Source organism: Bacillus sp. B25(2016b) (assembly GCF_001679765.1).
Lineage (GTDB): Bacteria > Bacillota > Bacilli > Bacillales > Bacillaceae_G > Bacillus_A > Bacillus_A thuringiensis_K.
Map to the genome: position 1 here is coordinate 2,873,970 of NZ_CP016285.1, position 57,671 is coordinate 2,931,640.

The window sequence follows — 57,671 nt, forward strand, 5'->3', positions numbered from 1 at the left end:
CTTCCCGTGTAGATTTGGATTGCGCTTTTTTAAATACTCAACCTGTGCCTTCAAATAAGCATTTTCTTCTTCTAGACTATTAAAATTCTTTCGATTCCAGACACCACGTTGATCATCAAAGGACTCCCCTTGTTGCGCACGTTTTACCCACTCAATAATCTGGGCATCGCTCTTCACACCGAGTTGTTCACGAATTTCTCGCAATGATTTTCTCTCTTCTAATCGAAGACGAACTGCTTCTCGCTTTAGTTCTTCTGTATATTTTTGAAATGATTGTCCTTTTCTTGCCATAAAAAAATCCCCTCCAGATAAAACAGTATTGAGTCCATCATATCAGATGGACTCTTTTTTTACTGTCTACCTATAGGGGATAATACCAGACGGCTTCTTTTTTACAACTTTATCTTATTAAAACTTCAAAGCAACAAATAAGCAATCGGCGTAATGATAAGCAACGTTAAAATCGTTCTCTGCACATATAAAATAATAAGTTCAGATACTTTTAACGGAATATCTGTTGATAATATACAAGGAATGGAAGCAGAGAAAAACAGTATAGATGATACGGAAACAACTGCAATAACAAACTTTGTCACAAGTGGTGCACTTACTACTAATAATGACGGTAAAAACATTTCTGCAATACCAACTGATGCGGCTTTAGCAGCTAATTCTGCTTCCGGTAATTGTAATAGCCATGTAAATGGATAGAAAATATAACTAATCCAATCAAATATTGGCGTGAACTTCGCTAAGACGATACCAATTAATCCTACTGACATAATAGATGGTAAAATTCCCATCGTCATAATAAATCCATCTTTTAAATTCACTGCAATGTTTTTCATAATGCTCGGTGCAGATTTTGATACTTCTAACGCATCTTCCCAAGCACGTTCTAACATTTTCTCTTTATAAACAGGCTCTGGGAACCCTTCTTCTGTTACATATGTATCTGGTTTTCTACTGAGGGGCGGGATTCTTACGGTGATAGCAGTCACGATGAATGTTACAACAAGTGTAGTCCAAAAATAAACATTCCATAAATGCATAATATCTAATGTTTTTGCGATGATGATCATAAATGTAGCGGATACTGTAGAAAATCCTGTAGCGATAATCGCCGCTTCTTTTGTCGTATACTTTCCTTCTTTATACACGCGATTCGTAATAAGGAGAGCAAGCGAATAACTTCCAACGAAGGACGCAACTGCATCGATTGCCGATCTCCCCGGCGTATTCCATAATGGCCTCATAATCGGACGACAGAATGTACCGATAAATTCAAGCAATCCATATCCGACTAATAACGCTAAAAACGCCGAGCCAATTGGAACGAGCAAACTTACTGATATGACTAGCTTCTCATATAAAAACGGTCCAACATCTGGCGCAAAGAACCAAGCTGGTCCTACTTTTAAACAATATAATATGCCAAAAACAACGCCAACTACTTTTAAAATAGAAAAACAAATGTCTACGATAGATGCATTCCATTTCTTCGTATAAAATGGATAAATCGCACCAATCGCCATAACGAACAATGCATAATAAGGTACTACGCCTGGAACTGAAGCCCTAATCCACGATACGATATGATCAATCATAATAGACGATGCACCGTTTATCGTAACAGGAACGAAAAACATAAACACCCCAACGAGACTAGCAAGTATAAACCGAAGAATAATCCCCTTCTCTCGCCCTGTCTTAATTACATTACTCTTTAATTCAATTTCACTCAAAATTCGACACCTCCTATTATCTAAATATTCTGTATAATTATGTTATATTCCTTCTTTCCATTTCTACTATTTAATCATATGAAAAAGCCTATTTTAAAATAGGCTTTTCTATTACCTCTCATAATCATCCACAATCACTTGAATGATATGATACGATTCTTCTGCTACTTTTTCATTACTATCCCTATTCGCATCATATGTAATTAACGCCTTCCAAAGAGCCCATCCTCTCGCTCTATTCCACTTTTCTTCATCCATGCGTAATACTTCTTTAAATACATTTCTACTATTTTCATCAAAAAACGTCCACGCCATCGCTGCATCACAAGCAGGATCTCCTACACCTAAAATACCAAAATCAATTACAGCACAAAGTTTTCCCTCTTTAACGAGTAAATTCCCCGGTGCTACATCTCCATGAATCCAAACTGGCTTACGGTCCCATGTTGAACTAAGTGCTACATTCCAAAGGTGCTTTAATAATGCCTCGTCAAAAACATCCTTATTATTTTCAATAGCAACTCTCGCCTCTTCATCATATACAGATATAAGTCCGCCTCGGTAAAAATTATGTGTTCCAGCTAAAGGTCCGTTACTCGCATTAATAGATTGCAATTCTACTAAAAAAGATCCTAAGTCCGCCGCAAATTCATTTAAATCCCGAACGTTTTGTTTCGTAACTGTTTCTCCCTCTATCCACTTATTAATAGACCAAGGCAATGGATACGCTTCAGACGGATTTCCTTTCGCAAGTGGGGTAGAAATCGGTAAAGAAAGCCCCTTACTTAATAGTGGTAACCACTTATTTTCTTTCTCTACTTGCGGTGCATATGCCACATCACTTGGCAATCTTACACTCATCTCATCCCCTAAGTGAAACGTCCTATTATCATGCCCACTAAACTTTACAGGTTTCACTTCTAAATGGGCCCATTCAGGAAACTGTTCCTGTATTAACTTTTTAACTAAACTTACATTAATTGGATGCATTCACATTCTCCTTTTCTTTTGAAACTTACTAAGCCCATCCGTACTCCCAACATATTCAAAACTATTTTTCTTATAAAAATCATTCAACGTACGATTATGCCCCACGCAATCTAACTTCAAATACTCTTTGTCATGTTGTACATTCTCTTCTATCCACTGTAAAATCCATTCGCCAATTCCGTTCCCCTTATACTTCCGTTTCACCGCAAATCTATGAATATATAATGAATTAGAAACTTCCTCTTTACCAAAAATATGTTCATCCCATTCATTTTGTTTAGGAGAAACTGTAACCGTACCAACTATTTCATCTTCTTTCAGAACAACATATGTATATTTCTCTCTTATACATTCTATTATTTCAGCCGTAGCTTCCTCTCCTAAAAGATACTGCCACTGATCCACTTCTTTATATTGTAGCCATTGTGCTACCTCTTTTAATAAAAGGATAATACTATCACTTTCATTTTCAGTAGCAATTCGAATTGCATATTCTTTACTTATATTGCTCTCCATATTGCCTTTCCCCTTTCAAATTGCTACCATACTGACAAACGAGTCCTTCCATCATTTTCATCTGTAATATATTCTACATAAAATCCTTGATTCACTGCGTTTTCATACATCATTTCAATCTCTTCTTGGTTTTTCGCATAAATTTGTATATACTCACCATCCGCTACTAATACGACTACTTCACACTTACTCTCCTTAAATTCTTCAAATGTTGCAATTTCTCCTAGTACCTCTCCTTTTGGACATGCTTTTAGATCTAAAAATAAAAGATAATATATGTTATCTTTTATTAGCTTTTTTAATTCTGATCCTTCCATGATCTCGTTATCTTCTGAAAATAATTCTGGACCTAATTCATTCCCTATTATTATATAAGCTTCCTCCCTTCCCATGACTTGCCAATCAAATACAGTAATATCAATTGGCTTTAATACTTTCCAAAGTAAATTATCATATCCATCTAGAATATCTACTGTAATCCCTCTTTTCATATGTCTGCTCCTAACTTATTCATTTTCATTTCATACATTATATATCAAATGTAATTACTATATTTTGTCGATACATATGTACATCATAAAAAACCGCTCCACTACTAGCGAAACGGTTTCCTTCTGCTTACATTTAAATATTTCATTCAATTGTTGCACTACGTTTTAAAATGTTTTCTAATATATGCACCACATTAGCCGTTCATTCTTAATGCTCACTTCGACTTCAGGAAGTAATATAAAAACCATACTGCATGATTTTGTTCATCTTGTATAGCAAACTCTAATCCTTGTAAATACGTATTCGAACAGTTTTCAGTAATTTGTGCTTTCGGCTGCCTGCCAGTTAAGTTCGTATAAATTTGTACAAAGTTGTGGAAATGCTTTATTTCATCATTACGAATTTCAAAAATTTATTTTTGTTCTACTTGATTTGGAGCCATATTCGCTAATTTTGCATAGCAGCTTATAGCGCTATACTCTCCATTTATAGCTTTTTCAATATCACTAATCAACTTATCATTTTGTCTATACCAATCATAATAATTCGAATTATACATCGTATCCCTTCATACTTTCGCTTAACATTTTATGCATTTAGAAATAGTAGGAGCCTATGTATATAACGGGACGGCTTTAGATTGAAAGAAAAGTTTGAGAAAAGGGTCTATTTTGCAAAGGAATTGCTTATTCATAAAGTGAAACTATATTCAGTGGGGATTTTACTACACGACAAATAGCGGATAAAATATCACTATTTTTTTGTACGCTGTTGCTATAAATTCGCGAATGAATCAGGTTTCCAACCAGATGTGGTGTTGAGATGCGAAGCTATTATGAATCCAGTCATATAACTAGGAGGTACCACTATGCCATCTTTATTTAAAACTATGGCCTTCCAGCTGAAAACCGAAAGACTTGAGCTTAGTATGTGGGAGGAATCCGATTCCGTTTGGCTGAGCAAATTAATTGGCGAACGTGGCGTGGACATTCCAGCCGTTGATTCCGTTCGTAACCGGCTCATTGAGATGCGCAAGAAGGCAGACGAAAATGGCATTTCTCTTCTCACTATTCGAAGGCGCAATGAAGGTGATTTCATCGGATACTGTGGCTTAATTATTGGACGTTCCACAATTGAAGAGCCGGAGGTTGCATACGAGTTGTTCCGTAGCGTTCATGGTAAAGGTTATGCGACTGAGGCGGCATCTATTGTACTGGACGCAGCGATTGCTACTGGGCGCCAAAGACTTTGGTCGACTGTAGGTGCTTGGAATATCGCTTCCCTCCGGGTACTAGAAAAGATAGGATTTAAGCGTCATCACAGTACGTGGGATGATGAACGTGGTGAGATTGTTTGGAACGTACGCGATTTTTAGAGATTCCGACTTAATTCTAAACAATACACTTTTCAACAATCAGGCATTTACATTGAGAAAAAATCAAAAACAAGCCGTTTCACTAATTAGTGAAACAGCTTGTTTTTAAGCATTCAATTCTGTTTCATGCCCTTTTACTACACTACGTTTGAGTGCAGTTGCTAATATAGTAACCATACTTACTATACCAATCCAAACGAGTACAGTAACAGGAGTATTCCAACTTAACCCTTTTCCGAAGAAGAAGATTTCTCTTAGGCCTTCAATCATAAATTTCATTGGTAACCATGAGTAAACCCAGTCTTGATAAAACGGAGACAACATCTCAGTTGCTAACGATAATAACGGCGCCCCGAAGAATAGTAATAAAGCGAATAAACCGATCCCTTTTAGCCCAACTAATGAAAGTACCGCAGATATCATTAAGAAGAAACTAAAAGAAGTAATGGATAAGAATAGAGCTGTATCCGTGAAGTTCGAGATATTTAACCCTACCATCCCATCCGCAATCCATGTAAGACCAAACCCAATTACAAGTGTCGCAATAATACTTAACTTCTTATATGGCATCTGCGCATATAGGTGTCATCCAACAATGGTTAAATAATGGACAAAAAGAAACACCTGAGGAGATTGCTCGCTTTTTATCAACAATCGCAGTTCATGGTCCTTTTTATGCGGCTGGTTTAAAGAAATGAGTTGTTGCAAAATAAAAGATCATCCACTATTTATAGCGGATGATCTTTTATTTCATTACAACACTTCAATATACCCTTCTGTTCCATGTACCCGTATTCGTTGCCCATCTTTTATTAATTTCGTAGCATTCTCTACCCCGACAACTGCTGGTAATCCATATTCACGTGCGATAACCGCTCCATGGGTCATCAGCCCGCCGACTTCAGTGACTAATCCTTTTATAGATACAAATAATGGTGTCCAGCCAGGATCAGTAAACGCAGTAACTAATATATCTCCTTCTTCTAAATTCGCTTCTTCCATGTTTAAAATAACGCGAGCTCTTCCCTCAATCACTCCTGAAGAAACAGGCAGGCCTACAATCGCGTCAGCTGGAAGGTTTTCACGTTTATATTTACCTGTAATGATTTCTCCATCAGACGTCATTACACGCGGAGGCGTTAGTTTTTCATATAATTTATAATCATTTTTTTGTTTATGAATAATTTCGTAATCTAGTTTCTTCGTGCGAACAACTTCGTGAAGCTCTTCAAAAGTTAAATAGTAAATATCATCAACTTCATGAATGACACCGCTCTGCACAAGTTGCTCAGCTTCTTTCAATAACGCCTGCTTATATATGAAATAACGATTAATCATACCGTATTTTGGATATTCACGATAGCCAATAAAATTACGGATATTACGAATCATTCGCTTCGTTTCTTCTACTTTTTGTTTACTATCCGGCACGTGCTGCAATCGGTCTAATAATTCTTCTTCTTTTTTCAAAGCTTCTTGCAGTCCTTCTTCAAACTTCCGCTTACTCGCACCATATTCAAAGTCTCTTATATTATTTAATATCATTGGGATAATGGTTGTTGGCTTCTCACTCCAGCGCGTTTTCGTAATGTCGATTTCTCCGCTACATCTCATTCCATATTTATTTAGGAAAGCAATGATTGTATCTCGAGTTTTTTCTCCGCCGTTATACTGAACAAGTTCATCTAAAAAGTTATCCTCTTCTACATGTTGTAAATACGCAATAACTTCTGGATACGGCCGAATCACATCAGCAACATCCATTAATGCTAGCCCCATTTCTGACGTAATATTATTTTGTACCGATTGAGAAAGCGCGTCTGCTACATTCTTTTCGCCTAGCCATTGCTCCATTTTTTCATTGATCCAAGCCGAAGCATTCATACCTGCCATAATGACCGCTATACTTTGCGGGTTAAATAATACTTTCTTTAATTGCTGAATGTCTTCCAAAATAAAATCAAGTACATCCACCCTTGATTTCGTTTGCATGTTTCGCTTTAACTCTTCGATTGATGCTTCACTATTTTTTATTAAATCTGTAACGATTGCTGGATCAATTTCGATTTCTGGTTGCGAACTTACTGGTGGCTTACTTTTACTAGCACTCTTTTCTTTTTCTTCATCCGGTAATAATTTAATAAAATAATCTCGTTCGATTATAGTCGTTAATGCATCTCTTACGAGTGGATCCGATTTCCCTAAAGTGTTTACTAAATAATCTCTGCTAGCAGGTAAAGCTAATTGTTGCGTAGCATCAACAAACAGCCTTCCTCCCGCTTTGCACATAGGAGCATTAGTCGTTAACAAGAAAAAGGATAAACCTAATGGTTTCATCGCATCGGTCATCATTTGTTGGTGACCAACTGATATATAAACGTGATTTCCCCCATCATTTACTTCTGGAATTGGATATAAAGTCGTAATTGGCCTGCTTTGGACTATATAAAATGTATCATCAACTAAGCACCATTCAATATCTTGCGGACAACCAAAATAAGCTTCGATTTGTCTTCCGATGCGTGCTAGTTGTAAAATCTGTTGTTCAGTAAGTGTTTGAACTTTTTGCTTATTAGGAGTAATTTTCTTTCTCTCTGTTCCGCCTTCTTTTCGTCCATAGATGGCTAATTTTTTCGTTGCGATGACCTTTTCGACGATTTCGTCTTCTTTTACCTTATAATTATCTGCAGAAACCAATCCAGATACTAGCGCTTCGCCAATTCCAAAGCTGGCATCGATTGACAACACCTTCCTATTCGAAGTAATCGGATCCGCAGTAAATAAAATCCCTGAAGCCACAGGGAAAACCATTTTTTGAATGACAACACATATAGAAACTTGATTATGATCAAAACCGTTTTGCATTCGGTATATAACCGCTCGATCTGTAAATAAAGAAGCCCAGCATTTTTTAATATGCTGCAAAATGTTTTCTTTTCCAATAATATTTAAATACGTATCTTGTTGACCAGCAAACGAGGCATACGGTAAATCTTCAGCAGTAGCACTCGAACGCACTGCATACCCATGTTCATCGCCAAAGTGCGAGAGATAATGAGCTACTGATTCCACTACATCAACTGGAATTTCCACCGCCATAATGACTGCTCTAATCTTCTTACTAATTTCACCAATTTGATCTCGTTCCTCAATTTTTAGCATTTTTAATTGATTCAACAAAGTTTGAAATGCTTCATTTTTTCCGATGGCCTGTTCATACCCTACCGTTGTAACACAAAAAGCTTCTGGCACTTGTATCCCTTGAATATTGGATAACTCCCCTAAATTCAATCCTTTTCCACCAACGAGAAAAAGCTGTGTTTTTTCTATTTCCTGAAAACCGAGAACGAAAGAACTCATTTGGCACCTCTCCTTACTATTCATGTGTTCTTGATTGTAACAGTAGTAAATGAGAAGAAACAGTCTATTTCGAACTTGATTTACATGATATAATTAAGTTAGGAAGAGATTAAAAAATGCCCCAGTTGCATAATGAAGTAACTGGGGCTCCTTATTTCCGCTCAATTTTAAATTATAATTTATTCACAACTAACTTCAATGTACTTCTGTTTTTCTCCTTTTTTATAACACGCCATTAATTATCACACACAATTCTTACCTCGACAAATAGTATATAACTCGAAATACGCTTTAGTTTAACCTCCTGTGAGCCTTTTCACAGGAGGTTTTATACATACATATATTATTTATAATGAATTAGTTCTCCTATTTTCCCAAAAAAAGGATGATTGTATTGGAAATGAAAAAACTTCAAGGAATTTATGATGATGTTATTAGTTTAGGGGAAAATTGTTATACCGCTATCCATCTGAAAAAATATAGGCTGCGGAAATATTCAGGTCCTCTAGATTGGTTTGAATCACCGAATCTTTCTTCTATCAACACATTATTGAAAAATAATTTTATAGACTTTATGGATTTAAAAAACATGCACGCAATGCAGGAACAAAATATTGTGTTTAATGATGGTGTGATACAACCTGTTTTTTCTCATATTATAAAAGACACAAAATATAACGTAACATCTTATCATGATTTCCCTGTTATTCCAAATGAAGATTGGTTCATCACATACCATGATTTTAAACAAAAATTAGATCGAAGAATTGATAACTTTTACGAAAAAATTCATCATTCACAATCCATTTTATTTGTTAGATGGGGCGGAAACTTGACTGAAGCACTAGAATTACAAACCGTTTTATCGAATATTGTTAAAAATAATTTTAAGATTCTTTTACTCTATCCAACAGGACTTGAAAATGAAATAAACGAATTAGAATGGGGGCTTGATCATGTTTTCCCTATTCAAGTTTCAAGTAATTATCAAAATAAAAGAACTTGGTATATCCTCTTAAAAGATATACACTTAAACTCAAAATAATAGTAGAAACTACGACTTTACAATCAATATTTTTTGTTTGCACTTTATATAAATTGATATGTCTCCACCTTAATTCTAGGAGTAAATTATTGTTTTTTTAATCCCCCACTCATTCTTTTCTCAAATCCTCCAAAATGGATTTGAGAAATTAGGGAACTATAATGTCGTATTAACATATAGTAAGGGGGATAAAAAGTGGACAATGAGATGAATTATGGAAGTGATTATAAGTTTATTCCAGCAACTTCAATTGAAAGTGGTCATGGCATCGAAGTATTGCCTGATTTGTTTTGCTACACGATTCAAATCGTCAACATATGTTTTGTTGGGAATCCGCATACCGATGATTTTGTTTTAGTTGACGCTGGAATGCCTAAATGTGCAAATGAAATTATCTCTATCGCTGAGAATCGATTTGGTACCAATAGTCGCCCAAAAGCAATTATTTTAACTCACGGCCATTTTGATCATGTTGGAGGAATAATTGAACTCATTAAATATTGGGATGTTCCAGTCTATGCCCATCAAATGGAGATACTGTTTTTGACTGGACAACAAAGCTATCCTGAACTAGATCCAACAGTTGAAGGTGGTATGGTAGCGAAAATGTCTCCCCTGTTCCCTAATGAACCGATTGATTTAGGAAATAGCGTAAAAGCACTACCTACCGATGGAACTGTTCCCCATATGCCAGAGTTTAGATGGATTCATACATCAGGGCATACTCCTGGGCATATTTCATTATTCAGAGAGAAAGACCGAACTTTAATTGCTGGGGACGCTTTTGTTACAGTGAAACAGGAGTATCTGTATAAAGTAATAATTCAAGAACAGGAAATAAGCGGACCCCCTCGTTATTTAACAACAGACTGGAAAGCAGCTAAAGAATCAGTCATTAAATTAGAAGAATTAAAGCCTCTAGTCGCTATTACTGGACATGGGATACCAATGTCAGGTGAATTGCTATCAACAAGCCTCAATACACTGGTTCAAGAATTTGATAAAATTGCTACACCTGATTATGGAAAATATGTAGATAAAAACATAAATTAAACAAAAAACTAAAATGTCTCACAAAATCAAAATGTCAAAGAATGTTAAAATATGTGAAAACAATAACCTTAGGCGACCTCTCTATTTTAAGAATGGAACTATCCTTGTTGAATAAAACTCGATATTCCGCAAACACTACCTGTAGTGTAGCCTGCTTCTTACCCAGGTTGTACTTCTTACCATAAAAAAGAGCAGTCATAATAAATAACTGCTCTTTTTACTTTTAACATACTTTTTTAAATTTTGTTCATACCATACTTAATCCATAATACAGTTTAACTACATTTCATTTCAAAGTTTTTAGTTTCAAAAAATCCGATACATCCCATGCCCTTACTACATTATTAACTTTTGTTCTCTTTCTGCTACCCCTAGACCATTGCAAACAAAGTATAAAAATAAGAACAATATCAACGAAATCTCCGCCATAATACATCAGCACGCCCCCAATTTCTGCTTGTTTAGTAACTACACCAGCAGGCGGATGAGCATATATGTATTTTGATAATATCCCATGACCAGCTGATGCAATTATTAAAATAATTGATCGGTACGTATAGCTATACCTATGGGATATTAAATCAACATAAATCATTGATGTGGTAAACAGATATCCTGCAATAAAAACGTGGAAATGTATGAACAAATGAAGAAGTATACTTTCGTGCATCATCGAGTATAAGCTAGTCGTATAGAGAATCCATAGTCCTCCTAAATTAAGTAAGGTTGCGATAATTGGATGAGTAAGAAGTTGTAGAGGCCTACTCTTTAGTATCCTTGAAAGACGTCGTGCTGCTTTCACATTGAGCGTTCGTAAAAAAAGAGTCATTGGAGCGGCTAATGCTATAAAAATTGGAGCAAGCATCCCAAGGAGTAAATGCACAAGCATATGCACTGTGAAATCATTATGAGCACGATGAGCTAAGGGCCCAACAACTGCTATTGCCACACAAATAAGTCCTAAAATCCAGAAGACACTTCGATATAACGGCCATCGTTTGTAATGGCTATTTGATAAAATCGTGGCTACTATATAAATTATTAACATAATTAAAATGAATACGAATAGTAAAATATCCAGTGCATTCCATATTTCATGATGAAGATGGTTATTGTTCATTTAAGCTTTTACCTCTCAATAATCTTTCATCAGTTCTTGTCTGAAAAACTAGCAGAATGCCAATTAAGAGCATTACAGTCGCAATTATATTCCATATTACGTCGTAGATAAGAACATTATCTACGTATCGAATCTGATGTATTTTCATTAGTTTGTGTTGAATTATACCGTCATATAATTGAAATCCACCACTACCAAGCATTAATCCGCTCCACCATCTTTTCAACCAAAATGCATTTCTACGGCGGAGATCAGCAACCATAAACAAGGAACCAATCGTTGCAAACCAACTAAAAGCATGAAAAAGACCATCTGAAATGAGTCCAATATCTGTTGTAGATTTATCATAGAAATGGTGCCAATGTAGCAGTTGATGAAAAATAGTTTCATCTATAAAAGCTACTAACCCTAGCCCAAACAAGATACCTGACCATAGATTACGGGTCAAATAAACAGAAGAGGTTAAATAGCTTGTATTATCGGTTTTGGTAAACATTAAATCCTATCCTTTCCACTAATGTATATTCTTATTTTTCCCAAAAGAAAAACGTGCTAAACATACTTAGTGCCGAAGGAAAATAACATTCAATTAGATGTATCATATAAATACTTATTCTCAAGCGTATTTAATATTTTATTAAAACTCACTAAAAAAGCTTTAAGGAATTCACCATTCTAAAATAGCGCTAGTATAATTTCTTTAATATTTTAGAATGAATCTATATTTTTAGCATTTAATTAATTTATTAACAATGGAAATTATCATATAGTCTTAATTATTTGATCCTCTATAAATAAACTATAGTTTTTCTCTCATGATAATTTCCAAATCTTCATTTTAATATTGCATTTGTATTGCCTTTTGCACATTTTGAACATCATTTTTTAATAGTTGCTTTAAATCATAAGCTGGATAGTAACCACGCTCATACATAAAGTTAAAAACCTGTGCATGTAATTGTATAGCACCATTTATTTGACGGATTAAAACTTCTCTAAGACGAGGCGTTGCAGTTTCAGTAATCGCTATTGCATAATTTCGAACAGATGTCTTTGCTAACCCAAGCAAATCTCCAGCGTAAAATCCAGTGTCATCACGATGTTGCGATTGAAATCCAGGAGCATATGGATAAAACTGTACTAACTCTTGTAAATTGTTTTGGATGGCATTTATAGCTTTAATATATAACGATTGAAGTGCTTGATCAGGTACATTCCTAACTGATTTTTTTAATTTGATTAAACCGTTTGCTTGAAATGCTACTAATTCATGTAACTCCAATGTTTCATGCCAAGCTAGTTGATTAGGATAAGACATAGACGTTCCCCCTTAATATTCATTCATGCTACAATATGCAAAAAAATTCAAAAAGGGCCTATACTACTGAATTCATTTCAATCTAATTCATGGTTACTTTTCATCCTTCTATGTTAATCACAATAAAGTATCCTTAATTCCTCTTCCCTACTTTTTTATATCCTTAATTTTGATTTTCAAAATGACTTCCTCGCCTTTACAATCTATAAATTTAATTTTTTCTTCCTTAAAAATCCCCATCATAATACATCCCTTCTTGTTTCGTTATAAACCATATTAGTTAGAAAATATAAATGTGAACATTGTACCTACATATTCCTTATATATTTTTCAAATTTTATAGCTACTTAAATTTATACGTTATTAAAGATCAACTATTAAAGTAACTACATTGAAGGGGATTCTTCATTAAATCATTTTATTTTTATAGATTAAAAAATAATTATTCTAGCCGTGTTAGTCACCTATTTTTAAATAATTAATAGGTTATATATTATGACTTAGGAGAGATAAAAAGATGACTATGCTTTATGATAAAGACTCTTTACAAAAAAATATTACTAACCTTCCACATTGGCAACAAGAAGCTTTCCGTTCTTTTAAATTAAAAATGACAGATAAAAATAAGCCGTTCCCTTGTATCCCAGCTCAACACGGCTTTACAGCCAATCACCTCCGGTACGGATTCATAGGTGATCCTAGAGATACGAATACTAGCGCTGATTTTGCAACATTACTTAAAGAATATACGGAATGTTCTAGAGACACAGGGCAATACGCTTCACTTATTGTTTTTATTCATACACCAATAGATTTACTGCGAGAAACTACAGTTGAAGATTTTGAACATATTTATTGGTCTCTACTTAATACAACTAGCCGTTTGGACGAAATGGAATGGCCTATGCACATTCCAAATGATCCTATGGAAAACACTTGGGAATTTTGCTTTCATAATGAATCATATTTTGTTTACTGCGCTACACCTGCCCATGTCAATAGACAAAGTAGACATTTTTCATGTATGATGCTTGCTTTAACTCCTAGGTGGGTTTTACAGGGAATTATGAATTCTGAGAAACGCAGTAGAAAACTAAAAAACTTAATACGTCAACGTCTAGCCGCTTATGACAAAGCTCCTATTCACCCTTCTCTTAAAGATTATGGTGAAAAAGATAATTATGAATGGCAACAATATTTTTTACGTGATGATGAAACAATTCCATCCAAGTGTCCCTTTTCTCGAATAATAAAATACTTGCATAAAAATAAGTAACCCACTCCACTTTTTATTATTTAGTTGTACAAACTTTAACCACTGAATAGATTTAATATAGATCAAATTTAGTGGGAGGAGCATATCATACGTGGGCATATTTTTAAGCTATGTTTTCTTAGGTTTATCATTATCTGCTCCAATGGGGCCTATTAATGCTGCACAGTTAGAAAAAGGTATTAGGAGTGGGTTTTTTCACGCTTGGATTCTTGGCATAGGAGCCTTACTTGCAGATGTCATCTACATGGCACTTATTTATTTAGGTGTCATTCATTTCCTCGAAAAAGATATTATAAAACTTTTCTTATGGTCTTTCGGCGCTTTTGTTTTAATCTATACAGGTATCGAAAGTTTAAAAAATGCAAATCAAATTAGCATTAGTAATACGAGAAATGATGATTCAGTTATTAAAAGCTTTTTTTCTGGTTTTTTTATGTCCTTATCTAATCCATTAACAATTCTATTTTGGCTTGGAATTTTCGGCTCTATATTAGCAAAAGCCGCTTCTTCCTATAATAAAGAGCAGCTTTTGTTATATAGTTTCGGGATTATTTTAGGCATTTTTATTTGGGATATTACGATGGCAAGTACATCTAGTATATTTCGTAAAATTTTGAATACACGTATATTGTCTCTTATAACAGTAGTATCTGGAATATCACTTATTATTTATGGATTATATTTTGGTTTTCAAACTTACCAAATCATTTTTCAATAACTTCTATTATTTAGTTCTGACATACTATTCATGGTGTGAAAAGAAAGATACTTCATATAGCTGGATTCCTTTTTCGTGAGACAAAATGAACAATTATAGTAACAATAATAACTATTCCTAAAAACAACAAGCTCACTAAGAAACCAAAACGCGTTGTTTTTTGTAATAGTGTTCCACTAACAGCTAGTGCAATCATAATAAGACCAATAATACTTTTTATCTGCATCCACCCTTTTGGATTCATTAGTCTCCAAAAGGAAAGAAGAATTAAACTCCATGTATACAACAACATTAATCCAGCTGCAGTTGTTACATATTCATATATATTTTTTGGTAGTAATAAAGCGCTAAGGATAGAAGCACCAAGCCCCATTATGATAAGAATTAAAGCTGGAAAAGAGATATTCTTCTTGTTTTTTTTCGCAAACATCGCAGGTGCATCACCCTCTTCAGCTAAGTTCATTAATACACTTGTCACTGCAAATAATGAACCAACTAACGTTGAAAAGCCCGCTAAAATTAATACTACATTTAAAATAAATGGCACATACGGTAAATTATAGTCTTGTAACGCTATTACAAAAGGACTTTCTTTCGTATTAAACTGATTTAACGGAACCATCATAATTGCCAACCCTAAAGAGACTACGTAAATAATCGTTAAAATCATTAACATTACTCTTCCTGACTTTTGTGCATCTTTAGGGTCTTTCAGTCTTATTGTCATTAACCCCATAATTTCGATTCCTCCAAATGCATAAAATGCATAAATTAGAGAGGACCAAGTGCCTTTTAATCCATTTGGGAACCAGTCTTTAAAATTACGCGGGATTTGTGCCTTATATAAACCACCCTTTATAAATCCTAAAATAACTAAAATGGCAATTACAATAAACCCCACAATAGCAACGATTTTTATAATAGCCATCCATTTTTCTAAACGTTCGAATATCTTTACCCCTATAAAAATAATTAATATAGCCGCTACTCCATATACAGCAGCAAATATCCATAGTGGTATTTTAGGGAACCAGTAACGTGAAAAGATTCCTAACGCACTTAACTGGCTGCCCATAATAAGCAACTCCGAACACCAATATGTCCATCCGTGACTAAAACCCGCCCAATTTCCAAAAGCTTTTCTTGAATAAATGCGAAACGATCCTTTTTGCGGATCTTCCACAGCCATTTTTGCCAATGCTTCAAATACAATATATGTAGTGAATCCAGTTAAAATCAAAATAAGAATAATTGAAGATCCACCTATTTTAATCCCTATACTGGATCCTAAAAAAAAGCCCGTTCCTATCGTACAACCAATTCCAATAAGTGAGAGTTGCCACCATTTTAAATCTTTTTTTTCTTTCGTTTTGTTCTTAACATCATGACAGGTCATATTACGATTCTCCTTTATTCATTTTGAGAATGTCCCTCATGATTACTTAAGTACTTTTCAGCAAGCTTTTCAACAACATCAACGACATCATGTGCCTTTATTTTATGGTTTGCTACTCTCTCACTTCCTACAGAAATCTCAACTGTAAATAACGCTTCATATTTCATTTTTTCTGCCCCTTTCGCATCAAATATAACCTCTTATCTTTTATCCTTTTATTTCACAAAAAATTCATTATGTATTTAAAACCTCGAGAGTCTAAAAGTTAAACAAATAAAAATGTATGAGAAAGGAGAGACGGCATGCCTCTCCTTTATATCCATTTCATATATAAAATTAACGAGTAACGCCACCGCCAAGTTGTTGCTCAGCTAATGATACAAGACGTTTCGTAATTTCACCACCAACAGATCCGTTTGCACGTGCTGTTGCATCTGCACCAAGTTGTACGCCAAATTCTTGAGCAATTTCATATTTCATTTGATCAAGAGCTTGTTCAGCGCCACGTACTAATAATTGATTGCTGCTTCCACTGTTATTGTTTGACATGTTCATTCACCTCCTTCTTTCTTTAATATGTTAAATTACATGCTAAAATATATAGCTAATTAATTGGTAATTACGACCGTGAATTCAAAGGTATAATTTATGCCCTTTAAGCCCAACATAATAGTGTATAGGAGAACGAAATACAATATACGTGCCATGGGATATTATAAATAGGCCTCCATCAGAAAATGAAACGGGTTACGCTATATAAAAGCATAACCCGTTTCTAATGAAATATTTTATTCCATATACGTTTAAACAATGGAGGAAAATGATGAAACATATTGTTGCTTTATTAATTAAATACACAGCGATAACTGCAGTATTACTTATCGTACTCAGTATCTTTCAAGGCATTTCCATTCCTAGAGTATTACTCATTTCTCTTTTCTTAACAGGAGCTGCCTATTTAATCGGCGATCTCTTCATTTTACCTAAATACGGAAATACGATTGCTACAATGGCAGATTTCGGCTTAAGCTTCTTCGGAATTTGGCTTTTAACATACTTGTTTACTAATTTAGATGCTACTCGTAATATTGGACTTTCTTCATTCTTAGCCGCTTTAATTATTGGCGGAATAGAGGTTTTCTTCCACATTTATATGAAGAGGTTAGTACTGCGTAACGACGATGAATTAAGAAATCACAATCATATTCATCATGATAAATATGCTATGGAAATGTCAGATGAATATATGGATTCTTCTACAATAAATAAATCCAAAGTTGAGGATACATCTAAAAAATAAAAAAGTGGCCAATGCCACTTTTTTATTTTTGTTTATTAAGCTTGATCAGAGTTTTTCACATGTAATGGAGGTGGAACTACCCACCCTTTTTTCTTACTTAAACGTAGCAAAGTTACACCTGCTTGTGCTTTTTTCATATGAAATTGTCCGAATAGCATCCCTACATCTTCTCGAAGACATTTTCCCATCACTTGACTACATGTCACAAGTCCAGCTGCTAATCCTGTAGAAACCGCTGCTGCAATTTCTGCATCATTAATACGTGCTCCAGGAGGAATGTCTTCAATAGATGCAACTGGTCGTTCTGGCGGAGCTGGCGGTAAAGCTACGCCATTAACTTTTAAAAGAGTTTTTAACTCTTCTATTTCTGAATTCATATCATTTTCAATTAAGCTTTCTAAAAACTTCTTCAAATCTTCGTCACCTGTATGATTCATAAATACTTGATGGCTTGCGATTCCACCTTGTGCGGCTAGAAGATAACTCCAAATATCAAATACTTCTCCGTAATGTAACGGTTCATTTTGAGGGTTTCCACTTAAAATACCCATTTTTAAATTCCTCCCTTTCGAAAATATCATAATCAATATTGATTTCAATATTGAAATCAAATTTTTAAGTATGCTTTTTCCTGCAAAAGCTTTTCTACTATGCATGGAAAACACCTTTCCAACACTGCGTGTTTATTGTTTAGGAAAGTAGTTTACAAATTAAATACCCAAAGATTATGAAAGAAGATTATCAATAATCTTTGAGTGAGAATCCATTTACTATAAGGGTTTTTATTTTTATACATATACAAAAGAAATTGATTTACATATTCGCTATATTTTATACAAATTCTCTTAGCGGTTAGCTCTACCACCAAGTTGTTGTTCAGCCATTGCAACTAAACGTTTTGTAATTTCACCACCAACAGATCCGTTTGAACGAGCTGTTGTATCTGCACCAAGTTGTACACCAAACTCTTGTGCAATTTCATATTTCATTTGATCAAGAGCCTGTTCAGCGCCTCGAACTAATAATTCATTACGATTTCCACTATTATTGTTTGCCATATTATTTCACCTCCGATGTTTTTAATATGCGACAAATTATGAAATAATAATTATCCTTTTTATGGAAATTAGATTATGAATAATTATTGAGTTTCTTCTTAAAATAGGGCAAAAGATATAAGAAAGAAGAGTTGCTATAACATACTTTCATAACAACACTATGTACAGGTTTCTCTTTACTAAAAATTTATATTTTATCAGGAGATACATATAAAGTGAAATTTTAATCAGTGGGGTTTTGTTCATCCCCGGGTGATTATCAGCCCTCATCAATCGGGCTTTTACGGGCAGCCGGCAAATAGCGAGATAAATTATGAAAAATGATTCCTAAGGAGATATGAGATGAAAGCTGTAACCTATCAAGGACCAAACCAAGTACAAGTTAAACAGGTTGATGATGCAAAGTTAGAGAAAAAAGATGATATTATTGTAAAAATTACTTCAACTGCTATTTGCGGTTCTGATTTACATTTATATCAGGGCAACATGCCTTTACCTCCAGGTTACATTATTGGTCATGAGCCAATGGGCATTGTTGAAGAAGTTGGTCCAGATGTTACTAAAGTGAAAAAAGGAGATCGTGTTGTCATCCCCTTCAACGTTTCTTGTGGACATTGTTTTTATTGCCAACATGAAATGGAAAGCCAATGTGATAACTCCAATCCTCATTATGATTCTGGTGGATACTTTGGTTATACAGAGAAATTTGGTAACCATCCAGGTGGACAAGCAGAATATTTAAAAGTTCCTTTTGGAAATTTCACTCCATTTGTTATACCAGAATCATGCGAACTTGAAGATGAATCTTTACTGTTTTTATCCGATGTTTTGCCAACAGCCTATTGGAGTGTAATAAACGCTGGTGTTAAGCCAGGTGATACTGTTATCGTCCTTGGTTGCGGGCCTGTTGGATTAATGACACAAAAATTTGCTTGGATGCAAGGTGCTAAGCGTGTAATCGCAGTCGATTACTTAGATTATCGTATAAATTATGCAAAAAAGATTAACAATGTTGAGGTATTTGAGTTTACAAAATTCCCCGATATGGGAGAACATTTAAAGGAAATCACACATGGCGGTGCCGATGTAGTCATTGATTGCGTGGGCATGGATGGGAAAAAATCGCCACTAGAATTTCTAGAACAAAAATTAAAATTACAAGGCGGAACTCTCGGCCCTATTCAAATCGCTACGAAAGCCGTAAAAAAATATGGAACGGTTCAAATGACTGGCGTTTATGGTGGCAATTATAATGCATTTCCACTCGGAGCATTTTGGGTTAGAAATATTAACCTTAAAATGGGACAAGCACCTGTTATTCATTTTATGCCGGAACTATTTGAAAAAATAATAAACAAAGAATTCGATCCAAAAGAGATTATTACACACAAAATCCCCCTTGAAGAAGCGAGCTATGGTTATCAAATTTTTAATAACCGTGAAGATGATTGTATAAAAGTCATTTTAAAACCTTGAAGATACAATTTATTATTCTTAATAAAAAGATAAGATTACACTCCGTAATCTTATCTTTTTTATTAAATTGTAAGTAGCTATTCCCCCATTTTCATCTCATATCGAAAATAGTTATTTCCAAAAGAATTTGCATTTTGAGATCATGATTTATTGGTAAAAAAATGAATTTGAGTATTAAGTAACCAATTAGCGGACACGATAACAATGTTAACTAACTTAAAAGAGGTGTACTTCATGTTTTATTATAAAGAAGAACTGATTAATATTATCAAGCCGGACAAGCCAGATCCAGCTGCCGCAAAAGTTTTACAAGAAATATTAGGTGGGCATTATGGCGAAATGCGTACAATGATGCAATACTTCTTCCAAAGCTCAAATTTTAGAGGTAAAGAGAAGCAATATCGCGATTTACTTCGAGGTGTTTTTTTAGAGGAAATAAGCCATGTAGAACTTGTACAACATACAATTAATCAACTATTAACTGGATCTGGTGAACCTACGCCAGGAAATGCTGGTGTTGACAACGCACCACTTGATGAAGCGGTTAAACATGCAAATCCTCACCACTTTATTGTAGGTGCTCAAAGTTCATTGCCTGTTGATGCAGCTGGCAACCCATGGAATGGATCTTGGGTATATAGTCATGGGAATTTAATTAGCGATTTATTAGATAACGTAGTACTTGAATCTACAGGTGTACTTCAAAAAACTCGAATTTATGAAATGAGTTCCAATCAAACTTTTAGAGAAACACTTGCATTTTTAATTGTACGTGATAATGCTCATCAAAATGCTTTCGCAAAAGCTTTAGAGACATTGGGTGTTGAATGGGGGAAACTCTTCCCTGTGCCGAACTATGATATTAATAAATACCCAGAGTGCAGAAAGTATGTAGACATGGGATTCCATAACGCACAATTTAATTTTAGCTTAGATCCAACAAGAATAGGAGAAATATTCCAAGGTGAATCACCAAGTAGAAACAAAGGAACATTAGCAGTAACTGACCCGCCAAAAGGTTTTCCTGTACCAGAACTTCCTGAAATGCCAAATGAGCATAGTCCTGGATTAAAAGATATGGGTCTTTGAGATAACTGTAACCAACTATTAATGAATAGTTGGTTACAAACCTTTACATAGATTCAAGTAAATTTGTTTTAAGAGGAGGATATTCATTTGAGTATAATAAATGATAAACTATCTATTTTTGCTTTAGGTGGCGTTAATGAAATTGGTAAAAACATGTATGTCATACAATATTCAGATGACATTGTAATCATTGATTGTGGTTCTAAGTTTCCTGACGAGAGTTTATTAGGCATAGATTTAATAATACCTGATGTTACATATTTACAAGAAAATAAAGATAAAATTCGAGGTTTAATTGTTACACATGGACACGAAGATCACATTGGAGGTATTCCGTATTTTTTAAAACAATTGAATGTACCAATTTACGCAACAAAATTAACCTTAGGCTTAATCGGCATTAAATTAAAAGAACATAAACTTCAAGATTCGACACAGTTAATTGTTATTGACTCTGAGTCTTTAATTGAATTCGGACAGATAAACCTATCTTTTTTCAAAACAAATCATAGTATTCCCGATTGCCTCGGGATTGCTTTTCATACACCAGAAGGTACAGTAGTCCATACAGGTGATTTTAAATTTGATTTGACTCCCATAAACAATCAATATCCAGACATTCACAAAATGGCTAATATCGGAAGTAACGGAGTTTTAGCTCTCCTCTCAGAAAGTACGAATGCCGAACGTTCTGGATTTACTCCATCAGAACGATTAGTAGGCGAAAAAATTGAAGAAGCCTTTGTAAAGGCTCACAGCAAAGTTATTATATCTACCTTTGCTTCTAATGTGAATCGTGTACAGCAAATAGTAGATGCCGCTTTAAAAACAAATAGAAAGCTTGCCCTCCTCGGAAGAAGTATGGTGAACGTAGTTTCTGTCGCCTTAGAACAAGGCTATTTGAATATACCTGAAGGCATGTTAATCGAAGCAAATGAGATTAATCAAATGGAACCCGAAAAAGTCGCTATACTTTGCACTGGTAGTCAAGGTGAACCTATGGCTGCTCTGTCCCGATTATCTAGTGGCAACTATCGACAAGTTGATATTTTACCAGGTGACACAGTCATTTTGTCTGCATCCCCCATACCAGGAAATGAGCGTAATGTTTCACGTATTATAGATAACTTATATCTATTAGGAGCAAATGTTATTTATGGATCTGGAAGTTCAACAGGAATGCACGTTTCTGGACATGCATATCAAGAGGAATTAAAATTGATGCTTACTTTAATGAAACCTAAATATTTCATTCCCATACACGGTGAATTTAGAATGTTACATCATCACCGTCAATTGGCAGAATCTGTTGGTGTCAAGAAAGATAATATTTATGTTATCGGCAATGGAGATGTTGTTGATATTAAAAATCAAACTGCTATGCAAACAAGACGTATAACTGCGGGTAATATATATGTAGATGGCTTAGGTATTGGAGATGTTGGAAACGCCTTATTGCGCGATCGCAAACAACTTTCTGAAGATGGTATGCTTGTAATAGTTATAACCTTGAGTAAAACAGAAGAGAAAATAATTTCTGGCCCTGATACAATTTCTCGTGGGTTTGTATATGTTCGGGACTCAGAAGATTTCTTAAATAAAATTAATCAATTAGTTGTAGAAACTGTCAACAGATTACAAAAAGCACATATTAATCAATGGAATGTTCTAAAAAGAGAAATACGAGAATCACTTGGTCACTTTATATACTCACATACAAAAAGAAAACCAATGATCCTCCCTATTATAATTGAAGTGTAAAATGCTTATTTTCTTTAGTCATTAAGTCTTGTCTTAATTATATCTATTAGTATCTAAAACGGCTTTTTCTAAATAAATATCGCACCCTCTAACAACTGATATTCATAATTTTAAGAAACCCTATAACTGCTGTTAATGTTAATGCTAATTCTATTGTTAACGGGGGGTGTTTCCCCACATTCCTTCATCTAAAATGCAACTATCGTCAATGGTAATAAAGGGTATCTTATTTTTAGTATAAGCCTAATACTGTAACTGACCTTTCTATGCAGTAGGCTAAAAAAAATACGCCTGCTGCATAGAAATATACTTTAATCAATCTCAATTACATCAAAAAACTTAAAAGTGCGCTTATTACAAAAAGCATCCGTACAAGTAATCGTCTCCATTAATGGATTAATATCCACTACTGTTATGTAATTTTTATATAAATAACCATCTTTATAATATGTAAGTAAAACCTCTTCCTCACCTAAAAATGAAATTAATAGCTTATTTTCAATCATTTGTTTTGCATCTTGCGTTACAGTTGGACGCGAGGCTTTCGTTTGCTCCTTTACCATTTCTTTAATAACTGCGAACTGCTCCGGCATACTGGCAAACGGTTGCCACTTTACCATACCTCTTCCTTTTGGCATATTAACATTCTTCACGATTTGTGCCCTCCTAATAATGTATTTCTATATCTTGCTGTTGCGACGCTTGTGTAAGAAACACCTCGTAAAATACTATTCTTACCAAATCGTGTTCGAATTTCGTCCATAACTTTCGTTAATCGTATTTCTTTTTCTCTTTGTATAATGTTATCGAAAAGCGAAATTTGCTCTTCCCCTTCATTAATAAGGTTTGTTAATGAAACACTTACTGATCGAATCGGCTCTCCTGTATGGCGTTCATATAAAAAATATGTACAAACATTATAAATATCCATCGTTAAGTTTGTTGCTCTATTTAACGTATGTACCTTTTTTATTCCCTCACCGTATTCCTTACTATATCCAACTGAAAAATGAATTGTTTGCGCGCATTTCTTTTCTCGTCTCAACCTATAACAAACCTCTTCTATATGCTCTAATAAAATAACTATGAACTCTTCTATCGAATAATTACGCAATAATATTTGGCTTTTCGCTATAGATGTTGTTGCTGGAACGTATTTTTCTGCTATTCTACTAAAATCAATTCCGTTACTATGTAGATGTAATTCTTCTCCTATTACACCGAATGATTGCTTTAAATATTTCAAAGGATACTGAGCTAATTCTCCAATGGTATGTATACCTTTTCGATTCAATTTCATCTCTGTTTTATACGATATACCCCAAAATTTACTGAGCGGTCTAATACTCCATAACTTCTCGGGTATATCGTCATACGTCCACTGCGCTATTCCATCCCTATTCTTCTTCGCTTCTACATCCATCGCTACTTTACTTAATAATAAATTAGGCCCTATACCAATCGTACTTTCAATCCTTGTACGTTCATATATTTCTCGCTTGAACTTTAATGCGAATTCGCGCGGATTACTGGCAAACAAATGAATACTTGCAGTCATATCCATAAAAAATTCATCGATACTATATTGATGAAAATCTTCCGGCGCGACATACTGCAAAGCCAAACCCGTTATGAAAGTTGAACATTTCATATACGTATGCATAATTGGATTCACAATAATAATATCTGGTCGCTTCGGTATTTCGTACAAACGAGCCATCTTCTTTATTCCTAACGCTTTTAATGGCGGTGTTGCTGCTAATACAATTGATCCGCTCTGATTCACATCCCCTACGACAGCCAATTTTGTATATCTTGGATCAAGTCCTTTTTTAATACATGATACGCTTGCATAAAAGCTACGAAGGTCTACACAAAGAATAATACGATTCGGTAAAAGAGAATAATCATACAAGGTTATCACTCCCAACAAAAGAACATTCGTTCTTATTATATACAAACTTATGTTCTTTTCAAAGGTATTTCTATGAAAATTTTGGTTAAAATGGCCGGGCTTTAAAAATCTAAAAAATACTTAAGAGCCCTACAATATTCAAATACCATTTTCACCATTAGGGGATGGCACTGTATTTAGTTCTAAAAAAATCTCACTTAATGCATACTCGGTAATATATATAATAATAAGAATAATATCTATGCACTATCAATCACGGTGGGAAAAACTATGCATACAAAACAGCTAGAATTTCAAGTAACTCATGAACATAAAAACTACTAAAATTCACTTCAGCCTTCATGTCTCTAATTCATATATTCTTCTAAATTTATTCTCAGCAAAACCTCCTACATAACGCCTGTGCCAAGATTCATCTGCATAACTAGTTACATTCTCCTTTTTTCTATTATTAATAGCTTAGTAATAATGGCTGTTAAACAGCAAAAGTGCGAAGTCATAAATTAGACTTCGCACCTTATACAAATTTATAATCAGTGACGATACCAACACAAATGCAATAATGTATACATAATAATCACTCATTATATCTGTTACTTTTTTAATCGGCTGGAGAGAATAGAATATATAAACAAATCCTTTTACTTAGCAATCTCTCATTATTGGTTTGATTATTTCTAGATACTTAATGCCCCCCTATACTCATTTCAAGTGTTAATCCATTCCTATTGAAATTGCAAATGATAAATTTATCCAGTTTTCCTTTTTGTCTACTTGCTAAATTCAGCAAGTAAAATGTTTTTAAAAAATTCCGGGTTATTAATGTTTAAACTGTTCGAATTGATAGCGAGTGTATGTTTACCTCCAAGTGTTCCACCAACAAAAGTGGAAAACCCTGGAACGGCACCTCTGTGTCCCCATACCGAGACACCGTTCGGAAGCTTAATTTCAAGGATTCCAAGACCATATCCAGTTCCCTCTCTATTTGTAGGAACTGTAGTAAGCATTTGTTTTAGTTGCTGTTCCTTCAGTAATTTGCCACCTAGTAAGTAAGAGAAGAATTTGTTTAAGTCGTCAGCAGTAGAAATCATATCTCCATCCGAGCTACCTGGGTTAATATAAGTAACGTCTTTTAGCTCACTCGCTCCGTCTAGTTGCAAATAGCCACGTGCATGCTTGGTACCTGGAATCACGCTTGAATTGCCAGGTAGAAATGTATTTGACAAATCAAGCGGTTCAATAATCCGATTTTCAACCTCTTCGGCATAACTGTTGCCAGTTACTTTTTCAATAAGGATTCCCAGTAATACGTATCCTGTGTTTGAATAAGACCAACCCTTTCCTGGTGCAAAGTCTGGGGGAAGTGAAATCCCCATCTTTACGAATTCTTCAGCCGTGTACGATTTTTTTATATCCGTTATATCAAAGTCTTTTGAATTTATATAGTCAGCAATACCACTTGTATGATTCAATATTTGCCGGATAGTAATCTGGTTACCATCATATCCGTTTCCTTGAATGACACCAGGCAACCATTTTTCAATGGAGTCGTCTAGATTCAAACGATTCTCTCCAGATAATTGAAGTAGAGTCGTTGCAATGAACGTTTTCGTCACACTGCCAATGCGAAAGCGAAAATCTGCTTTCATTGGTCTCTTAGTTTTCAGATCCGCTACCCCAGCGGTATAACTCCAAGTTTTACCACCCTTAGAAATTTGAGCGAGTATTCCCGGGTATCCAAGTTGCAGTTCATCCCGTATTGCTTTCTTAACGGAAGTACGATCGCTTTTCGTACTTGTTTGTAACGAACTAGATACATTTTGCGTAGATTCTGCTTTTACAATTGATGTTGGTGTTATGTATAACAGGGAACTTCCACCTATTAAAAGTGCTAGACTTGCACATGTAATTTTACTGCGTGTTTTCATAAAGAATTCCTCTCTTCTATTTAAATTATATAGATAGTTAATAGCAGTGTCATATACGAACCACACAGCTATCCATTCTCTCAATGATGAAAAGGCAACAATGCATTTGCAATTATTGTACTCATTATTTTCACAAAACACTCTTGTTACTGATTATTTGTTTTATATGTAGGCCGTACTTGTTCCCCCCTTCACGCCTCCTTATATTTTTATCCTACACAATGAAAATCTCTTTTTCCTTACCTATTCCTTACAAATTCCTTACATACAAAATCACTTCTACAATAGGATCGAAGTAGCATCTGTGCCCAAAAGCGCAAAAAACACCGATGCTTTTCGCTTCAGTGTTTTTTGCGCTTTACATATTGAAGATTCGTTTTACTCTTAACAGGTTAAACTGCTGATTTTTTCTAATACGATTATTCTTCTTGCTATATAAAACAAATTTCATAGTGTTCTATGAAACACTTCTCAAGTTGTCATTAAGGTACATTATTCTAAATTTATTGATGTAGTTGAGATGGACTCACTTTTTGAATTTGAACAAGTATATCAAACGTTTTACCTAATGATATATCAACAGTTTTTGGTATATCAGGCCCTTCGGTAGTTATTCCAGCGAAAATTGGATGTTGTTCGTTTAACCAAGTTTTTGTCACGCCGTTCGCCTTACGTAAATCAATAAAAAATTGATCTTTTTTGACCTGTCCAAAAATGTAGTTATAACTGTTTGGATCATCCGATTTTAATGTTCCATATGGGCCAAATTCACCATTGCTATTCTTGACATTGTATTGTCCTTCATAAACTGACGTTCCAATAGATACGTATCTTTTTCCGTAATATTCTGTCAAATGCTGCCCAGCTACTTTAGGATATATAAAAGGAAGCATATTTGTTTTCGAAACGTGTCCATTATGTCCCCATACAATGGTTTTCCCTAAATGTTCTTCAGTCCACTTCGCATTTTCATACATTGCAATATCATGTTTCAAATAAAAATCCGCTGGTTTATCAGGAGGTGTCGCTAACATTGTAGTAAACTGTTCAATAATACGAGCATTTTGCTTTATCCATGCAAACTCTTTAGATTTTCCATTTAAATAGCTTTTATTTCCCTCTAATAAAGCACTAATTTGTTTAGCATCTAAAACATACTTTTCTTTTTCTTCTTTCGTAAGGCTTTCAAAAGTATTCATATCCTTTGTTACAGGAATAAGACCTTTTATCTTCTCTTCTACTCTAGGCAACAGTTTTGAATTGTTCGCTTTAATATATTCTATTATGCTATTATAGACATTCTCGTTTACTGATTGAATGTCCATCCCAATGATACGTACTTTCGATTTATGTTTTGGATTAGCATTATATTGCCGAATCCAATCAAGTAAATCTAGCATTTCTTTCGTCTTAAATGTAGGTGATAAATGTTGGCTTGGGTTTCCCTTTCCAGTAAGAACATATCGATCAAGTTCCAAAGCTCTGTCCCATCCCTCTTCTAAAACTAAGTTGGTAAAGCCCTTTTCAGATACTAAATACTTAACAATGCGGTGTTTCATTGTAAAAATCTCATGAGCCCCATGCGTAGCTTCACCTAAACCTACAATTGAAGCTGAACCTATCATATTCTTAAGTGGTTTCAAATCATTAAGAGATGCAGTTGGATTAGTTGTTTTTAAAGGCTTTGCATGTGCTTCTAACCATTTCACTATTTGATTTATATTGTAGGGAGCTGTAACAGAAACCTCTGTTTTCGAATCTGCATAAGTATTTCCTACAAAATGAGTCATTGTTATAGCAGAAGCAACAATTGCAATAATTATTTTCTTTTTCATAAAAAACCTCCTGAAATATTTACTTATAGCTTTTTGACATACTCTGCCAACTTCCATTTAAAACATTCATTTTCTTATTACTGTTAAGATACATTTATTCTAATTCCTAAAACTCACTTATTTCTTAATAGGTTCTTAAGAAATTCTTAATTCACTTATACGAATATAAAACTACATAAGCTTCAATCCATTGTAGTGTAAATTCCTCATTGCATAACATTATAATGTATAGATATTCGTTATAAATGATGTTATCTAAAGTATTCAATTTCAGTATGTATTATTAACGTGGTTAATATATGGTTAATATGAATTTCCAAATTTTGATTGTTTGTAGTCTCTTTATCATAGAGTTAATTTAGGGTTTATTTTTTGTTCACTTCATTTTTTTCGGCACTCTGCATCTAGACGGTATACCCATTGGCCACAGTTAGACTATTTCAAATCAAAAAACTAGATTACCTGCACACTAAAGAGTATAGCGCACAGGTAATCTAGTTGTTTTTGAGATTAATAAAAACTAATTTATTTGTTGAATTCTTCCATCGATAATAGACTGAATTGGTTCTTTTGATTTTTTTATATAATCTACTAATGCTTCAAAATCAGTTGGTCCTGTTTCAGCATCTTTACCGTTTTTAAAGGATACAAATCCATCTCCACCTGAAGCTAGAAATGCGTTAGCAACGACGCTGTAAGTTTTAGAAGGAATGATTTCTTCTCCATTTGTTAAGCGAATACTTGTTACTTTTTCTCCATTAGGCTTGTTCGCATCCCAAGTGTATTGGATACCTGAAATTTGAAGCATTCTTGTTATATCTTTTTGCCATTGTTGATTTAAAATATCACGAATGTCTTGACCTGTTAAATTTATTTTTATTAATTGATTTCCGAATGGTTGAATACCATATATCTCTCCCCATGTAATATCACCAGCATCTAAGTCATTACGAATACCACCAGGATTCATAAGTGCAATTTGAGATTGCATTGTTGCACGCTGGGCATCAGCAACTAAATTTCCGAGAGTAGATTCACCAGCCGTATTGAGTTTACGATCTAGTGGAGCAATAGACTTACCTACAACTTCATTAACAAGAGGTGCGATTTTTGCTTGATATTTCTCCATCTTCTTCTTTATTTTTTTATCAGGCTCCATGCCTTCATGGTAAGTTGTAACAATTTCTGCTTTTTTCTCAACAATATCTTGTGTCTTACGATCAATCTTTACATCAACATCAGCAAAAGCCATACCATAAGAATTTGCTTGTACGACAAGTTTATTATTAACAGTTCCATTTACATAAGTGTGGCTATGCCCACCAAAAATAACATCGACTTCTGGATCAGTCTCATTTGCTAATCGGACGATATCACCATTTGTTACACCGTTCCCATCTGTTATACCTCCGTTATGCGCAAGAACAACGATAGATTTAACGCCTAGTTTTTTTAATTGCTTTACGGATTTGTTAATAGCTTCAACTTCATCTGTAATTTCTACATTCTTTAGCATAGTAGGCATAACAAGGTTAGGAACATCCGTTGTTACGACTCCGATGAATCCAACAGGAACTCCTTGTACCTTTTTTATAGTGAATGGTGGTAAATATAAACGACCAGTGGATTTATTATAGAAATTTGCGGCAACATATGGGAATTTTGCTCCTTTAAAATTCCCTGTTTTCTCATGGTATCCACCATAAATAAGGCGGTTCATTTCCGCAACACCTTCATCAAATTCATGATTTCCTATCGTTCCAACATCGAATTTCAAATCATTTAGAAATTCAATCGTAGGTTCGTCTTGTAATAATGCTGAAACAGGAGTACTTGCTCCAACAACATCGCCAGCATGTACCTTTAATGTATTCGGATTTTGTTTTTCACGATTACGTAAATAAGCCCCTAAGTACTCAATTCCCCCTGCATCTTTATTGTTAATTTTTTTTACCGTGTCTAGTTGCCCATGAAAATCGTTAATACCGAGCATTTGCACATCTATGTAGCGGTTTGGTTCTGTACTCGCTTGTACTGAAGGCAAAGCAAATACACTAGTAAAAGTAACTGTACTTATTGCTAAAGCAACTGGAATGATTTTTTTCAACATAAAATTTCTCTCCCCTAATAATTAAAATCTGACATAATACGATGTTATTTTAATATATTAAGAGAATTATTTCTATAAAAATTCAACTAATTATAAAAATTAATAAAATTTTATTATTTTCTGACAAAACATTTCTTTTTTTGAGGATTATTCAAAATATTATCTTGATAGTAATATAACAATACTTCTAAGAAATCTAAAAAACTCTAATCAATACATTTTAGCTGTTAAGAAGAATATTCAATCCAAAACTACTGGAGATTTATCAATCTAACATCTCAATATCACCATTTAAAAAGATGCTCCTGGATTTATCCAAGAGCATCTTTTATAAAGCTTTATTTTAACTTGTTTATAAGTTATCAATTAACAATTATATAGTTATAATCAGTCCTTTAAAAATAATAGGAGTGCTTCATTAAATTCTTTGGCATGCGTTGCATTTAGCCCATGTGGACCACCCTTTATTAACGTTACTTTAGAATTAGGAATTGCTTCATGTGTTAATTTCCCACTATATTCAAATGGTACAGTCGCATCTGAATCACCATGAATAATAAGGGTAGGTATATTAACCTTAGCTAAATCGCCTCTGAAGTCTGTTTTGCTGAAAGCAGCGATACAATCTAGTGTTCCTTTAGGTGATGCACCTGCAGCGATATCCCTATTGTAAAGTCGAAATGGTTCACTAACTAAGTCAGTTCGATCTCCAGCAGCAAAAAATCCTTTCGTAAACTCATCAAGGAATGCTAGGCGATCACTTTTTACTCCATTTTCAAATCCTTGAATTGCTACATCATCTAATACACCCTCAGGATGATCTGCTGACTTGTAAAGGAATGGTGGTACAGCTCCTGCAAATACAGCCTTCTCTACTCTATTGGTTCCATATTTCCCAATATACCTAGCTACCTCTCCTCCACCCATAGAAAAACCAACAAGTGTGACATTTTGAAGCTCTAAATGTTCTAATAGTTGATGTAAATCAGAAGTAAAGGTATCATATTCATACCCATCCCACGGCTGAGATGATTTTCCAAATCCTCGACGATCATACGTTATAACTCTGTATCCAGCCTCAACAAGAGCTGGAACTTGGTATTCCCAAGATCGACCACTTAACGGCCAACCATGAATTAGTACAACTGGTTTTCCTGTGCCATGATCCTCATAATATATCTCAATTGGTGCTTGATTTTCGGTTCCTACAGTAATTTTAGCCATGCTTCTACCTCCAAAAAATATTCTAATATGTATCCTTTTCTTCAATAACTCGGATGAATCTCATAACCTATTCATGCACCTTTATGTTGTGAACTCTAAGTATGAAACTCTATTGTTCCAATGCATTCATTTTCTCCTTTTGGAACAATCCCCCCCTCTAATACCTTTTTCATCATAAAATAATTACTGAACATTACTCATATTCAATTGTAATAACAAAAATAGGTGACTATCAATATTGTTCTATCTATAGGATGTATAGGTAAAACCAATCTATTTTATAGTGAAAACAACTATAGTTACGACCTATACAAATTATAGATAATTTAGAATTGATTAATTAATCAGTTTTCAAATACTATAAATTTGTATAGCACTTCATGTTCTGTGAATGCTGCTATAACCAATATTATTGGTCAGCTTAGTTATAAACGAAGAAACTTATGATAGTATTCGACTATTTAAACTTTCTTCGATTACTTAATTTTTAGGAGGAATACATAATGACTGATTTCTATTCTCGTATTAACAAAGATGATGCTGTCGTGCTTTTAGTAGATCATCAAACTGGTCTTATGTCCGGACTAGTACGTGACTATGGTGTTGATGAATTCAAGAACAATGTTCTAGCTCTTGCTCATACTGCTAAGTTTTTTGATTTACCAGTTATTTTAACAACAAATTTTGAAAACGGGCCTAACGGACCTTTAATGCAAGAATTGGTTGATCTCTTTCCTCATGTACCAAAAATAGCTCGACCTGGACAAATTAACGCATGGGATAATGATGATTTTGTAAAAGCAATCGAAGAAACTGGAAAAAAGCAACTTATCATCGCGGGCGTAGTTACTGACGTTTGTGTTGCTTTCCCTGCACTTTCCGCTATAAAAGCTGGATATGAAGTATTTGCTGTTACTGATGCTTCAGGAACTTTCAGTAAACAAGTAGCAGATGCTGCAAATACTCGTATGGCACATAGTGGTGTGCAACTTATGAACTGGTTTAGCGTAGCTTGCGAATTACAACGTGATTGGCGCAACGATGTCGAAGGTTTTGGCAATTTGCTTGCTAGCAATCTTCCAGGCTATCAAAATATAATTGGAAGCTATATGGGCGCGCAGCGAGATCTTAGTAAACAAAATGCATAAATGTATTTCAAGGAAATAGCTTTAAATGGTGGTATTGCCATCCAAGACCGCATGGCTTTTCAAGGTGAATACTTTGTTGATTTATACGGAAAGGAAGCTGCAAAGCGTACTCCTCCGATTTATCGTATGTTAGACCTAGGTATACCTGTTGGCGCCGGTAGTGATGCAACTAGGGTTTCCAGCTATAACCCTTGGGTCGCTCTTTACTGGATGGTTGCCGAAAAAACCATTGGTGGACTTTCGATATACGATGAAAAAAATAAACTTGATAGAAAAGTAGCCCTGGAATTATATTCAAAAGGAAGTGCGTGGTTCTCTGGTGATGAAGGTAAAAAAGGAACCCTTGCAGTAGGTCAGTTTGCTGATCTTGCTGTATTGTCTGCTGACTACTTTACTGTGCCAGAAGAAGAAATCAAGAACCTTGAATCATTACTCACCATTATGGGTGGGCAGGTTGTTTATGGAAATGATGAATTTAAAAATTTATCACCTGAATTGCCACCAGCATCACCTGATTGGTCACCGACGGGAGTTTGTGGTTATGGTGGTGCTAACCTAGCCCACACTATACTTTCTCACGATGCCCATGATCACAAGTTACATAGTTGCAGTAACCCTCTCCATCAACACACTCATACCGTAATAGGAAAAGATGGAACTAAATGGGGTATTGGTTGTACTTGCTTTGCTTTCTAAGTCAAAACCACCAGTATAATGCCGGTGGTTTTCTTTATGCAATAAGAATATGTAAAAAGAAATAGCAGTATATCCCTAATGGAATCTATTACTATGCGATAAGACCAAAGAGTTAATTGATTAACTTGACTTGTTTTTAACAGCCTTCTCTCCTTGCAAAGTCTGTCCTTTTCCCCTTAAGTAAAAGTCCATGGTATTCCCTTTTGAAGCGACTACACCACACATATAAATCTACTTATCCTTTGACTGTAATTTAGGTCTTCTCCCAAGAATTATGTATCATGTTTAATCCTCACACTATAATCATTATTATTTTTATTATACTAATGCTTTTTCAGGATTATTTAACTTCTGCATAAAGATACGTGCTGCAAAACTTAAAAATTTATCATCAAAGTGGATAAGATTAATATCTTGACTTGGTGTCGGGTCAATAATACGAACTATGCTCAAAGTATCATTATTAACAAAGTTAACCAGTGAAAGAGGTATTATGGCAACCCCATGTCCATTGTATACAAGGCTCAATAGAGAAATAGAAGATTTTGTTTCTATATTTGCTTCAGATAAAGATAACCCTAAACTCTCACAATATATTTTAATAGATTCACGACAACTACATGAAACCATTATTCTACTGAGCCCTACTAATTCTCGAAAAGAAACAAATGATGTTTCATTCAAAGGATGATTTTTTGGAATGACAAGGACAAGCTCTTCTCTATACAAAAGGGTGCTTGTTAATGTCTCTGGAATTTGAGCACTACGTGTGATGCCTATATCAATATTTTTATCAACGATTTGATTTACAGCAACTTCGGATTCTATAATTTTCACTACGATGTTGGGATAATGTTGTTGAAACTTCATAATATAAGGTGTTAAATAAGTGAGATCCTCTAATAAACCACCTATAGTAATTACCCCTCTTTTTACACCCTTTAATTCAAAAATTTCATTATAAACTTCATCAAATTGTTGCATGATAAATTTCCCTTTATCAAATAGCAGCTTACCCGCTTCTGTCATTTTGATACCTCTTCCAACTCGATGAAACAAGGGCGTATCAAGTTCACCTTCTAACACACGGATTTGTTGGCTTAAAGTCGGCTGTGAAATACCTAGAACTTCCGCAGCTTTAGTAAAACTATTATTATTACAAACTTGAATAAAATACTCTAAATGACGTAATTCCATTCTTGATACCCACTCTCCGCTTTATGAAAGATTTATAATGAAAAGGACAATATATATACGTTAACATAACAATCGCATTTCTTACTATACTACTTGCAATTACATGATTTATTAATTTTGTATTACAATACATTTACTACCACTTATTAATTTTTCCTCCTATTTATTTAATTTATATTTAATTAGGATATTACTAAAAAGAAATAACCTCTAAAAACTTACAATTACTGTGCGTAATATCCTAACTTTTTCAACTGTTTAATTATCATTTTTTCTCAATATAGTCCAAACTACCAAATATTTTCCGAATCCCCTCTTTATGCTGAGGGAAAATAGAATCCACCAATCCAATACCTTCTGAAGTAATTGACGCATAGGTGATACTACTACTTGCAAATAATATTTTGTCTCCAAGTTTTTGTATAAGCTGATTATCTTTACTGTATAATAGCTCACGCACTGCAAATTCAGTTGGATTAAGTCCATAATTTTTTATATCCTTTGCAATACATTTAGTGATTGACTGTAATTCCCTTCATAATATAACAAATAACTTTAAATATAGGCTCTCATCGTTAATCACGATCATAATTCCCAATCCTTTACAAGTTATCTTGAATTCGAGATTTATTATATTATCGTCAAAATATTATGTCAATAATTCGTTTTAGCTTTATCAAGCCACTTATAATTTATTTCTCAACATAAGACATATGGAATTAGAAGAAAACAATTGTTACTATATAAGTATCTCAATTACGTTATTTCTTTTAAAGAGAGCTTGTTGTCTAACGCAAGTTCTCTTTTGTCATATTCTAAATTGAATCGGAACAAATTTCAGATGATGAGTCTGCCTATGTATATAATATAGTTTTTAAACAAAGATTAGAGCTCTCTTACAAGAAGGAGAGCTCTAATCTTTCATATAAATATTCACCATTTTTATCATTGCGGGGACATCAAAATTTTAACTTGGTGAGGATATGGCACTACCCCAATTAATAAATATTACTAACCATATATCTATCATATGTTTTATAAAACAAGATTAATTTGATTTAAAAAAAGATTTTTTTTTCTTTACTCGTAATAAATCACCTGTCCATCCTTTTACCCGCATATACAAATACATACCCCCTGTTGTGAAAATAATAAATAAGAGAGCGATTAAATAGCTATATTTCCATTCTAGTTCAGGCATGTATTTAAAATTCATACCCCATAATGCTCCTAAGGCTGTCAAAGGCGTACTCACAGCAGTTAATACAGTAAGAGCTTTCATAATTTCATTCCCACGATGAGAAGAAACAACTTCTTGTAAATGAATCATCGTGTCTAATTCTTCTTGGTACTCTTTAACAAGTTGTAATCCACGCTCTAATTTTACGTGTGTTTGTTTATAACAAAGGGTGCTTGTTAGTTTTTCTAACCAAGCTTCCTCCAATCCTTGTAACACTTCTTGTATTAAGCGAAACACATGTGTGTTCATAAATAATTCATGACGAATATGATAAATCCTTTCTAAAACTGCTATGTTATTATGATGATAAAAATCCCATAATACATTTCTGAAATTGTTTTCAAAGTAGTCAACCTTTCGCAAATAATGAGATATAAACATTGATAAGATAGCACATAATCCTTCAGCGGAAGTGTTACAATTTTTTGTACCCATAGGGAAATTATGTATTAATTTTTGGAAGTCCTCTTCCTCTTTTTCCTGAACTGTTATCAGTATTCCATGAGCTACGAAATAATGAAGAAATTTTTGAATTTTGGCCTCCTTTTTATCTTGATCATATAAAAACGAACCATATACACAAGTTTGACTTGGTGATAACGTATAAACATATAATCCATTTTCACAAGGAGAACTTATTTTCTTTACAAATTGAGAGAAATAAGATGTTATATCACGAGGGATTATAGAAGAAAGTTTTTCAAGCTCACTAGTTTTCACATGATACCAACTCCATTTCGTCATTTTTATGCATTCCATATTATTCTTCCTTTCTAAATAGTTTTATGTTTGATCGAATCATATCCGTAATATGAAATTTGTATGTAGGTATTCATATCTTGGAGGAAAAGTTTTTAAATCATCTAAATTACAAAATAAATGGCATAGGAGGTCTTATTCTTTTAAAAGAAAGACCCCCTATATATTAGTTATTTTTATTCTCAATTTTAAACATTTCCTCTATACAAGCACTTTTTATCTTTTCTTATAAATAATTTATTATATGTGGAAAAGAAGCTACATAATTTGGCACGTCTATTCAACGAACTCCATTTCAGTCGTTATTATAATTTGGATTCATATGCAGATTGATTTGTGATGTCTTCAAATACTTGACTCCCAATAATGTAGTATCCATGAAGTGCAGCCTCTTTCGAAGCGTCTACCATACGGAAAGAAGAAATTTCACCTTGCATTTTTTCAATTCGTTTTTTGTGGAGATCTACTATTCCTCCTGTCCAAATAATAGTATCATACTGTTCTAACTTAAATTGTTCTTGTAATACACGCATGACGTCTTGGAAATGTGCATCCAACTCTTTTTGAATCAAAGTATGAACCTGACTTGTCTCATGATTTTCTTCTCGACATTCATATCCTTTTTCTAATATGTTTGGCATGTCGTTAATATGCAATTGATTACTTTCATCCGTATGATTCTGCACGATATTCTTAATATTTTTCAAAGGCTTGCTACATCCTAGTTCCGTCTCATAATGATTTAAAATGAGATTCTGTTTCATATCTGTCATTTCTAATGTACGAAATCCGCCATCAATAATTAAGATGCGATCTCGTTCCTGAATGATTCCCTCTTTTAAGAAATAGGCATGTAAAGCGACCGGTTGCTGAAGAATCAAAGCATTTTCCACCGTAATATTAATAAATTTCCCATCAATTTGCACGGAAGTTTCTTTTTTTAGTGCACGTTGTAATTGCTCCTGCTGACTACCAAAACAAGTGATGGGAAGCCCGGTAACAACTAGAGGTAACACGACATTTTCTTTATAATCCTTTGCAATGCAACCAAATATTTGTTGTTTAAATCGTTCGCTTTCATAATAATTTTCTATTTCTTCGTCAAATGGAGGAAGAAACGAAGCGTCAGATTGATGTGCTTCATTTCCCATATAGTATGCAAAATCTAAGTCTATAAAACTTACCTTTGTTAAATCTTCACTTTCAGCATGATTAGGTACAGGGGCTAGTGTGGAAGCTTCACTCTTGATCGTCATCTCAGAATCTACATCCTGTCGATATGCCCTTTTGGTAAAGCCAATTCCTACATCAATTGCATACAGAGATTTCATACTTTTTTCCTCACTTTCTATTTTTAGAGTTACATCTAGGCACTCTCTTCTTTCCCTTCTTTCACATATTTCTTTTCATTTTTCGTTTTTTCCCCATCTAAGTTCTTACTATTTTCATTTATTTCGTAATCCTTTTCATCTGTTTTCTTTTTGTTATTTTCGTTCTCTGTTAAGTCTTTAATGGTAGAAATGACAACTGGTGTGGCTGTAAGCAATTGTGGTAATGTTTGTTTTGCAACATTAGCTGCAGTTGCAGAGAATTGTTTACTTGTCTCAGTTACCTTCTCTAATGTTTCCTTTATGTTTCCTTCTTGTAGTTTTTCTTTTATGCTTTTTCCTTTTGTTTGTATAGCTTTCCGATTTTCTTTTTTTAATAGGGAGACTATGACTCCGGTCGTAATCCCAATCACAGCATACTTAAATATTGTATGTTTCATTTTTCTCACCCTTCTCTACTTTTATTTTCTTCCATGCTACAACCTAAAACAATTAACTTATCTATTTATCAGATGTTGCAAGCTATTAGAGAGAATGATAGTTTTGCAGCTGCCTATCACTCGCCGTTGGTGTTTCAGCTGTTACTAGGAGTAAAATCTTCCCTTGATCTAATTTTTCTTCATATAAATTAGCTTCCTCCTTCGACAACCCCATTTCTTCCATTTGATTTCGAAGTTCGTCTCCTTTTTTGGAGAAAAAATTGATAATACTTGTGCCCAATCCTTGTTCTTTTACTCCAATCGTATTTGTGTTTGTATCATCTGCAATCTTTTTTGTTATATGTTTTTCATGTGTTAAGACGTAAATGTCATCTTGGTGAATCCCTTGCAATTCTAGCTCTTTTACTTTCATAACTACTTCCTGTTCATTTTGATATTCATAAACCACCGGTTTTCTTTCATTCTTATACATGGTATCTTTCCTCCTTTAGATTTTTTTATTTAGTTGTTATGTAATATGTAATACACCTATTTTAAAGATGTTAAACCTAAATTTTCAAAAAACTTCATACAATAGGTTATTAATGCTTTTGAATATCATAGAAATGTCACGAACACTTTGCTTTGATAACAGTGTTACAAATAACGCTTTGTTTGGAAGGTAAGCCCATTGTTTTATAGAAAATTTCTATTTAAAAAACGTTACAAAAGGAGTACAAGATATTTTTTTTCGTTAATTAAATCAAAGGAAAATAAAAAAACACTCTTTTAAAAAGAGTGCTAAAAAACATATAATCTAATAATGTTTCTAGTTTGATGACAGAAAGAAAGTCTTTATTAAAACATATAGTTACTAATTTAATTGCGATTTTCCTTGCACCCAAGCAGCAATATCATTTATAACATACTCAGGAATATTAGCAGGACTATAATATTCATCTGGTTTACTTATTTCTCCATCACCTTCTGTAAAGAAATGATTTAACTTTGGATATAGCTGATAATCAACGTTATCTCGTTCTTTTAATTGTTCTTTCCAAAGAGGAATTTCGATTTTTGATTGAACTTGATAGTCTCTTTCTCCTTGAATAATAAGAAGTGGTGTCTTTTGTTCTTTTGACATTTCTGCTGCTTTAATTTTCCGAATAGAATCCCAAAATACTGCTGATCCTAAGTAAAAATCTTTTGGGGGATTCTGCCCAGAGAAATTGGGATCATTTAATAATTCAAATTGCGATTTGTAGAATTTATATTGATCCATGTTCATTGCCCCAATAGAAAAAAGATACTCAAATTGATCTAAAACAACGTCTTGGATTGTACGAGCTGGCCCTCCCATTACAATTGCTCCAGCAATATTTTTATTTTGGTCTTTTTCAATCATTTTCGGAAGCATCATTCCACCTTGACTATGACCAAGAATATATATTTGATTCTTATTTATTAGAGGCTCATTTTTAAGAAATTGAGTTACAAGAAGAGCATCATCTGTTGTCTCTTTATCAACTGTATAAAAGGGACTGAATTGTGTTTTCAACCCATGTTCATACGTTCGTTTATTATAGCGAAGGACAGCAATTCCCTTCGATGCAAGACCTTCAGCTAAATCGCGAAATGGTTTTAAAGCAAACGCTGTTTCATCCTGATCAGTTGCTCCTGATCCTTGAACAAGAATAACCGCTGGAAAAGGACCATTTCCTTTTGGAACCGACAATGTTCCTGGTAATGGAAATGCACCACTTCCAACTACTACTTCTTTATCAACAAATGATTCAGGCTTACTATATGATGGACGCTCTGCAACAGGACTAAACGACATGCTGAGTTGAAAATCGTCTATTTTTCCAGATGGATCTAGTTTAATTAGTAAAGGTACAGTCATTTTTTCAAAAACTAATTGAATCTCCACATTTGTATGAACAGGATTTGTCTCTTTTTGTGTAACCTCTCCAATTTCTATAAAAGAACCTGCTTGTAATTGCACTGGGAGTCCCTCCCAATAGCTCTTCAGCCATTCTTTGGATATTATTTTCTGTAATGACCTTGAGGTTAAATCAAATGCAGATTTATAATCTTCACTATTCATATGGCGAATAAATGAAAGAGTAGTAGATATAATAGGATTTTCATCATCTCTTTTGTCTACTTTTTTTATAGTTGTGTTTACTTCCTTTAATTTCGAAATAAATTGTTGGTTAAACGGATAATTATATGTATCAGGATATAAGCTTGTTTTCATTACTGTCGTATTCCGTCCCTCATACAAATTTGAAGAACTCTTAAAATTTTCAGGTGAAATTACTTCCTCCGCATATGAAACTGAGGGAATTGCTATTGTAAAAATTGCACCGACAAGTAATAACTTATTACTTATTCTTCTTTTCTTACCCATACTTATTGATTCTCCTTTCAAAATTTAAAATTTCTAATACAGTATGCCAACTATAAGGAAAATAAAAATTATCAAAGAGATTAATAATCTATTTTACGATCCCCCCTAACTAATTAAAAATCTATCATTAACAAACTTCAATAAAAAATGCCTTCCCCCTCTTTTTTATCATTGAATTTTCCAAGGACTTAGAAGCACAGCACTAAATTACATGTAACCGACCCATGAGATTCTCTGTTTCAAAAGAAAAAAGCACCCCACTAGATGTTTTCTTTAATTGTTCTCACTATCATTTATTTAGATAATTCTCTTATTACTGTAAGATACATTTATTCTAAATACTAAAACTCACTTATTTCTTGATAGGTTCTTAAGAAATATCAAAAAATAAAGAAAACAAGTTATTTGGTTATTCATTCCGTAAGCTTAATGCTCTATTTAGTTTTTTTCACAAGGTGAAACTTTATTAAGAAAACTTTAAGGAATTTCCCTCTATATTTATAAGAATTTTTTTCTATACTGAATGATGTAAATGAACAAGAGGAGAAACGATAATGAGAAAATTTGTAATTTGCATATTAGGAATAGGCCTCCCTATATACTTACTACCTTTCATATTACGTGGGGATTTAGACAGATTTAATCCGATTGCTGAAGAAAAAAATGTATACGCCGTTGCGAAAGGATATGGTGTTCCAGATTATCATCATAAAGGACGAGCTATGTACACCATAAAAGGTGTTGATGAATCAGGGAATGAGAAAAAATATACAGTAGGAACTAGCACCCCTAATGATTTTATAAGAAAAACTTACTTAAAAATTCATGTGAAAGGAAAGTATGTGTATTCTTACGATATTATTTCTAAAGAGGATATTCCGGAGAAAATAAGGGGACAATTGGAGATAGCAAATAAATAAAAGAGCCAATTCGTACGTTTTGGCTCTTTATTATCTCTCCCATCTACCGTCGGGAAAATTCTTTCGGTAGATTTATTAAATTTGTTATCATTGTTTCAATAACCATTCTTCAATTACTTTCACTGTTTCATCTCGTTGTGCTTTTGACGTAATTAAACTAGCATTATCACCTTTTTGCTCACCATACATGCCAAAATGAGCATGATTGCCCCCTTTTATCATGTGCATAGTTTTATTTTTCGACATTAACTTTTTATTGTTCTCTATTTTTTCTACAGTTGCTAAAGCATCTACTTCCCCATAAATTGATAACATTGGAATCGATTTTGTAGAAAAGTCATCTGCAGGATACGAACCTAAGAAAATGATCCCGTCTACCTTGTCTTCATGTTGGAAGGCATACTTAGAAATCATAGCTCCTCCCATTGAATGCCCTGCAACATACCATTTTTGAACTTCCGGATACTTTTCAATTACACTGTCTACCTCATTTATTCCAAGTATCGCTAAATTTAATGGTAACTTAGGCATTACTACAAAGTGCCCATTTTTTGCAAGAGCTTCTCCTAAGTAACTATAAGCCTCAGCTTCTACTTTAGCTCCTTGATAAAAAATAACCCCTACTTTCGCATCTTTCGCTCCAAAAACGATATTATCTTCATCTTTTTTATCATCTACTAACGACAAAGCCTCTTTCGTCGGTTTATAAGTAAACTGAGACCAAGTCAAAAAAGTAATACTTCCTATAATTAAAATAGCTAGTAAAGAGTACAGCGTAGTTTTTATCCATTTCTTCACAAGGATGACCTCCCTAAGATGTATATATTCCATATTTTAGATTATCATTAACACACATAAAAACTCGAGCATTTTTATTATGCTCAAGTTTTTAGTTCCGTCTTTAATTTATACTATAAATTGTCCAAGATAAATATGTAGCAAATGCAGACCATAAAAAATACGGAATTAGCAACCATGTCGATACTTTAGATAATTTGGAAGAAACCGCTATGAGAAGTAACGTAGTAATAGCGACAAGTAAACAATCTACTGTTGCTAAAAACAAATTCTTTTGACTGAATTGAAAATAGCTGAACGCTTGATTGCACATATAATTTAAAAGGAATATAAACCAAAATGTTTTTGGCTTAAATCCATATTTGTTGTAAATAATTGCAACTGATAATGCAATGAGTCCATATAATACAGCCCAAACTATGCCGATTGTCATACCAGGAGGTGTCCAAGACGGCTTTTCTAACGCATCATACCAAGCACGATCAATAGGAAATAAAATACTAGAAACATAAAACAAACCATATGTTAGTAAAAATACTATAATACTAGATTTTTTCATAAACATTCTCCTTTTTTAATAGAAGGTTTTAGAAACTCTATTTGATTCGTGTGCTCTTTCAATGAATAAAACTTTAATGTGTAAATAGATATTCCTATACTTTGCATTGTAACCTTTACATATGAAATTTATATTGATTCATTTATTTTATACAAGTTCTTTCATACTTTTATATGCACAAAGTGCTCTCTCCCGTGCTGCCTTATGATCAACAACTGGCAAAGGATATGTATGACCAAGTTTTATATTGGCTTTTTGCAAAATATGCTCAGGTGCTTCCCAAGGTTTATGTATATACTTATTCGGTATATCTCTTAATTCTGGTACCCATTTTCTTATATACTCTCCATTTTTATCAAACTTTTCTCCTTGTGTGATAGGATTAAAAATACGAAAGTACGGTGATGCATCTGCTCCACTTCCAGCAACCCATTGCCATCCCATTGTATTATTTGCAATATCCGCATCTAGTAGTGTATCCATAAACCATTTTGCTCCTTCCTGCCACGAAATTAACAAATGCTTTACAAGAAAAGAGGCTACAGCCATTCTTGCCCGATTATGCATAAAACCTGTTTGCCAAAGCTCCCGCATTCCCGCATCAATAAACGGATAACCAGTTTCACCTTTCTGCCATACTCTTAATAACTCCTCTTCCTTATTCCATGGAAAATGTTCAAAGTTTTTATTAAGAGGTTTATATACTGTAAACGGATAGTGATATAGCAAATAATAAGAAAACTCTCTCCAAATTAATTGGCGTATAAAACTAATCACTTGTTTTTCAAAAAGACTACATTGTCTTTCGGTACTTTTATTTATTAAGTAGTGATACATTAACTTCACTGGTATTTGGCCAAATGAAAGATATGGCGCCAACATCGAATGAGCATTTTGATTTGGAAAATCTCTTCCTTCACTATAAAAGGCTAATTTGCTAGAGAAAAATTTCTTAAATACTTTATATGCCCCTTCTTCTGTCGGATCCCATATTGCTTCCATATGAGATGTCCACGGTATAGTCGGCAACAAGTGTAATTCTGAAACAGATAAGCTTGCTGGTAAAGAGCTTCCCCACTTTATACTCTGCACTTTGCTAGTAGGTTTAGGTATTACCTGCTTTTGAAATGCATTGTAAAAAGGTGTAAACACCTTATATTCAGTGTTATCCTTCTTTTTTATAATCCACGGTTCTAACAATAAATGCGAATTAAATTCCTTACAAATAATACCTTTATCTTCTAATATCATTTTCATTTTTTGATTAGATTTTAACCTGTCTGGATCATAACAACTATTCCAATATACAGCCGTTATATCTAATTGTTTTATGAGAGAAAGTATTTCTTCCTGTGTATTTCCTTTGCGGATTATTAAAGTAGAACCCAATGCCTCAAGTTGCTTCTTTATATCTATTATAGCATGGTGCAACCACCACTTTGCCGCACTTCCTATTGAAAAAGTTTCATCTTGTATATATATAGGAAGAACCTCACCAGACTGAACAGCTTCAAATAGAGCTGGGTTATCATATAAGCGAAAATCTTTTTGAAACATAACGATAATTTTATTTTGCATGGCTATCCTTTCTTACTCTTAAAACATAATAGATTCTTTATGTGAATAATCTTCTTTTTTGCTTTTGCATTATTATATTAATAATTCTTTGTAATCATAAACAAACGTTTCCATGGTTATTGGACTTCTATCTAGTAAATTCGATAAATCTGATGTGACTTTTTTAGCTAACCCTAATTTTGCAGTTGTATATATTCCAATCATAACCCAAATAAAGTCACTGTTAAGTCCCTTTTGAATCATTCTTTTTCTAAATTTAAATATACTTGGATTTGTATAAGTAATATCTTTATTTATTATTTTTGAAATAATAGCAGCAACTTCATAATATGTTAATGCCTCATTTCCCGTTAAAGAATAGGCTTTAAATTCATGTCCCTCTTCGGTTAATATTTTAGCTGCAACTTCTCCAATATCCCGTACATCTATAAAACTTGTTTCCCCTTTACCAGCAGGTACTTCAATTATTTTTTCATTTCTTAATTCATCACCATGTTGTGATAATAAATTTTGCATAAAAAAACTCGGTCTTAGGAATGTGTAAGGGATCCCAGAAGACTTTATCATAGCTTCAATTTTAGCATGAGGTACTATCGGATTTTTTTCTACACCTAATAAAGATAAAAATACAATGTGTTTTATACCTATTTCTTTTGCAGCATCTACAACAGGCTGGAAATACTTTTTTGCATCAGCTAGATGTGGTGGTCTTACTAGAAAGACTTTAGTAACACCTGTTAAAGCCACCTTTACAGATGAGGGGTTTTCAAAATCAAAATACACTCCTTCAGTTTCTCTACTGCGCGTTGTGACTTTGAAAGTAGCATTTCTTTTTATTAGGCATTTTACAACCTCTTTTCCTACATTCCCTGTAGCACCTGTTACTAAAATCATTTTAATCACCCTTTATTTTTTTGTAAATTTTGAATCATACTTTGCAAAACTCGAACTGTATTTTCTACTTCCTCTTTAGGAATACTAGCTGTAGCATTTTTTATAACTTCATTGCTTACATTTTCTATCTCCTGTATTAATGCCTTAGTTTCATCTGTTAAAAATATTAAATGTGACCGTTTATCTTTAGGATTATGTTTTATAAGAATCCATTCTTTTTGCAATAATCTTTGTATAATTCCGGTTACTGTTGGACGGTCTGCTAAGAGCCTTTCAGCAATCATAGCCGGGGTGGTTCCATTTGGATAAAGAGATATATCCTTTAACACAGACCATTGCTGAGCTGTTATTTTATATTCTTTTAATTGATTTGATAATTCTGTTTTCGTCATTATACTTACCTTGTGTAATAAATAGCCTAAATTATTCATATAACCTCCAATATAGTTAGCACACTAATTATATAGTTAGTACACTAACTATAATGTGTAATTACAAACTTCAATTAATAGTTTATATATAAAAGATATATCAAATTCTTATTTTGTACTATTTCATATTATATTTAAAATCTTCTTTAATCCTGTTTTGCATGTATTGTACACTCTATATAAAAAGGTTATTCCTTGCTGTTACTTTAAATAAGCATTTACAATTGTATCTAGCATAGGTATTTCTTATTGTACGATTAGTCATATTTATTCTTAATTCTGCAAAATAAAAAAGAAAATGGAGCGAAAGATGAGAAAACAATTTGATACACAATCAAACTTAAATACATTTATTGATTCAACAATCCTATGGACTTTTCAAAACCAAAATGCTATAAATACACTTTTGAATGAAGATAAGCTTATAGCCAATCCTATGTTTGTTAGTAAAGACGATATCACAGCATATAAATACATTGTAAGACATATGAAACAGAATAGTATTAACTTTATTATAGATTTACCCATTTGGGCATGGCATTCATGCAATGGTTACCAAAAGAAGCCTACTTTTGAAACTGCAAGGGAATTACTATCAGATATTCAATTAGAGAAAGAAATATACCTCATCGAATTCACATGTCCTAATTTTTTATTTATGTTAACAAACTATAGCGGATGGTGCGACATTTATTTTAAACTTAGTGGCAATCCTAAAGCAAGTGTAACAAATGATGAAGAAAAATACTTATTTAACCTTTATCCTACCATTGAGGAAGAATGGGAATATCATAATATCCAAGCAACTCTACCCTACCTAAAAAAAGAATGGATTATACAAATAACAGAACTTAGTAAGATGAATGGATTTAACAAATAATATTGTTTATGAATGCTTTATTTAAGCATTCATAAACATAACAAATAGTCACATTAAACTAATGCATTTAAAATAGCGCTTTTTATATGGTACCCTAAATACTATGATTTTGCATACGTGCAGCTTACTCATTTAGTTTTGGTCTAGCTTGTAAATATAAATTCAAATCCGGACTTGAACCGCTAATAATTACATCTCGAACAATTTTAGAAAGTACCATACTATATACTAATCCATTATCTCCATATGCATAGATAAAGTGACAATTTGGAAACTCTTCATACATTCCAATTATAGGTAAACCATCATGAGTACCACCATAAAAAGCACTTAAATAAAATTCAGGTTCAACTGTTATATTTGGAAAGAGCTTATTAAATTCATTTACTAATTTCTCTTTTTTATGAATTAATTTTGAATCTCTTTCTTGAGCAATGTTTGTATCTTCATCTAATCCACCTATAATAATCCTGTTATCTGCAGTAGTTCTCATATAAATATATGGTCTCGCAGTTTCCCAAATAAGAGTACGCTTATACCAAGAAGATAAATCTTCCACAGGATTAGTCACAATTGCATATGAGCTAATCAGTGTAGCGTTCTTCTCCTTTTTAAATTCCAAACCTTCATATCCTGCAGCCACAATTACTTTGTTGGCAGTAATAGAATTGCCCCCTTTTGTATAAAAAACAGCACATTCTTTCTCTAACTTTTTGCCAACAATCTCTGTATCTTCATAAATCTGAACTCCTTTATTAGAAGCTTGTTTTAATAAACTATGTGTAAATTTATAAGGATTTATTTCACCATCATTATACGTATAAATAGCTGCACGTTTTTTAAATGGATATCTCTGTCCAATTTGTTCCTCTGATAGCCAAGTCGCTTTAAAATCATGCTTATGTAAATAATACAGTTCTTTTTCTAATTTCTTTATATCCTCTTCATAACTTGCATAATATAAACTGTCACGTCGTTTAAAATCAGAGCAATAAGGCAAGTTTTGATCAGCATATTCAATATCATTAATAGCTTGTTCACATAATTTCATATGCTTAACTGCATACTCTTCTCCAAATGTATTTACAAGTTCAAAAAACATCTTATCTCCTAAATATTGAATAAGTGCTGTATTTGTAAGGTTACTTCCATGTCCTACCTTTCTTTTATCAACGATAACAATATTTAAATCTGATTCACTCAAATAGTATGCTGATTGAGCACCTGAACTTCCTGCTCCTATTATTAGTACGTCACATTTTATATCTTCGTCCAAACGAGGATACGAAGGTGTATTAGAAAAAGTTGTGTTCCAATAGAATTTCCCTTTCTGTAAATCCATTTTAAGTGCACCATCCTAAATAAAATAGTTATATCCCCATCTGTATCTCCAAATCATTCTAACTATATACTTCTTATCAAAATTATTCTTATATCATTTTAGTTTTTAACTGTTTTATTCTCATAACAAAAGAATCTCCATTCTTTTTCATAATAACCTTAAAATAAAGTGAAACTTTAATCAGCCCTCACCAATAGGGCTGCCCGTTAAAGCGGGATAAATCACAATATACACTTCTATTTTACGATTAACTTTATTATCACCTGCTAATCCGCATTTAAATTTTCATGCAAAAATTTATATATTTTTATTTTGTTATGTATTAAGTGTCTCGTATAAAACACATTAAAAATCCAAACAAAAAAAGCAAAAGATCTCCATTTATAGAAGATTTCTTTTGCTCTTTGTAAAGGACACAAGTCCAAATAAAAGTTGCTTATCTATCGATAACTTACACATAAGAATGCATTTGTTTCACTACTTTATTAGCAGAAACTTTAACAACCGTTTCTTTTTCACCCGTTCTATCAATTATGAAACCATGAACTTCAATATCAGAAGGTACTAATGGATGATGACGAATCATATCTATACTCTTTTCAATATTTTCACTAACATTTTTTTGTCCACTCAGCCATTGATTAAGGCTACCACTTAAAAATTCAGGCATGCAATTTTTAAAGAGATAGTCTAATTCTATATTATCTTTTATGAAATCACGTTGAGTTTGTAGATTAACTGAAGACGTTTCTTTATCCTCTATTCCGACAACAAAAATTTCTTTAACATTTTCTTGATAAATAGCAATAATAATAGATCTCATTATATCTCCATAAGGATGTACAATTACAGAATCATAGCTGTGTATAGTCAACATGTTTTCTTGGTGAATGTTAGTTACTTGTTGTATACTAGGCTCTATTCCGTGTTCAATGTCTGTTAATAATAAAACTTTTTTATTCTTTGAATTCATATGGAGCACTCCTTCTTCATTATTGTATTTATGAAACTTTTAAGCTAGTAACAATAATAATTGTTACCAGTTTTTCCAGCGTCCCTCTGGATCAACACTTGCAAGTCTAACCCATCCATTTTGAACTTTTTCTCGAAATGTGAAATCATTATTTAACAAACGTTCTATATATTCAATAGGTGCTTGAATGACAATTAGTAACCGAAGTGGTGAATGATACGTCTCACTATCTGACTGCATAACAGATTGCCAAGGTAAGCCTGGCAACAGGTCACTAGCATTCCCTTGCATAACACCGAGACCCGCCGTTACGGTTTGGGTTGTTTTATTTCCACTACCATAATAATGAGGAGCTACAGTTGATGCGTAATATTGTAGATTTATCCACTGCGCAACTGTTCCTGGTCCTGCAATAATGTTAGCTAATATATCGCCACTTTCATCCTGTTTCCAATCATAATTATGAAGGAAAGCCCTGCCTTCTAAGTCACAATCTTGAGTTAATTCACGCTGTCCGATAATAAAAGATGCATTACGAGCTAATCCCCATTCTGGACGTATTTCACTCCAATCTTCTGCAAATCGATGTGCCTCTTTACTAGGATTGTTTATTTCCGTTTTAAAATTAGGTAATTGCATTAAACGCTCTCTATTTGCATGTTGGCTCACATTTGGCATAATTGACTCAATACAATCAAATGCTTCTTGCGCAGTTTCCGAAAGTTCTGGGACGTAAATCCATTCCAATTCGTCCACTGTTGTTTTATGTTCAGCTGCTGCAAAAATGGTATCCTCAGGAATTTTAATGCCTTCAGCAGACAACGCCTCTCTTACTTCTGGAAGATTACATAAAGTAGCGAAAACTCTTGCATTGAATCCTCCTGCTGCTCCTCCACAAGCACCACACTCAAGTGCTGCAGCATAAGGATTGTTCGTACTTTGACTACTATGTCCGCACATTACAACTAAAGGAGCAAATTTTTCTGTCAGTCCCACCATTTTTAAAGCTTGACGCACATAGTTCACTTTTTCTTCTTTCGTAAAACCGATAGGTATCTCGCCCTTTGTGTCATGAACATGATTAAGCGAGAATGTTGTATCAGGTTTTTGTAACATAGTTTTACGAAGGTTACGAATGAAACCACCAACTCCTCTTGGGACAAAGCTTCTTGTCACCATCTGTAGACCAAGTAAAGGACCACTTAACTCAGGTAGCGCCATACTTGTCAGTACGTTCTGTTTCATCGTTTTAAATGTATAACGCACCGAACTGCCTACCCTCTTACGTTGCTCATAAGATTTAAATTCGTTTTCATCTGTGAGCTCTTTTATTTGATGCTTCGGTTTTAATATAACTGGCAAAGAAGGATGGCTGTCATTACTACCTAGTTCACTAGTCGCAATTGGTAATCCAAAGAAACCAGCTATTCCAAACGTTTCAAACGGACCTAGTTTTTCTAAGTGGCGACGAAACGGTTCTGAACGTACATCAATACAAAATGCTAATTGAGCTAATACATGCTTTTTATCATTAGTTACACGCTGTTTAGAAGAAATCTTCTCCCTTAATTGCTCTGCATGCGTCTGTTCCCAAGCTTCGAGCCAAAGTTTTCTGCGAATATTTTCATCAAAACGATATGCAAATGCTAACAATTCGCTTTGTTCAGCAGCAGGCATTTGTAACCATTCCCGTGTTGAAATATCTCCCCAATAGATCCAAGAAGCTATAAGCGGGACGAGTGCAACTTTTTTCTCAACCTTTTGATGTTTTAAAGGTAAATAAGGTTTTGCAATAGCCAGCTCCATAGAAATTCGAACTGCTAAATATTCTATTAGGAGTTCCTGTTCCTGAATTGATTGTTGTGAGCGCCATCGTATCATTCCTGCCCACCCAGGCAAAGAAAGTAAGTGCCCTTCAAGGTAAGCTTGTATGTTAGATTCAGAAATTCCTAGTTCAAATAATGCTCTCGCTAAAGCTACTTGGGCATCTTGTGGCCAATCTTTTAAAACTTTACGCTCATTTTTACTGAGCGCTGGATCAAATTTAATAAGGTGTTGCCATGCACGATAAAAACCTTTCTCTCGATTTGGCATCGTCCAACTTGATCCGGAGTCATCAAGATATAATTTACACCATTTAATGATATGATAATTAAGAATATCAGATAGGTTTTCACTATTGTGATTCTCTATAAGCGAACTTATTGGCTGCATAACAGAGGCTTTCATACTCCCTGTATTTATATAACTCATTTCGTCTGCCAGTTTATTTAATTCTGGCGATGATAATAGACTAGAAGGTAATTTCTCTAACTTTAAAGCTGCTTGGCAAAATCGCTCTGCTTTCTCTCGCGGAATATGAAAAGATTGTGAATCCAGCCAACGAGACAAACTACTTTGTAAAAATGATTCCTCAATCTCACCTTTCGCTTTTGCCGAATGAATCATGGAGGCACTAGGATAAATATCCACATTACGAGCTTCTTTTAACCAATTTGCGACTTGTTCAAATGATTGCTTTTCAAGTCCCATCCAAGGGTGGTGAGCTGCAAACGTAGAGATAGGCCAAAGTGGTGCAATCACTCGGCTAGCAGATGCAACTAAATCATTTATATTATTTTCTTGCATATCAATGTTTGTATTTTTCTTTAATATTGACGTTATGCTCATCACGAATTACCTCCCTTTGATACATAATGTTTCAGATAGCTTGGGTGACTTTCTACTGACTTTCTTCTCGCCTCACCTACTCGAACTAACCAAAGATAAAGTACAGCGAATAAAGTAGAAGATTGATTACGAGTAACGAAAGTACTAATAGCACTACTAAATAGTAAAATACATATAACAAAGATAACGGCTGGAACTGAAGGTTGAACACTTTGATAAATGTCAGTATGCAACCATTTATAAAGAGAATTATGAACAGTAAAGTAAATGAGAGAAAATCCAATCAAAACAATTAAGCCAGCAATTCGTCCCATTCTTCCCTCTCCAAAAACAACAAGCTGTTTCCATGAAAAATAAAGTGACCAGCCTAAGATTAACGCACTAACTAGTTGATATCCCTCTCCAGAAGTCATAAACCAGAAAGTAATTGCTATAAATAATCCTAAAACACGCCCGAATATAATCCATAAATTGGGCATTTTTTCATTAGACTGATTCACTACCCCAAAACGTTGCACTGAAGAACCAGCTTGTAAAAACAGTGTAGCTTTAAACAAACCATGTAAAATTAAATGAATAACAGCCGCTAAATAGGCGCCTAATGCACATTGAATAAGCATAAATCCCATTTGCGCAATAGTTGAACCTACTAGCTGACGTTTATAATCAACTTGGACTAAACTAATTCCTGTTCCGATTAAGACAGAAATACTAGAGAAAATAAGTAAAATGATTTGTGCAATATCATCATGAAAAAGAGGCGAAAATCTAGTTAACATGATACCACCAGCATTTACTAAACCCGCATGCATAATAGCAGAAACAGGAGTTGGAGCAACAGCAGACTCAATTAACCATCTTTGAAAAGGCCATTGTGCTGCTGGAATCATTACCGCTAATATAATTAATAAGTTAATTCCTGTTCCCTCCAATGTTCCATGTAGCGCTACATTTTCATTCGTTAAAACTGATGTTAATTGCCACTGTCCTGTTACTTGAAAAAGCCAAATGATAGCTGATAGCAACGCAATCCAACTTATTGTAAATAAATAGCCAGAGATTTTTGTTGCTTCGCTAACTACTTTCCACCCTTTATTTAGCCCTATGAGTAGAACCAATCCTATAAGCGTTGCTCCCCAAAAAATGAGCATTAAGCGAAAATCATCACTTAACCATGCAACCGAAGATACACCTGTAGTAAATGTAAAAAGTACAAAGTATTTTCGATATGAGCGGTCTCCCATTAAGTAACGTACAGAAAAACGCTGAATGATTAAACCAATTGTAAGAACAAAGAAAGCCATTAACCAAGCTAAAGTATCTAGATGCCAAGGCCCTACAACTCTATCTCCATTGTTATTAACAAGTGCGAGTAAAGAAATCAATGAAGGCAAAGCAGCGATACCAATATGGATATGAACAAAACGTAAAGGCATCCTTGCATTTAAAAACAATAATCCACTTAGCCAAGAAGCACTAAGCGCCATAAAAAATAATGTTAACAGTGTTGATGAACTCAGCGAAATTAACATATTAAATACTCCCTTCTAAGCGAAAATAACCTATAAAAATTCCTTTTAATTAAGATAATTTTTTAAATTTCAATTTTCATTCACTCTTTTTAGTGCATCGTTTTTTCCCATAAAAAAAACCGACAACTTCCATAATTCAATGATTTTATATCATCATTGAATTATGGAGATTGTCGGTTTCACTTCAACTAACTTCAATAAAGTTTTTTGAAGAGCTCCCATTTTATAGAGGATAGTAATGTATGTATTACTCCTATTAAAAATAACAGTATATCTCTGATCTCCTAGATTATGCAATCAATATATCAATTTATGTTATGCGCTATCTTTTAATTAAGAAACTTTTTCATTTAGTCAATATTACATATTAAAAAAATGCTAAAGCCTTAATTATAGCAAACAGTTAAAATAAGCATCTATTAATTTTTTAAAACAATTATAAGATAAACTATATTAAGCAGTTTGTCAATTTATTTATTAATTTTTTAGAGTAATTCGAGTTAAGCTTTATTACATTTAAATAACTTAATTTTTATTATTAGCATGTTAATAAAGTTAAATAAAGCGCAAAACTTGTAGACTTCTGAATCCTCCCGCTACATTTTCAGTTTATTTCCCCCTAATCTTAAGCTGTTTTTTATTTTTAAAACTTTTCCTCAAGATTATTAAACAATTTAAAAATCATTACTCGTTCACCTGTACGGGAGCTTATATCCGTATGAAAGCTTTTCACTTTTTCTCCAGTTAATTCTAGAATAATCTCTTTCAAATCTTCAATTCCAGATTCAACTAGCTCCGAACGATTTTTCTTTATCGTTAGCATACCGTCTTTTGTTTCGCAAACAGTATATTCAGCCGGCGTTAAAATACCTTGTAAATTTACGATAATCATATCCCGCAATATATCTGTCTTAACGGATATAGATCCGCGTCCTAGGTAGTCCTTTTCCCAGTGAGTAATTGCTTTGCTTATCTCTGATTCAATCGAGCCTTTTGAGTTTTTCATCTATGTATCCTCCTTCAATAAAATGTAATTACATTTATAATTACAATAACAATATAATAATCTGGATTGATTTTATTTTCAATTATTGAGAAGAATTTATACGAATCGTTGTCATGTATCCTTTAGTATTAAAGTGAATTTTTATATTGCGATATGCGTTTTTTGATTATCCCCAACAAGATACTCTTACTATAAAGGCTCTGTTGCATAGATTTCTAAAAAAGACATTCCGAAGAAAATAAGGAAACTCTTGTAACGTAATATACAAACAAAAAACCCTACACTTATGAGTAGGATTTTTCTCTTTTTATATTATTCAAAAACCTAAAAGTATACCTGCCCTCCAAACATATTACCGATTGGGTTTATGCATATTTCCTTCGAATTTTGCCAACCACCAATAACAGTAAAGGAATCCCTAGCTCATAAATGGGTAATGCAATTGGAATTACGAAAAATATGTAGTAATAATGGGTAAATGTCTGGATATTTTTAACTGACACAGCTATGATAAACGAAATAGGAGCAAGAACTAACGCTACTTTTCGCCAATCCTTCAAATGAAATATTTGTGCTGTTCCATAACAAGCGATAAACATGTATAACGCCAATTTCACAAAAATACTAAAAAACCAAATAATAACTATCAAAATATCCACATTTTGAATGAACTCCATGACAGATATGTATCGGCTCAAATCGTAAACCGGATACAAAAAACTTGAAGATAAATTCGGACCGAATGTTAAAATGACCGCTAATGTTCCGATTGTTACCATGAAAACGGCTAATCCTACCCCCAACATCGCCCTTGATGACGCTTGCTCTGGTTTATCCATAAAAAAAACGAACATCATCATCATAACAGCCTCTCCAAAAAATGCGGCTACAGGGGTATAGGAACCTTTAAGGATGGGAAGCCAGCCAGAATCGTGATAAATAGGCCGCATATAATCCCAATTCATATTGCCAACATTCAAAATGATTACAAACGTTATCATTAAAAGTACAATTGGCCCTATGATTTCACTTAAACGTCCAATACCTTCCACCCCTCCTTGGTAAATGATAAAAATGAGCAATAACATCGCAGTAAAGACAATGACCCACAAAGGTGTATTATGAAACAAAGCGATAATAATGAATTCACCAAATTCACGGACGGTTATCCAAATTATCATGTACCACCCAAAGAAGTAAGGAATCATCAGTAGCTTTCCTAGCCATTTACCAAGAATAGTTTGACTAAATTCAATGAGAGTTTGTTTCGGATAAAGCGAACCAAGTGTAGTTGCCAAAAAAGTAAGAGCAACCCCTATCACTCCTGCAATCAAAATCGAGATCCACGCATCTTGTTTGACAGTACGAATCGTCGCTGGAATAACTAGAAGGAGTGATTGTCCCACTTCAAATGTGAACATCATCCAAAAGATTTGCCTGCCAGAGATTTTCATCGAATTTCTCACACTCTATATTCCTCCTTATTTTTTCATTTCATTTTTCTTCAACTGCAACGGTGGTCCAGTCAGTCCTACTCGCCGAATAGTAAGCTTTGTATGAACAGAAACCTCCACTTTTCGAAATTGTTTACTCCAATTCTTTTTTAACCCTTTCCATTCGGATGGATATTTTTGATGAATGGCTTCTCCAAATCCAAAGATATCGGTTCCGTATTGTTTTTGAACCTTTTTAATAGTTTGGAGAGCTTCCTTATCGGACTGTTTTTCCAATACATGTTCTAAAAGAGTAAGATTTTTTGGCTTCGAAAGATCTAAATTCGTATTGTTCTCCTGAATTGTTCCTTCACCAGAAAAAACAATGTCACACTTAATTGTGTCCCCTTGTATAGTAGGTATGATTTTTCTATTGATCTTTGTCATATATAAACTTGCACTACCATTTCCTTTAGAGGCCGTTGCTGTAACTGTCTGTTTACTTAAACGATTCACTATCCAAAGAGTAGTTAACCATTCCTGCATGTTCAAGTATCCTACCAATTTGAAATCGTTGTTAAATATAGCACCGCCTACAATTTGAAACCCTTTGACCACGGTTTTACCTTTTTTAGGAGACACATTTAGTTTAATAACGGGCAAAATCGGGGTGATTCCATCACTCGTACCAGCAATAAGAAAATTTAACAAAGACATATCTCCCGCTGCCTCTATTTGCATATGCTCTTTAAGTGCCCCAAGTGCCGGAATAGACTCTAAAGGGATGGATGCTTTCAGAAAATCTTTTGCAGTATTCCCTTTTATGACGAACACACCTACTCGTAATCGAATATCAGGATCGCGGCTATATGCATCTAAAACTGGAGCAAGACCACTTTTAGCCATTTTTTCTCCAATCAATATTACACGCTGGTGCCCTCGAAAAATTTCTCTCGACATTTTTGTTTGCATCATTTGTATAGCTTCATGTGTATCCTTTCCCGTTCCCGATTCTGTAAAAAACGCTTTTCCTGCATTACTTCTTCCGCTCTGTCCCATTCCCATTTTTGATGGAATAATAAACTGAGCACTAATTTCAATCTTATTGTTCTTCGCTTGATCAAGTCCCCATCCTAATTCTATTGCCAAATCATTTAATTCTGTCCGATCCCAACATCCCGTCAAGAAGCATAAAGAAATGACCAGTATCATACAGAGTGCCTTGTGCAGGCTCATTCTGTTTCCCCTCCCCGTTTCTCATCTGGCTTTTGTCCACCTGGAAAACGGACTTTCTCTTCACCAGATACCATTATTGGGCGGTGGGTCATATTCCAACGAGGTGTTCGGAGAAAAAC

At 33.8% G+C, this 57,671-nt stretch carries 51 protein-coding genes and 6 pseudogenes (1 of these 57 only partly in view); 15 read left to right on the top strand and 42 right to left on the bottom strand.

What is annotated here, in order from left to right:
- From BAQ53_RS14705 to BAQ53_RS14730, 6 genes and pseudogenes are all read right to left on the bottom strand, one after another.
- Positions 1-291 (bottom strand): transposase (locus BAQ53_RS14705; protein ID WP_481747207.1); only part of this gene is annotated, 291 nt, incomplete at its 3' end.
- A gap of 125 nt (positions 292-416) precedes the next feature.
- Positions 417-1,745 carry a YjiH family protein gene (locus BAQ53_RS14710; RefSeq protein WP_001289420.1) on the bottom strand — a complete coding sequence of 443 codons (1,329 nt, stop codon included), beginning with the start codon at positions 1,743-1,745 and terminating at the stop codon, positions 417-419.
- 111 nt (positions 1,746-1,856) lie between these two features.
- Positions 1,857-2,735 carry an aminoglycoside phosphotransferase family protein gene (locus tag BAQ53_RS14715; protein ID WP_208905646.1) on the bottom strand — a complete coding sequence of 293 codons (879 nt, stop codon included), beginning with the start codon at positions 2,733-2,735 and terminating at the stop codon, positions 1,857-1,859.
- Positions 2,736-3,251, bottom strand: coding sequence for a GNAT family N-acetyltransferase (locus BAQ53_RS14720; RefSeq protein ID WP_000445467.1), 516 nt, complete (start codon positions 3,249-3,251; stop codon positions 2,736-2,738).
- 23 nt (positions 3,252-3,274) lie between these two features.
- On the bottom strand, positions 3,275-3,742 hold the full coding sequence (locus BAQ53_RS14725; RefSeq protein WP_000820197.1) for a DUF2691 family protein: 468 nt from the start codon (positions 3,740-3,742) through the stop codon (positions 3,275-3,277).
- A gap of 215 nt (positions 3,743-3,957) precedes the next feature.
- Positions 3,958-4,302, bottom strand: a pseudogene (locus tag BAQ53_RS14730) (ferritin-like domain-containing protein).
- 309 nt (positions 4,303-4,611) lie between these two features.
- Between BAQ53_RS14730 and BAQ53_RS14735 the strand changes: the two are divergent.
- Entirely contained in the window at positions 4,612-5,118 is a 507-nt protein-coding gene (locus BAQ53_RS14735; protein ID WP_001139525.1) for a GNAT family N-acetyltransferase, read from the top strand.
- 105 nt (positions 5,119-5,223) lie between these two features.
- Here the strand turns inward: BAQ53_RS14735 and BAQ53_RS14740 are convergent.
- Positions 5,224-5,664 (bottom strand): annotated as a pseudogene (locus tag BAQ53_RS14740) (ABC-2 transporter permease); the annotation flags it as partial.
- A gap of 2 nt (positions 5,665-5,666) precedes the next feature.
- On the opposite strand from BAQ53_RS14740, the pseudogene BAQ53_RS14745 reads away from it, so the two are divergent.
- Positions 5,667-5,816: pseudogene (locus tag BAQ53_RS14745) on the top strand (TetR-like C-terminal domain-containing protein); the annotation flags it as partial.
- A gap of 55 nt (positions 5,817-5,871) precedes the next feature.
- On the opposite strand, the gene ppsA reads toward BAQ53_RS14745, so the two are convergent.
- On the bottom strand, positions 5,872-8,478 hold the full coding sequence (ppsA, locus tag BAQ53_RS14750; protein ID WP_208905648.1) for a phosphoenolpyruvate synthase: 2,607 nt from the start codon (positions 8,476-8,478) through the stop codon (positions 5,872-5,874).
- A 385-nt stretch (positions 8,479-8,863) separates the two neighbouring features.
- Here ppsA and BAQ53_RS14755 point away from each other — a divergent pair, with 385 nt between their 5' ends.
- Together BAQ53_RS14755 and BAQ53_RS14760 are read left to right on the top strand one after the other, a co-directional pair.
- Complete coding sequence (locus tag BAQ53_RS14755; protein WP_003301681.1) at positions 8,864-9,523, top strand: DUF1796 family putative cysteine peptidase; 660 nt, start codon at positions 8,864-8,866, stop codon at positions 9,521-9,523.
- Positions 9,524-9,718: 195 nt separating this feature from the next.
- Positions 9,719-10,576 carry an MBL fold metallo-hydrolase gene (locus tag BAQ53_RS14760; protein WP_208905650.1) on the top strand — a complete coding sequence of 286 codons (858 nt, stop codon included), beginning with the start codon at positions 9,719-9,721 and terminating at the stop codon, positions 10,574-10,576.
- A gap of 286 nt (positions 10,577-10,862) precedes the next feature.
- Here the strand turns inward: BAQ53_RS14760 and BAQ53_RS14765 are convergent, their stop codons facing one another.
- The 3 genes from BAQ53_RS14765 to cotF form a co-directional block, all read right to left on the bottom strand.
- The gene (locus BAQ53_RS14765) at positions 10,863-11,696 is read right to left on the bottom strand and encodes a cytochrome c oxidase assembly protein (protein WP_001063498.1); all 834 of its coding nucleotides are present in this window, start codon (positions 11,694-11,696) and stop codon (positions 10,863-10,865) included.
- Complete coding sequence (locus BAQ53_RS14770) at positions 11,686-12,192, bottom strand: DUF2243 domain-containing protein (protein ID WP_000494506.1); 507 nt, start codon at positions 12,190-12,192, stop codon at positions 11,686-11,688. Before BAQ53_RS14770 ends, BAQ53_RS14765 begins: the two co-directional genes overlap by 11 nt.
- Before the next feature lie 342 nt (positions 12,193-12,534).
- The gene (gene cotF, locus BAQ53_RS14775; RefSeq protein WP_000121386.1) at positions 12,535-13,014 is read right to left on the bottom strand and encodes a spore coat protein CotF; all 480 of its coding nucleotides are present in this window, start codon (positions 13,012-13,014) and stop codon (positions 12,535-12,537) included.
- A 517-nt stretch (positions 13,015-13,531) separates the two neighbouring features.
- Here cotF and BAQ53_RS14780 point away from each other — a divergent pair.
- Complete coding sequence (locus tag BAQ53_RS14780; RefSeq protein WP_000178273.1) at positions 13,532-14,290, top strand: YqcI/YcgG family protein; 759 nt, start codon at positions 13,532-13,534, stop codon at positions 14,288-14,290.
- A gap of 91 nt (positions 14,291-14,381) precedes the next feature.
- Positions 14,382-15,008 carry a LysE family transporter gene (locus tag BAQ53_RS14785; RefSeq protein ID WP_000510852.1) on the top strand — a complete coding sequence of 209 codons (627 nt, stop codon included), beginning with the start codon at positions 14,382-14,384 and terminating at the stop codon, positions 15,006-15,008.
- A 52-nt stretch (positions 15,009-15,060) separates the two neighbouring features.
- Here BAQ53_RS14785 and BAQ53_RS14790 read toward each other — a convergent pair whose 3' ends face one another.
- The 3 genes from BAQ53_RS14790 to BAQ53_RS14800 all read right to left on the bottom strand — a co-directional run bounded on the left by BAQ53_RS14790 (position 15,061) and on the right by BAQ53_RS14800 (position 16,953).
- A complete protein-coding gene (locus BAQ53_RS14790; RefSeq protein ID WP_000128225.1) occupies positions 15,061-16,404 on the bottom strand; it encodes an amino acid permease in 1,344 nt (447 codons plus the stop codon).
- Between the two features lie 14 nt (positions 16,405-16,418).
- Positions 16,419-16,571 (bottom strand): hypothetical protein, encoded by a 153-nt coding sequence (locus BAQ53_RS14795; RefSeq protein WP_000872954.1) that lies wholly within the window; start codon positions 16,569-16,571, stop codon positions 16,419-16,421.
- Positions 16,572-16,740: 169 nt separating this feature from the next.
- A complete protein-coding gene (locus tag BAQ53_RS14800) occupies positions 16,741-16,953 on the bottom strand; it encodes an alpha/beta-type small acid-soluble spore protein (RefSeq protein WP_000069660.1) in 213 nt (70 codons plus the stop codon).
- Positions 16,954-17,227: 274 nt separating this feature from the next.
- Here BAQ53_RS14800 and BAQ53_RS14805 point away from each other — a divergent pair, with 274 nt between their 5' ends.
- Positions 17,228-17,704 carry a YndM family protein gene (locus tag BAQ53_RS14805; RefSeq protein WP_000680682.1) on the top strand — a complete coding sequence of 159 codons (477 nt, stop codon included), beginning with the start codon at positions 17,228-17,230 and terminating at the stop codon, positions 17,702-17,704.
- Positions 17,705-17,739: 35 nt separating this feature from the next.
- Here the strand turns inward: BAQ53_RS14805 and BAQ53_RS14810 are convergent, their stop codons facing one another.
- Positions 17,740-18,255 (bottom strand): DUF3231 family protein, encoded by a 516-nt coding sequence (locus BAQ53_RS14810; RefSeq protein WP_000512139.1) that lies wholly within the window; start codon positions 18,253-18,255, stop codon positions 17,740-17,742.
- 294 nt (positions 18,256-18,549) lie between these two features.
- The gene (gene sasP / locus BAQ53_RS14815; RefSeq protein ID WP_000002833.1) at positions 18,550-18,762 is read right to left on the bottom strand and encodes a small acid-soluble spore protein, SasP family; all 213 of its coding nucleotides are present in this window, start codon (positions 18,760-18,762) and stop codon (positions 18,550-18,552) included.
- Between the two features lie 342 nt (positions 18,763-19,104).
- Here sasP and BAQ53_RS14820 point away from each other — a divergent pair, with 342 nt between their 5' ends.
- The 3 genes from BAQ53_RS14820 to BAQ53_RS14830 all read left to right on the top strand — a co-directional run bounded on the left by BAQ53_RS14820 (position 19,105) and on the right by BAQ53_RS14830 (position 23,088).
- Positions 19,105-20,238: a zinc-dependent alcohol dehydrogenase gene (locus BAQ53_RS14820; protein WP_208905652.1), complete on the top strand. Its 1,134-nt coding sequence runs from the start codon at positions 19,105-19,107 to the stop codon at positions 20,236-20,238.
- A 234-nt stretch (positions 20,239-20,472) separates the two neighbouring features.
- Positions 20,473-21,327: a manganese catalase family protein gene (locus tag BAQ53_RS14825; RefSeq protein ID WP_000500355.1), complete on the top strand. Its 855-nt coding sequence runs from the start codon at positions 20,473-20,475 to the stop codon at positions 21,325-21,327.
- 87 nt (positions 21,328-21,414) lie between these two features.
- The gene (locus BAQ53_RS14830; RefSeq protein ID WP_000022522.1) at positions 21,415-23,088 is read left to right on the top strand and encodes a ribonuclease J; all 1,674 of its coding nucleotides are present in this window, start codon (positions 21,415-21,417) and stop codon (positions 23,086-23,088) included.
- A gap of 311 nt (positions 23,089-23,399) precedes the next feature.
- On the opposite strand, the gene BAQ53_RS14835 is transcribed toward BAQ53_RS14830, so the two are convergent.
- The 6 genes from BAQ53_RS14835 to BAQ53_RS14860 form a co-directional block, all read right to left on the bottom strand.
- On the bottom strand, positions 23,400-23,741 hold the full coding sequence (locus BAQ53_RS14835) for a YolD-like family protein (RefSeq protein WP_074594255.1): 342 nt from the start codon (positions 23,739-23,741) through the stop codon (positions 23,400-23,402).
- Positions 23,738-25,003, bottom strand: coding sequence for a Y-family DNA polymerase (locus BAQ53_RS14840; protein WP_000272622.1), 1,266 nt, complete (start codon positions 25,001-25,003; stop codon positions 23,738-23,740). Before BAQ53_RS14840 ends, BAQ53_RS14835 begins: the two co-directional genes overlap by 4 nt.
- A 770-nt stretch (positions 25,004-25,773) precedes the next feature.
- Positions 25,774-26,997: a serine hydrolase domain-containing protein gene (locus BAQ53_RS14845; protein WP_116777374.1), complete on the bottom strand. Its 1,224-nt coding sequence runs from the start codon at positions 26,995-26,997 to the stop codon at positions 25,774-25,776.
- A 437-nt stretch (positions 26,998-27,434) separates the two neighbouring features.
- Positions 27,435-28,766, bottom strand: coding sequence for an erythromycin esterase family protein (locus BAQ53_RS14850; protein ID WP_000726826.1), 1,332 nt, complete (start codon positions 28,764-28,766; stop codon positions 27,435-27,437).
- A 520-nt stretch (positions 28,767-29,286) separates the two neighbouring features.
- Positions 29,287-30,876: a bifunctional metallophosphatase/5'-nucleotidase gene (locus tag BAQ53_RS14855; RefSeq protein ID WP_046946076.1), complete on the bottom strand. Its 1,590-nt coding sequence runs from the start codon at positions 30,874-30,876 to the stop codon at positions 29,287-29,289.
- Positions 30,877-31,263: 387 nt separating this feature from the next.
- Positions 31,264-32,100 (bottom strand): alpha/beta fold hydrolase, encoded by an 837-nt coding sequence (locus tag BAQ53_RS14860; RefSeq protein WP_001074309.1) that lies wholly within the window; start codon positions 32,098-32,100, stop codon positions 31,264-31,266.
- A 503-nt stretch (positions 32,101-32,603) separates the two neighbouring features.
- Here BAQ53_RS14860 and ycaC point away from each other — a divergent pair.
- Together ycaC and BAQ53_RS14870 are read left to right on the top strand one after the other, a co-directional pair.
- Entirely contained in the window at positions 32,604-33,248 is a 645-nt protein-coding gene (ycaC, locus tag BAQ53_RS14865) for an isochorismate family cysteine hydrolase YcaC (RefSeq protein ID WP_208905654.1), read from the top strand.
- A gap of 18 nt (positions 33,249-33,266) precedes the next feature.
- Positions 33,267-33,944 (top strand): annotated as a pseudogene (locus tag BAQ53_RS14870) (amidohydrolase family protein); the annotation flags it as partial.
- 318 nt (positions 33,945-34,262) lie between these two features.
- Here the strand turns inward: BAQ53_RS14870 and BAQ53_RS14875 are convergent.
- From BAQ53_RS14875 to BAQ53_RS14895, 6 genes and pseudogenes are all read right to left on the bottom strand, one after another.
- A complete protein-coding gene (locus tag BAQ53_RS14875; protein WP_000423210.1) occupies positions 34,263-35,141 on the bottom strand; it encodes a LysR family transcriptional regulator in 879 nt (292 codons plus the stop codon).
- Positions 35,142-35,365: 224 nt separating this feature from the next.
- Positions 35,366-35,661, bottom strand: a pseudogene (locus tag BAQ53_RS26270) (hypothetical protein).
- 528 nt (positions 35,662-36,189) lie between these two features.
- Positions 36,190-37,140 (bottom strand): magnesium transporter CorA family protein, encoded by a 951-nt coding sequence (locus BAQ53_RS14880; protein ID WP_000388920.1) that lies wholly within the window; start codon positions 37,138-37,140, stop codon positions 36,190-36,192.
- A 305-nt stretch (positions 37,141-37,445) separates the two neighbouring features.
- Positions 37,446-38,471, bottom strand: a complete 1,026-nt coding sequence (locus BAQ53_RS14885; RefSeq protein ID WP_000839438.1) for a ParM/StbA family protein — start codon at positions 38,469-38,471, stop codon at positions 37,446-37,448.
- Positions 38,472-38,506: 35 nt separating this feature from the next.
- Complete coding sequence (locus tag BAQ53_RS14890) at positions 38,507-38,908, bottom strand: hypothetical protein (protein ID WP_000683208.1); 402 nt, start codon at positions 38,906-38,908, stop codon at positions 38,507-38,509.
- Between the two features lie 85 nt (positions 38,909-38,993).
- Complete coding sequence (locus BAQ53_RS14895; RefSeq protein ID WP_000277579.1) at positions 38,994-39,380, bottom strand: YflT domain-containing protein; 387 nt, start codon at positions 39,378-39,380, stop codon at positions 38,994-38,996.
- A 112-nt stretch (positions 39,381-39,492) separates the two neighbouring features.
- On the opposite strand from BAQ53_RS14895, the pseudogene BAQ53_RS26275 reads away from it, so the two are divergent.
- A pseudogene (locus BAQ53_RS26275) lies at positions 39,493-39,645 on the top strand (acyl dehydratase).
- A 116-nt stretch (positions 39,646-39,761) separates the two neighbouring features.
- Here the strand turns inward: BAQ53_RS26275 and BAQ53_RS14900 are convergent.
- Positions 39,762-41,300: an alpha/beta hydrolase gene (locus tag BAQ53_RS14900; protein ID WP_208905656.1), complete on the bottom strand. Its 1,539-nt coding sequence runs from the start codon at positions 41,298-41,300 to the stop codon at positions 39,762-39,764.
- 554 nt (positions 41,301-41,854) lie between these two features.
- Here BAQ53_RS14900 and BAQ53_RS14905 point away from each other — a divergent pair.
- Positions 41,855-42,220 (top strand): YxeA family protein, encoded by a 366-nt coding sequence (locus tag BAQ53_RS14905; RefSeq protein ID WP_061884351.1) that lies wholly within the window; start codon positions 41,855-41,857, stop codon positions 42,218-42,220.
- An 87-nt stretch (positions 42,221-42,307) separates the two neighbouring features.
- On the opposite strand, the gene BAQ53_RS14910 is transcribed toward BAQ53_RS14905, so the two are convergent.
- From BAQ53_RS14910 to BAQ53_RS14930, 5 genes are all read right to left on the bottom strand, one after another.
- Entirely contained in the window at positions 42,308-43,018 is a 711-nt protein-coding gene (locus tag BAQ53_RS14910) for an alpha/beta hydrolase (protein WP_208905657.1), read from the bottom strand.
- Between the two features lie 103 nt (positions 43,019-43,121).
- The gene (locus tag BAQ53_RS14915; protein WP_000749728.1) at positions 43,122-43,577 is read right to left on the bottom strand and encodes a TspO/MBR family protein; all 456 of its coding nucleotides are present in this window, start codon (positions 43,575-43,577) and stop codon (positions 43,122-43,124) included.
- 147 nt (positions 43,578-43,724) lie between these two features.
- The gene (locus BAQ53_RS14920; RefSeq protein WP_001179963.1) at positions 43,725-45,155 is read right to left on the bottom strand and encodes a cryptochrome/photolyase family protein; all 1,431 of its coding nucleotides are present in this window, start codon (positions 45,153-45,155) and stop codon (positions 43,725-43,727) included.
- Between the two features lie 72 nt (positions 45,156-45,227).
- Positions 45,228-46,049, bottom strand: coding sequence for an SDR family oxidoreductase (locus BAQ53_RS14925; protein ID WP_000604776.1), 822 nt, complete (start codon positions 46,047-46,049; stop codon positions 45,228-45,230).
- A 5-nt stretch (positions 46,050-46,054) separates the two neighbouring features.
- Entirely contained in the window at positions 46,055-46,480 is a 426-nt protein-coding gene (locus BAQ53_RS14930; RefSeq protein ID WP_208905659.1) for a MarR family winged helix-turn-helix transcriptional regulator, read from the bottom strand.
- Between the two features lie 310 nt (positions 46,481-46,790).
- On the opposite strand from BAQ53_RS14930, the gene BAQ53_RS14935 reads away from it, so the two are divergent.
- Positions 46,791-47,360, top strand: coding sequence for a DUF3841 domain-containing protein (locus BAQ53_RS14935; protein ID WP_208905661.1), 570 nt, complete (start codon positions 46,791-46,793; stop codon positions 47,358-47,360).
- A gap of 124 nt (positions 47,361-47,484) precedes the next feature.
- Here BAQ53_RS14935 and BAQ53_RS14940 read toward each other — a convergent pair whose 3' ends face one another.
- The 8 genes from BAQ53_RS14940 to BAQ53_RS14975 all read right to left on the bottom strand — a co-directional run.
- On the bottom strand, positions 47,485-48,702 hold the full coding sequence (locus BAQ53_RS14940) for an NAD(P)/FAD-dependent oxidoreductase (protein ID WP_208905662.1): 1,218 nt from the start codon (positions 48,700-48,702) through the stop codon (positions 47,485-47,487).
- 451 nt (positions 48,703-49,153) lie between these two features.
- A complete protein-coding gene (locus tag BAQ53_RS14945) occupies positions 49,154-49,675 on the bottom strand; it encodes a carbonic anhydrase (protein ID WP_001086240.1) in 522 nt (173 codons plus the stop codon).
- Between the two features lie 63 nt (positions 49,676-49,738).
- A complete protein-coding gene (locus BAQ53_RS14950) occupies positions 49,739-52,345 on the bottom strand; it encodes a DUF2309 domain-containing protein (protein WP_000029058.1) in 2,607 nt (868 codons plus the stop codon).
- Positions 52,345-53,877, bottom strand: coding sequence for an NADH dehydrogenase subunit 5 (locus BAQ53_RS14955; protein ID WP_000908946.1), 1,533 nt, complete (start codon positions 53,875-53,877; stop codon positions 52,345-52,347). The genes BAQ53_RS14950 and BAQ53_RS14955 overlap by 1 nt, the downstream gene beginning before the upstream one ends.
- Before the next feature lie 643 nt (positions 53,878-54,520).
- Positions 54,521-54,883 (bottom strand): Na-translocating system protein MpsC family protein, encoded by a 363-nt coding sequence (locus tag BAQ53_RS14960; RefSeq protein ID WP_000798164.1) that lies wholly within the window; start codon positions 54,881-54,883, stop codon positions 54,521-54,523.
- Between the two features lie 365 nt (positions 54,884-55,248).
- Positions 55,249-56,337: a GerAB/ArcD/ProY family transporter gene (locus BAQ53_RS14965; RefSeq protein ID WP_003301788.1), complete on the bottom strand. Its 1,089-nt coding sequence runs from the start codon at positions 56,335-56,337 to the stop codon at positions 55,249-55,251.
- Between the two features lie 27 nt (positions 56,338-56,364).
- Positions 56,365-57,552, bottom strand: a complete 1,188-nt coding sequence (locus tag BAQ53_RS14970) for a Ger(x)C family spore germination protein (RefSeq protein ID WP_000052108.1) — start codon at positions 57,550-57,552, stop codon at positions 56,365-56,367.
- Positions 57,549-57,671 carry the final stretch of a spore germination protein gene (locus BAQ53_RS14975; protein WP_208905665.1) on the bottom strand. It continues 1,470 nt past the right edge of the window, so the window shows 123 of its 1,593 coding nt (coding positions 1,471-1,593); its start codon lies off the right edge, out of view; its stop codon occupies positions 57,549-57,551. Before BAQ53_RS14975 ends, BAQ53_RS14970 begins: the two co-directional genes overlap by 4 nt.

Bases quoted from the DNA above. Each gene is read 5' to 3' on its own strand.
- sasP (WP_000002833.1), bottom strand. From the start codon at position 18,762: ATGGCAAACAATAATAGTGGAAATCGTAATGAATTATTAGTTCGAGGC.
- BAQ53_RS14820 (WP_208905652.1), top strand. From the start codon at position 19,105: ATGAAAGCTGTAACCTATCAAGGACCAAACCAAGTACAAGTTAAACAG.
- BAQ53_RS14790 (WP_000128225.1), bottom strand. From the start codon at position 16,404: ATGACCTGTCATGATGTTAAGAACAAAACGAAAGAAAAAAAAGATTTA.
- BAQ53_RS14890 (WP_000683208.1), bottom strand. From the start codon at position 38,908: ATGAAACATACAATATTTAAGTATGCTGTGATTGGGATTACGACCGGA.
- BAQ53_RS14895 (WP_000277579.1), bottom strand. From the start codon at position 39,380: ATGTATAAGAATGAAAGAAAACCGGTGGTTTATGAATATCAAAATGAA.
- BAQ53_RS14960 (WP_000798164.1), bottom strand. From the start codon at position 54,883: ATGAAAAACTCAAAAGGCTCGATTGAATCAGAGATAAGCAAAGCAATT.
- BAQ53_RS14720 (WP_000445467.1), bottom strand. From the start codon at position 3,251: ATGGAGAGCAATATAAGTAAAGAATATGCAATTCGAATTGCTACTGAA.
- BAQ53_RS14880 (WP_000388920.1), bottom strand. From the start codon at position 37,140: ATGGAATGCATAAAAATGACGAAATGGAGTTGGTATCATGTGAAAACT.
- BAQ53_RS14855 (WP_046946076.1), bottom strand. From the start codon at position 30,876: ATGTTGAAAAAAATCATTCCAGTTGCTTTAGCAATAAGTACAGTTACT.
- BAQ53_RS14765 (WP_001063498.1), bottom strand. From the start codon at position 11,696: ATGAACAATAACCATCTTCATCATGAAATATGGAATGCACTGGATATT.
- BAQ53_RS14900 (WP_208905656.1), bottom strand. From the start codon at position 41,300: ATGGGTAAGAAAAGAAGAATAAGTAATAAGTTATTACTTGTCGGTGCA.
- BAQ53_RS14950 (WP_000029058.1), bottom strand. From the start codon at position 52,345: ATGAGCATAACGTCAATATTAAAGAAAAATACAAACATTGATATGCAA.
- BAQ53_RS14905 (WP_061884351.1), top strand. From the start codon at position 41,855: ATGAGAAAATTTGTAATTTGCATATTAGGAATAGGCCTCCCTATATAC.
- BAQ53_RS14885 (WP_000839438.1), bottom strand. From the start codon at position 38,471: ATGAAATCTCTGTATGCAATTGATGTAGGAATTGGCTTTACCAAAAGG.
- BAQ53_RS14795 (WP_000872954.1), bottom strand. From the start codon at position 16,571: ATGAAATATGAAGCGTTATTTACAGTTGAGATTTCTGTAGGAAGTGAG.
- BAQ53_RS14955 (WP_000908946.1), bottom strand. From the start codon at position 53,877: ATGTTAATTTCGCTGAGTTCATCAACACTGTTAACATTATTTTTTATG.
- BAQ53_RS14755 (WP_003301681.1), top strand. From the start codon at position 8,864: ATGATTGTATTGGAAATGAAAAAACTTCAAGGAATTTATGATGATGTT.
- BAQ53_RS14805 (WP_000680682.1), top strand. From the start codon at position 17,228: ATGAAACATATTGTTGCTTTATTAATTAAATACACAGCGATAACTGCA.
- BAQ53_RS14800 (WP_000069660.1), bottom strand. From the start codon at position 16,953: ATGTCAAACAATAACAGTGGAAGCAGCAATCAATTATTAGTACGTGGC.
- BAQ53_RS14725 (WP_000820197.1), bottom strand. From the start codon at position 3,742: ATGAAAAGAGGGATTACAGTAGATATTCTAGATGGATATGATAATTTA.
- BAQ53_RS14920 (WP_001179963.1), bottom strand. From the start codon at position 45,155: ATGCAAAATAAAATTATCGTTATGTTTCAAAAAGATTTTCGCTTATAT.
- BAQ53_RS14825 (WP_000500355.1), top strand. From the start codon at position 20,473: ATGTTTTATTATAAAGAAGAACTGATTAATATTATCAAGCCGGACAAG.
- BAQ53_RS14940 (WP_208905662.1), bottom strand. From the start codon at position 48,702: ATGGATTTACAGAAAGGGAAATTCTATTGGAACACAACTTTTTCTAAT.
- BAQ53_RS14860 (WP_001074309.1), bottom strand. From the start codon at position 32,100: ATGGCTAAAATTACTGTAGGAACCGAAAATCAAGCACCAATTGAGATA.
- ycaC (WP_208905654.1), top strand. From the start codon at position 32,604: ATGACTGATTTCTATTCTCGTATTAACAAAGATGATGCTGTCGTGCTT.
- BAQ53_RS14850 (WP_000726826.1), bottom strand. From the start codon at position 28,766: ATGAAAAAGAAAATAATTATTGCAATTGTTGCTTCTGCTATAACAATG.
- BAQ53_RS14780 (WP_000178273.1), top strand. From the start codon at position 13,532: ATGACTATGCTTTATGATAAAGACTCTTTACAAAAAAATATTACTAAC.
- BAQ53_RS14925 (WP_000604776.1), bottom strand. From the start codon at position 46,049: ATGATTTTAGTAACAGGTGCTACAGGGAATGTAGGAAAAGAGGTTGTA.
- BAQ53_RS14965 (WP_003301788.1), bottom strand. From the start codon at position 56,337: ATGAAAATCTCTGGCAGGCAAATCTTTTGGATGATGTTCACATTTGAA.
- BAQ53_RS14735 (WP_001139525.1), top strand. From the start codon at position 4,612: ATGCCATCTTTATTTAAAACTATGGCCTTCCAGCTGAAAACCGAAAGA.
- BAQ53_RS14770 (WP_000494506.1), bottom strand. From the start codon at position 12,192: ATGTTTACCAAAACCGATAATACAAGCTATTTAACCTCTTCTGTTTAT.
- BAQ53_RS14875 (WP_000423210.1), bottom strand. From the start codon at position 35,141: ATGGAATTACGTCATTTAGAGTATTTTATTCAAGTTTGTAATAATAAT.
- cotF (WP_000121386.1), bottom strand. From the start codon at position 13,014: ATGTCTTATCCTAATCAACTAGCTTGGCATGAAACATTGGAGTTACAT.
- BAQ53_RS14935 (WP_208905661.1), top strand. From the start codon at position 46,791: ATGAGAAAACAATTTGATACACAATCAAACTTAAATACATTTATTGAT.
- BAQ53_RS14915 (WP_000749728.1), bottom strand. From the start codon at position 43,577: ATGAAAAAATCTAGTATTATAGTATTTTTACTAACATATGGTTTGTTT.
- ppsA (WP_208905648.1), bottom strand. From the start codon at position 8,478: ATGAGTTCTTTCGTTCTCGGTTTTCAGGAAATAGAAAAAACACAGCTT.
- BAQ53_RS14930 (WP_208905659.1), bottom strand. From the start codon at position 46,480: ATGAATAATTTAGGCTATTTATTACACAAGGTAAGTATAATGACGAAA.
- BAQ53_RS14945 (WP_001086240.1), bottom strand. From the start codon at position 49,675: ATGAATTCAAAGAATAAAAAAGTTTTATTATTAACAGACATTGAACAC.
- BAQ53_RS14970 (WP_000052108.1), bottom strand. From the start codon at position 57,552: ATGAGCCTGCACAAGGCACTCTGTATGATACTGGTCATTTCTTTATGC.
- BAQ53_RS14715 (WP_208905646.1), bottom strand. From the start codon at position 2,735: ATGCATCCAATTAATGTAAGTTTAGTTAAAAAGTTAATACAGGAACAG.
- BAQ53_RS14810 (WP_000512139.1), bottom strand. From the start codon at position 18,255: ATGGGTATTTTAAGTGGAAACCCTCAAAATGAACCGTTACATTACGGA.